Here is a 43778-nt window from a genome sequence, read left to right as displayed (position 1 = left end):
CAAGGTACGACAAGTTGGCGGTCCGCTACGAGGCGACCGTGCTGGTCGCAGCCATCAACGAATGGCTATGACCAGCACATTTGAAACGCACCCTAAGACTCCGGCCTCGCGGCTGTCGGCCTCCACACGCCGACCCGGCCGACCACCGCGAGCGCCATGCGGTCGAGCGCGGGAGCACCCGCCTCAAGACACACCGCGCTGTCACCACGCGCTACGACAACCCCGCCGTCCCCTACGAGGCGACCGTGCTGCGCTCGATCGCCTCGTCGATGCCGCCGCCGGGCATGTTCCGGCGGTCGGCGTGCGCGGCCGCCACGCGCAGCGTCGGGGCGGCCTGGCCGCCGATGAGGATCGGCGGGCGGGGGCGCTGGGCGGGTGTGGGACAGCAGAACGCCCCCGTCAGGTGGTGGGGGTCCCCATGGAAGTCGAGCGGTGCGGTTTCGGTCCACAGCCTGCGGCTGATCGTGCACGTTTCGGCGAGGCTCTCCACCGCGCGGGTGCCGTCGTGGAACGGAAGGCCGTGAGCTGCGTACCCGCGTCGGGCGCGCGGCGCATCGAGCCGCGAGCCGACGCCGACACCGGACTCGATGCGACCTGTGCGGGGGCGGTCATGATTCCGAAGCCGGGTCCGCGGGCCGGTGCGAGGAGGCTGGTCACTTCGAGTCGACCTTCCCCAGCGGCTCGCCGACCTCGGCCAGCGACAGCCGGGCGGTGGGCCAGGCGTCGTCGTCGAGGCCGAGCGCGGTGCGCAGGTACGCGAGGGTCGCCTGCCGGACGACCGCGACGCGCTCGGGGCTTTCGTCGGTGGTCCGCGTGTCGTGGAACCCCTGAATGCCGCCGAGTCCGTGTTCCGCGCCGAACAGGGTCAGCAGATCGGTGACACCCGGGCCCAGACGGTAGCCGTCGGTGAACCAGTCCGGACCCCGTACCGTCAGCGGGGACTGGTCCGCGTCGCCCGCGACCACGAGGCTCGGAGTCTTCAGCTCGGCGAAATCGGGGCTCATGAAAGGGAAGTACTGGACGGCCAGCGGGCTGAGGTCGGCGCCGCCGGTACCGGGCAGGCACAGCAGCACCGCCGCCCTCACCCGGGAATCGGCCATGCTCTCACCGGCCGTGCCGTCCGCGTCGACCACCCGTGCGCCCGCAAGGGTGCTGGCGGTCTGTGCGCCCCAGGAGTGTCCGGCGACCGCGATGCGGCCGTGGTCGATACGGCCGGCCAGCCCGGGCACAGCGGCTGCGACGGCCTCGAGCTGGTCCAGGACGCCGGTCAGATCGTCGGTGCGGATGCGCCAGATGAGCGGGTTACGGGGGTCGTCGGGGGGCAGACCCAGCGAGTCGAGGTGAGTCGGCTGGATGACGACGAACCCATGGGCGGCCCAGAAGTCGACCAGCGGTGCGTAGTCGTCCATGCCCAGGGTCATGCCGTGCGAGAAGACCACGACGGGCAGGCGGTGACCGGTTGCCGGCGCGGTGACCCGTACCCGCAGATCCGCGCCACGGCCCGGGGCGGACAGCGTGACGGGCCGGACGGAGACGACGGGGACGGTGGAAGCGCTGCCGCCGGCAGGTGCGGTGCTGGTCATGGAATGGCCCCTTTCGAGGGACGTCGAGTGGCTCGAAGCGCGCGACATCTGCCAAGATGACAATACGGAGCGCCGCTCCGATTCAGAGCGTACGGAGCGTTGCTCCGTTTTACAAGCGAAGGCCCTCCCCGATGCCCACACCCCCGGTCGACCCGCCCTCCGCCGGCCGCAACCGAGCCGACGTCCGCCGCAACGAGCAGACACTGCTGGACGCCGCAGCGGCCGTGTTCGTACGCGCCGGCGTCCACGCCCCCGTGCGGCAGATCGCCGCCGAGTCAGGGCTCGGCATGGGCACCATCTACCGCCACTTCCCCACCCGGGCGGATCTGGTGGTCGCCGTCTTCAAACACCAGGTCGACACCCTCGCCACCACACCCACGGACCCCGCCACCGCCCCGCCCTACCAGGCCCTGCGCACCTGGGTGCACCGGTTCGCCGACTTCCTGGTCACCAAGCACGGGCTCGCCGAAGCCATGCACTCCGACCAGGCCGGATTCGAGAACCTGCACAACGAGTTCGTCGAACGCCTCTTGCCCGTACTCGACCGGCTGCTGACGGCATCCGCCGCCGCGGGCTCCACACGCTCCGACGTCCGCGCGTACGACCTCATGCTCGCCGTCGGCAACCTGTGCATCGGAGTCGAGACGTTCCCCGACTACCACGCCCGCCAGATGATCGACCTACTGCTCACCGGTCTCACCCGCACCGACCCGACCACGCAGGAACACGAAGAGCACTGAGCAGACCCGCACCGTTCGCGCGGGGCGAGGTCGCCTGACTGACAACTCGTCGAAGCTGTCGTGGAAGAGCGTCCGGCGGAAAATCGCGCGGGAGGAGATCTCCCTGACAGCCGGTGCGGCCCTGATGGCCGCCGACCGAGGGATGCGCGGCCTTCCACGCGGCGATCACCGCCGCCGAGCTGTCCCAGCGCGTCCCCGAGCCCGGCACCGACGACGAGATCGGCCACCTGGCCCGCACCATGAACGACATGCTGGCCCGACATCGCCTCACGGGCCGCCCGGGGGACCGAACGCCTCGAGGCGCTGATCTCCCAACTCCTCGCCCTGGCCCGAGCCGACGCCGGAAAGCCGGCCGCGCGCCGGCACACCGTCGACCTGTCCGCGTTGCTCGCCGATATCCGGGCGACGACCACGGCGCCGCACCTGGAGATCGAGCTCGCGGACGCATGCGGATCCAGGACGGAAAGCCCCAGAGCGTGTTCGAGCAGCTCGGGCCCGTACTGCAACTTCCACCGTGGCCATGTCGTCAGCCGCGGGGTCAGCGCCACGCTGTTCGCCACGAGACTCCGGATGCCGTCGACGGCGCCGCCGGCCAGGCTCATGGAGAATGCCACCGATCCGAGGCAGTGCGCGATGACGTGCACGGGCCGCAGCCCGGTATGACGCCGCAGTTCCGCCAGCGCGGCCGGGTAGTCGAACCGGGCGAGGTCGTCCAGGCTGTGAGGGCCTGGCTCCGTGTTGTAGGGGAAGCGATTGCTCATCCGGGAGTCGAGCGCCCAGACGTCGCTGAACCCGTGATCGAGCAGATAACTCGTCAGGTTCCGGTGCTCCGGCATGATGAAGATGTCACTTGCGGAGGTCAAGCCGTGCACCAGCAGCACCGGATCGGCGCACTGGGCACGGCGGAAACGGGTGAGGCTCAGACTCAAGCCGTCCTCGGTGGTGAACGGATGATGCGATGTCTCCGCACCCGACACGCCCACGAGCGAAAAACGCGGGATGCTCTGCTGCGCCATGCGCCCCCTCTGTGCCTTCCGCTTTGACGAGCCGCGAGCGGGTTCGTCGGCCGAGGAACAGCCTGGCAGGGAACGACGCGCGGCTGGATCGACGTGCGCCGACACGCGGAGGTGCCGCCGCCCTCCTCACCGTCAGACGTACTCGCAGTACACCGGGCTGCCGTTCGTCTCCACCGGCACGCCGGGGACGGGCCCGTCGTTGGAACCGCCGCTGACGTACACGGCACTCACCCAGCCGAGCCACCCCTGCGGGGAGACGATCTCCACCCAGTAGTGGTTGTGGTAGGCCCCGTCGGAGACGTTGTCGCCCCAGCGCTGGCAGTAGGCCTGCACGTTGACGTTGGTCAGCAGCTCCGAGGTGGCCAGGTCGCACGTCGTGCTCGCGCACTGGCGCACGTGCACCTGGCCGGCCCAGATGTGGACCGTCGACGTGGCCGGAGCGGCCTGGGCAGGGGCGGCCGTCAGGCCGAACAGGGCGGTGATCCCGAGCAGGGTGGCGAGCAGGACCCGTACGGAGAACGAGCGATTCAAGGTGTGCGAAGACACAGGTGGTGTCCCTTCCTTCTGAGGGTCTTGGAGCGGTCGGCGCCGACCGCGTCACTCAGGGGACGGGCTGTCCCGGACCGTCGTATGAGCGTCCGAGACATTGCGGCCGTCGTCGTCCGTCGCACAGACCGGAACCGACTCGTCACTCCTGTCAGGGGGGCACGTGGATGACCACGCCGATGTCGGTGTCGACGTCGTAGGCGGCTTCCGCGTGGTCGGGGGCGGGGTACGCGCGGGCACGGTGGTGCACTGCGGGGCAGGTGCGAGTGCGCGCACGGAACACACCGCGACGGGGACCAGACCTAGCGTGACGGCTCGGCGGTCGCGGTCCGCCTCTGATTCGACGGCGAACACGGACCCGACAGCGCACTTCCCATCCCGGAGGGGGTCCCGCAAGCGTGTCCTCGATGCCGGTCGGCGGTCTGGTTCCTCAGGCCGTCGACGATCCCGCAGAACTCGTCGTCCGCAACGCGAAAATCCACACCGGAGACCCGAACCGCCCACATGCGGGGGCGATCGCCGTCCGGGACGGTGTGGTCACGGTCGTGGGCGACGACAAGGACATCGCCCCCCACGTCGGTTCGGCCACCAAAGTCGTGGACGCGCTCGGGCGGCGGGTGATCCCGGGGCTCAACGACGCCCATCTGCACGTGATTCGCGGTGGGCTCAACTACGTGCTGGAGCTGCGCTGGGACGGCGTGCCCACGCTGCGGCAGGGCCTCGCGATGCTGCGCGAGCAGGCCGCGCGTACCCCGAAGGGCCAGTGGGTGCGGGTGGTGGGCGGCTGGTCGGCCGAGCAGTTCGCCGAGCGGCGATTGCCGACCGTCGCCGAGCTGAACGCGGCCGCTCCGGACACGCCGGTGTTCGTCCTGCACCTGTACCAGTCGGCCGTCCTCAACCGGGCGGCGCTGCGAGCCGCCGGATTCCACAAGGACACCCCCGACCCCAGGGGCGGCCAGATCGTGCGCGGCCGGGACGGGGAACCGACGGGCATGCTGCTGGCCGCGCCCAGCGCCCTCATCCTCTACTCGACGCTGGCCAAGGCACCGGTGCTGGACGAGGAGCACCGGAAGTCCTCGACCCGGCATTTCCTGCGCGAGCTGAACCGGTTCGGGCTGACGTCGGCGATCGACGCGGCCGGCGGCTTCCAGAACTTCCCCGAGAACTACGGCACCGTCATCGAGCTGGCCGAGGCCGGTGAACTGTCGCTGCGTATCGCCTACCACCTCTTCCCGCAGACCGCGGGCCAGGAGGTGGCCGACCTCACCCGCTGGATCGAGATGGCGGACTACGGGGACGGCGACGAGTGGCTGCGCCTCAACGGCGCGGGCGAGAACCTCACCTGGGCCGCGGCCGACTTCGAGAACTTCAGCCAGCCGCGTCCCGAACACGGCGACTACGAGCGGGAGTTCGAGAAGGCGGTGCGTCTTCTCATGGAGAACGGCTGGGGGTTCCGGCTGCACGCCACGTACGACGAGACCATCCGCCGGGATCTCGCGGTCTTCGAGAAGCTGGCCGCCGAGGGCCTCTTCCCGGCCGGAAACCGGTGGCTGTTCGACCACGCGGAGACCGTGTCGGCGGCCAGCCTCGACCGCGTGGCCGCGCTCGGCGGTGCCATGTCCGTGCAGAACCGGCTGTCCTTCCAGGGCGAGGCCTTCCTGCGCCGCTACGGGCCCGGTGCCGCCGCCGACGCCCCGCCGATCCGGGAGATGCTGGACCGCGGACTGACCGTGGCCGCCGGCACCGACGCCACCCGGGTCTCCACGTACAACCCGTGGGTCGCCCTGCACTGGCTGACCAGCGGCCGCAACGCCGGTGACCTCGTGCTCCGCCCCCGGTCCAACCGCGTCGACCGGCAGACCGCCCTGCGCATGTTCACCCGGGCCGGCGCCCAACTGACGGGTGAGGAGGGGCTCAAGGGCATCCTGCGCCCGGGCTTCTTCGCGGACCTCGCGATCCTCTCCGACGACTACTTCACCGTGCCCGAGCCGGAGATCGCCCACATCGAGTCGCTGCTGACGGTCACCGGCGGCCGGATCGTCTACGCAGCCGGCGAGTACGAGGGCCTCGACGAGGAGCTGCCGGCCATCACCCCCGACTGGAGCCCGGTGGCGCACTTCGGCGGCTACCAGGCGACCCCGCGCGTTCTGGCGGGCGTGCGCCAGGCGGAGGCGCTGGGCGAGGCCGTCGCCGAGTCCGAACTGCACCGGGCGTGGCGGGTCCGACGCGGCCTGGTCCCGGACGGCGTCGCCACGCCGTCCGACCCCTGCTTCCTCTGAGACTCCCGGAAGGAGGACGGCACTTGACCCCCTCCTTCCGGGTCACCATCCACCCTTGTTCGCTGAGAAAGGCTCTTCGTCATGGTCGACATCGCCCAGGTGACCGCTGGCCCCAGCCCCGACCTCCTCACCCCCGACAACTGCGCCGTGCTGTTCGTGGACCACCAGCCGCAGATGTTCTTCGGCACCGGCAGCGGCGACCGCACCGCGATCATCAACTCCACCCTGGGTCTGGCCAAGGCCGCCAAGGCGTTCGGCGTGCCGGTCGTGCTGAGCACCGTGGCCGCCGAGTCCTTCTCGGGCCCGATCTTGCCGCAGCTCGCGGACGTCTTCCCCGGCCAGGAGATCATCGACCGCACCTCGATGAACGCCTGGGAGGACGCGGCATTCGTGGAGGCCGTCAAGGCGACCGGCCGGAAGAAGCTCGTCATAGCCGGTCTGTGGACCGAGGTGTGCGTGGTCCTGCCGGTCCTCTCCGCCATCGCCCAGGGCTACGAGGTCTACGTGGTCGCCGACGCGTCCGGCGGTGTCACGCCGCAGGCTCACGAGCACGCCGTGCAGCGCATGGTCCAGGGCGGCGCCGTGCCGGTCACCTGGGTCCAGGTGCTCCTGGAGCTCCAGCGCGACTGGGCCCGCACGGAGACGTACGAGGCGGTCACGAACGTGGTCAAGGAGAACGGCGGCACGTACGGCCTCGGCCTGGTCTACGCGCAGACCATCATCGGCGCCCACGCGGCCGGCTGAGCAGACGTCACGTCCCGGGCCGGGGACAGACAGGAAGAAAAGGAAGGACAAGAAGCAATGGACGCGGGACTGCTGGTCCTCCGGCTGCCGGCGGGACTCCTCCTCGCCGGCCATGGAGTGCAGAAGGTGAGCTTCCACCTCGGGGGCAAGGGCTTGGTGGGGGGAACGGAGGAGTTCCGGCACGACGGTTTCCGCGGGGGCCCGCTGACCGCGGTCGTCGCAGGCGGCAGTCAGATCGGCGCCGGTCTGTTCCTGGCCGCCGGGCTGCTCACGCCGCTGGCCGCGATGGCGGCGATGGGTGTGATGACGGTCGCGGGAACGGTCAAGTGGCCCAAGGGCCTGTGGGTTCAGAACGACGGGTACGAGTATCCGCTGGTCCTCGTCGTCATCTCGGTGGCCCTGGCCCTCACCGGGCCCGGCCGGTGGTCCGTCGACCACGCGCTGGGCCTCACCCCGTGGCCGTTGTGGCTCGTCCTCGCAACGATCGTGCTCGGCCCGGCGAGCGGGCTGCTCACCCGCGTGGTACTGCACCGCACCCCCAGCGCATCGGAAGGAGAGCACCGTGCGCGCACTGCTGACTGACGCGCTCCACACCCTGGTACCGCCCAAGGACGACCGCCACGGCCCGCTGCCTCCCCTGCTGCTGACGCTGACATTGGTCACCGGGCTGGTCGACGCGGTGAGTTATCTGTCCCTCGGGCATGTCTTCGTAGCCAACATGACCGGCAACGTGGTGTTCCTCGGCTTCGCGCTGGCGGGCGCCCCGAACCTGTCCGCGCTCGCCTCCGTCGTCGCCCTGGCCGCGTTCCTCGGCGGGGCACTGGCCGGGGGGCGGCTCGGCACCCGGTTCGCCACGCACCGCGGGAATCTGCTGAAGACGGCGACGGCCGTGAAGACCGTGCTGGTCGCCGTCACGGTGGCCGTGACCGCGGTCACCGACGGCCGGGTCGGCACGGGAGTGCAGTACACGCTGATCGTGTTCCTCGGGCTCGCCATGGGCCTGCAGAACGCGGTCGCCCGGCGTCTCGGCGTCCCCGACATGACCACGACCGTGCTGACGCTGACCCTGACGGGCCTGGCCGCGGACTCCGGTCCGGCGGGCGGTGCCGCGCCCCGGCCCGGCCGCCGGATCCTGTCCGTCCTGGCCATGCTGCTCGGCGCGTTCGCCGGGACCGAGCTGCTGCTCCACGGCCATCTGGTGGCCACGCTGGGCCTGGCCCTGCTGCTCCTGCTCGTCACCTCCCTGGCGACACACCGACTGGCCGACGGCGCCCCCGCCTGGACCCGTTCGGGAGCGGCATGAGCGACGCCGCCACCGACTCCCCGTGGGCACCGCTCGCGGCACGTGTCTTCCGGGCACTGTGGATCGCCCAGCTGGTCTCCAACGTCGGCAGCTGGATGCAGACCGTGGGCGCCCAGTGGCTGCTCGTCGGGGACAGTGCCGCACTGGTGACGCTGGTGCAGACCGCGTCCAGCCTGCCCGTCGTCCTCCTCGCGTTGCCCTCCGGGGTGGTCGCCGACCGGTTCGACCGGCGTGCGGTGCTGGTGACCGCCCAGTTCGCGATGCTCGCGGTGTCCGGGGCGCTGGCCGTGCTGGCGTTCCTGGACGCCCTGTCGCCGACGGCCCTGTTGCTCCTGACCTTCCTGCTGGGCTGCGGGACCGCGCTGATGGGCCCGGCCTGGCAGGCGATCCAGCCGGAGCTGGTGGAACGGGAGCGGCTCGGTCAGGCGGCGGCGCTGGGCGCGGTGAACATGAACCTGGCCCGTGCCGTCGGTCCGGCACTCGGCGGCGCGGTGGTCGCGGCGGCGGGCGCCGGCTGGGTCTTCGCCTTCAACGCGGTGTCCTACCTGGGCATCGCGGCCGTGCTGCTGCTGTGGCGGCGCCCCGCCGCGGCGGCCGCCCCACCCGCCGGGACCGAAGGCCTGCTGGCCGCGCTGTACGCCGGCCGCCGCTACGTCTGGAACGCGCCCGGCGTCCGCCGGATCCTGCTGCGCACGCTCCTGTTCATCCCCGGCGGCGCCGCCCTGTGGGCCCTGCTCCCGCTGACCGCGAGCGGCTCCCTCGGCCTCGGCTCGGGCGGCTACGGACTGCTCCTCGGAGCGGTGGGCGTCGGCGCGGTCGGCGGGGCCTTCCTCCTCCCCCGCGCCCGTCGCCTGCTGGGCGCCAACGGCATCCTCGCCGTCGGCGCCCTGGTGTTCGCCGGGGCACTCGCGGTGCTGGCGACGGTCCACGTCCCGTGGCTGGTCGCGCTCGCCCTGCTGCCCGTGGGCCTCGCGTGGATCGCCGTACTCTCCACGCTCAACGCGGCCGTGCAGACCCGGCTCCCCGGCTGGGTCAGAGCCCGCGGACTGGCCGTCTATCTGCTGGTCTTCCAGGGTGGTCAGGCGCTGGCCGCACCCCTGTGGGGTGCGGTGGCCGACTGGCTCGGGCTGAGCGCCTGTCTGCTGATCGCCGGCGGCGTGATGCTGCTGAGCGCGGCCAGCGTACGACGGTGGCCGCTGCGGGACGCCGAGGGCATCAACCCCACACCGTCGGACCACTGGCCCGCGCCTCCCCTGGTGTTCGAACCCGGGGAGGCCGACGGCCCGGTCCTGGTCTCCGTCGTCTACCGCGTCCCGGCGCACCATCAGGTCGAGTTCACGGACCGCATGCACCGGGTGGCCCGCTCCCGGCGCCGTACCGGAGCCCTGTCCTGGGGCCTCTACCAGGACGGCCACGACCCGGAGCGGTTCGTCGAGAACTACCTGGTGTCCTCCTGGGCGGAGCACCAGGCCCAGCACCACGTGCGGCTGACGGCCACCGACCGCCGGTTCGAGGAGGAGGCCCGCGCACTGCTCACCCCGGGCACCGCGCCCGAGGTGACGCACGCCTTCGACACCTCAGGCGGACCGGCGGTACGGCCCTGAGCCTCCAGGTCCGACTCTCAAGGGCGGGGAATGTTCCGGAGGTTGGCCCGCGCAAGGTGGAGCATGCGGCCGACTCCGCCGCTCAGCACCGTCCGGCTCGCGGAGAGCGCGAACCCGCTGACCTGCTCGGCGGTGATCTTCGGCGGGACGGCCAGGGCGGCGGGGTCGGTGACGACGTCTACCAGCGCGGGCCCGTCATGGGCGAAGGCCTCGCGCAGCGCGCCGCGCAGGTCGGCGGGCTTCTCCACCCGGATACCCCGTGCTCCGGCCGCCGTGGCGATGGCCGCGTAGTCGGTGTGCGGGTAGCTCGTGGCGTGCGGGGGCAGGCCGTCGACCATCATCTCCAGGTCGACCATGCCGAGGGAGGAGTTGTTGAAGACGACGACCTTGACCGGCAGGCCGTACTGCACGAGAGTGAGGAAGTCGCCCATGAGCATGGAGAATCCGCCGTCGCCGGAGAGCGAGACGACCTGCCGGCCGCGGTCCAGGAACTGGGCGCCGATCGCCTGCGGCAGCGCGTTGGCCATCGAGCCGTGCACGAACGAGCCGAGGATGCGGCGGCGGCCGTTCGGCGTCAGATAACGCGCCGCCCACACACAGCACATGCCGGTGTCCACGGTGAACACAGCGTCGTCCGCGGCCTCTTCGTCCAGTACCGCGGCCACGTATTCGGGGTGGATCGGGGTCTGGTTCTCGACATGGCGCGTGTAGGCGTTCACGGCGCCTTCGAGGGCGTGCGTGTGCCGCTCCAGCATGCGGTCGAGGAACCGGCGCGACCGCTTCTCCCGCACGGCGGGCGTCAGGCATCGCAGGGTCTCGCCCACGTCGCCCCACACGGCGAGGTCGAGCTGGGTGCGTCGGCCGAGCCGCTCGGGCTGGACGTCGACCTGGACGGTGCGCACATGGCGGGGCAGGAACTCGGTGTACGGGAAGTCCGTGCCGAGGAGCAGCAGCAGGTCGGCCTCGTGCATGGCCTCGTACGCGGCGCCGTAGCCGAGCAGTCCGCTCATGCCGACGTCGTACGGGTTGTCGTACTGGATGTGCTCCTTGCCGCGCAGCGCGTGCCCGACCGGTGCCTTGACCTTCTCGGCGAAGGCCATCACCTCGGCGTGGGCGCCGGCGACACCCCGGCCGCAGAACACCATCACGCGCTCGGCGGCGTCCACGAGCTCGGTGAGGCGGGCGAGTTCCCGCTCGCCCGGGCGGATGGCGGGCAGGTCCAGAGGCAGGGTGAGTTCGGGGGCCGCGTCCGGGGTGGCCTCGGCGGCGGTGTCGCCGGAGAGGGCCACGACCGAGACACCGCGGCGGCCGACGGCGTGCTGGATCGCCGTCTGCACCACGCGCGGCATCTGGTGCGGCGAGGAGATCAGCTCCGAGTAGTGGCTGCACTCGGCGAACAGACGGTCGGGGTGGGTCTCCTGGAAGTAGCCGGTGCCGATCTGCCCGCTGGGTATCTGAGCGGCCAGCGCCAGCACCGGCGCCATGGAGCGGTGGGCGTCGTACAGGCCGTTGATCAAGTGCAGGTTTCCCGGGCCGCAGGAGCCGGCGCAGGCGGCGAGGCGGCCGGTGAGCTGGGCCTCCGCGCCGGCCGCGAACGCCGCGGCCTCCTCGTGGCGGACCTGGACCCACTCCACGGCGTCATGCCGTCTGACCGCGTCGACGACCGGGTTCAGGCTGTCCCCGACCACTCCGTACATACGGCGCACGCCGGCGCGTGCCATCAGGTCGACGTACTGCTCCGCGATGGTCTGCCTGGCCATGCCACTCCTTCGCCTCCGGCGGCACGGCGGGGCCGCCGCGCCGCCGGTCACGGTAGTGGCCCCGGGCGAAACGGAGTTGACCATCAGTGCATGGGATCGCTTCCGGCAGCGCATTGCGGGCTCAGTCCAGTTCGGTGCGCAGCCACCGCAGGACGTCGGGGGTCACCGGGTCGGCCAGGTCGGCGAACCCCTCATGTCTCTGCAGGAACTTGGCCACGTACCGGCACACGGGCACGACGCGCTTGCCTGCGGCGCGGGCGTGGGTGAGCGCCTCCCGGACCAGCCGGCCGGCCAGGCCCTGGCCGGCGAAGGCCTCGTCGACCTCGGTGTGGTAGAAGACGCGCTGGTCACCGCGGTCAAGGTAGGCGGTCAGGCCGACGCGTTCGCCGCCGACCAGGATCTCGTAGCGGCTGAGGGCCTCGTTGTGCACGACGACAGGGGTGGTGGTCAGACGGTTCATCGGATTCCCTTTCATGGGTGGGGTGGGGTGGGGTGGGGTAGGCGACGGTGATCGGAGACATGGTGAGTGCCGGAGCGTTCGTGATGCGGAGAGCAACGCCTCCTGCGCCCTGGTCGGCTTCTTCGGGGCCGCCCTGGCGGCGCCGGCGCTGCCGTACTGGCTGACCGGACACCGGACCGGCGCGGAGCGGTCAGCGTAGAGCCGCCAGGGCCGCTTCGACCGCACGGTGGAAGGTCGGGCAGGTGTGGATCATGTGCTGCAGCCGCTCCACAGGAACCTCTGCGTGGACGGCGACGAAGTCCGGGGCCACCTCGGCCTGCCCGGCCAGGGCGGCTACGCGCCGGGCCTCGGCGAGGACATTCCCGGCCCGGACCATCATCTTGCTGGGCACACACCCCCAGTACGGGCACTCGCCCCCGACCAGCTCCGCCTCGACGCCGACCACGTCGAGCCCCGCCTCGGCGAGGGTGCCCGCCAGGTACTCCCCACCCGGCCCCAGGCCGACGACGACCACGTCCACCTGCTCGTTCATGTCTGCCTCAGTCCGTACGGCTACGGCCACCGACGGTAGAGCGGTACGGCGGACGGCCCGTGTCCGTGCGTGCACGGCGGTCGGCCCCAGAGCGAACCGGGTGCGCTCAGGGGTACCGGACCGGGCGCTCCCGGACAACGCCTCCCCCGTCTCCGCGCCTAACGTCACTCGCGCAGACAACCGCATCGCACATCCGCCAGGAGGCGCACCATGACCACCAGCTCCGACCCCGGGAAGGCCTTGCAGCACAGTCAGCCGTGGCTGCACCAGAAGGGCGAAATCATCCAGGAGTTCGGGACCGTCAAGCAGTTCCCCCTCGGCCTCTCGTACGAGGCGCGCATGTACTCCTGCCAGCGTCTGAACCGGGTCCTGGCGGACACGCAGATCCTGTACGGCCTCTACAAGAAGCACCACTGGCTGCTGCGCGGCGCGACCTTCTACCAGCTGCACCTGCTGCTGGACAAGCACGCGGACGACCAGCTGGCCCTCGTGGACACGATCGCCGAGCGGGTCCAGACCCTGGGCGGGGTCGCGGTGGGCGACCCACGGCACGTCGCCGAGATCACGTCGATCCCGCGTCCGCCGGACGGCGCCGAGGAGGTCCCGGCAATGCTCTCACGGCTCCTGGAGGCCCACGAGACGATCCTGGTGGACGCCCACGACGCGGCCGCCCGGGCCGCCGAGACGGGTGACGACGGCACCAACGACCTGCTGGTCTCGCAGGTGATCCGCACCGGGGAGCTGCAGGCCTGGTTCCTGGCGGAGCACCTGGTCGACACTCCCCTGGTCCGCGCCTGAGAGAACCCGGCAGAAGCGGACGCCCTCCTGGGACGCGACGGAGAGCGCAGCCGTACCGAGGCGGGCGCCGTGCCACCGGGAGCAGATCGCCAAGGGAAGTGACGCCCATCCCCGAGATTCCCGAGAGAGTCGCCCCATGGGCAACAGGGGCACCTGTGCCCACGAACCCCACGCTTCAGGTCAGCGCGGCAGGGCCACCACGGCGCGCGTTCCGCCGCCGTCGGTCTCGGTGAGCGTGATCGTGCCGCCGTGGGCCGTGGCGATCTCCCGGGCGATGGGCAGCCCGAGCCCGGTGGAGCGGGTGCCGTGTCCCCGGTCGGCGTCGAGGCGGACGAAGCGGTCGAAGACCCGCTCGCGTTCCTCGACCGGGATTCCCGGTCCGTCATCGCCGATCTCGACCCGTAGGCCGCCCGGTTCGACCCCCGCTGTGACGGACACCCTCGTCCGCGCGTACCGGGCGGCGTTGTCGATGAGGTTGCGGAACAGCCGGGACAGGTCCTCCGGGTTGCCGGTCACCGTGGTGTGCGCCGGGACCGCGAGCTCGATCTCCAGGTGCGGCGCCGTGGTCGTCGCCCGGATATCGGCGAGCAACGCGGACAGGTCGACGGTCTGCCGGCGCGCGGCCGGCTTTCCGGCGTCGGCTCGGGCCAGGGCGAGGAGTTGGGAGATCAGCGCCTCGAGGCGTTCGGTCCCCCGGGCGGCCCGTGAGGCGATGTCGGGCCAGGGTGCGCGGTCGGGGTGGGCGAGTCCGACCTCGAGGCCGGTGCGGATGGCCGTCAGGGGGCTGCGGAGTTCGTGGCTGGCGTCGGCGACGAAGCGGCGTTGCCGTGCGGCGGAGTCGTCCAGCCGGGCCAGCATGTCGTTCATGGTGCGGGCCAGGTGGCCGATCTCGTCGTCGGTGCCGGGCTCGGGGACGCGCTGGGACAGCTCGGCGGCGGTGATGGCGGTGGCGGTGCGCCGGATCTGCTCCACCGGCCGCAGCGCGCGGCCGACCACCCACCACACGGTGCCGCACGCCACCAGGAGCGTGCCCGGCACGCCGGTGACGAGCAGCCGGGCGAAGGTCTCGTCGACCTGGTCCCGTTGGCTGGTGGCAGTCAGGGTGATGACGGTGACCGGCCGGCCGCCGACCTCGGTGTGCTCGCCGAGGACGGAGAGCTCGCCGGGGAGGACGCCGTCGGCGGCCTTCTGCCGAACCGGGGTCGTGGCATCCGCCGCAAGGGCGAACACAGCCGGCCTGCCGGCCAGATCACGTGTCGAGGCGATGACGGTCCCGTCCGGCGCGAGGACCTGGGACTGGGCCTGCGCGTCGAGCACCGACGGCGGCAGCGGCTGCGGGAACACCCCGCCGGTGGCCGACTGCTCGATCTGGACGGCGTAGGTGCGCAGTTGCCCGGCGATGGTGCGCTTGGCCTGGCCGACCTGCAACAGGTACATCACGAGGAGCCCGACGACGACGGCCACGGTGAGCGCGAGACCGGCGACGACCGTGACGCGGGTCCGCACGGTCCGGGGGCGCGCGCCGTGTGCCAGACGGCGCCAGGCGCGCGCGAGCCCGGTCATGTCTTCTCGCCCCTGATGACGTATCCCTTGCCGCGCACGGTCTCGATGACGGTCGGCCCGCTCGGCCCCTCGATCTTGCGCCGCAGCCGGTGCACGAGGACCTCGACGATCGCCGGGTCGCCGGTGGAGTGGGCGTCCCAGCAGTGTTCCAGCAGTTCGGCCTTGGAGATGACGGAGCCCTTGCGCCGCAGCAGGTACTCCAGCACGGCGACCTCCCGCCCGGTCACCTCCAGGGGCGCACCGTCCCGGGTGACGGTGCGTCCGGCGGGGTCCAGTGCCAGGCCGGCGGCGACGAGCACCGCCGGCCTGGCTCCGAGGGTGCGTCGGGTCAGGGAGCGCAGGTGTGCGAGGAGGACCGGGTAGGAGAACGGCTTGGAGAGGTAGTCGTCCGCACCGGAGTCCAGCCCCTCGGCGTGGTCGAGGTCGTCGTCCATGGCGGTGAGCATCAGGATCGGCGTCCAGCGCTCGCGCTCCCGCAGGCGCTTGGCCACCTGGTACCCGTCCAGGCCGGGCAGCATGACGTCCAGGACGATGACGTCGTAGGCGTTCTCCGTCGCCATCCACAGCCCGTCCGTGCCGTCGTCCGTCGCGTCGACGACGTATCCCTCGGCCCGCAGGCCCCAGGCCAGGGCCTCGGCGACGTCCGGCTCGTCCTCGACCACCAGCACCCGCACGGCCTATGCCTCCCCGATCCGCTGCGGAACCGGCTCCGGGCGGGCCTCGTCGGCCGGCCGCGTCACCGGGAGCCGGAGCAGCCGCGCGGCCCGGTCCGGCAGCCACCAGTTCCAGTCGCCGAACAGCGAGACCAGTGCGGGCAGCAGCAGCATCCGGACCACCATAGCGTCCAGCACCACCCCGAACGCCAGGCCCATGGCGATCTCGCGCACGGTGACGTCGTTCGCCGTGGCCAGCGAGGCGAGCGCGAAGAACAGGATCGACGCGGCGGAGGTCACCAGGCGGCCGGTGCGCGACACACCCTCGATGATGCCCTCCCGGGTGGATCCGGTGCGGTCGTATCCCTCGCGGACCCTGGCCAGGATGAACACCTCGTAGTCCATGGACACGCCGAACAGGAACCCGAAGATCAGCACCGGGGCAAGGGCGTCGATCGCGCCGTAGGTGGACGCGCCCCACAGCGCCTTCATGCCGATGCCGTGCTGGAAGACGATCACCAGCAGGCCGTAGGAGGCCGCCACGGACAGCATGTTGAGCAGCACGGCCTTGGCGGGCAGCAGGACGGACCGCATCCCGCGGGTCAGCAGCAGGAAGGTGACCACCGCGACCACTGCGAACAGCAGGGGGAACGAGCCGTAGGTGGCGTTGGTCTCGTCGATCTTCTGTGCGCCCTCGCCACCGGCCAGCACACCCGGTGGGACGCTGCGGCGGATGTCGGCCGGCGAGGTGCCGCCGTCGGTGCTGCCGACCTCGCGGTACGGGATCGCGATGACCATCGCGCTGCCCCCGGTGTGCCAGGCCGGTCCTGCCGGGGCTGCGGCGCCGCGCAGGCTGGAAAGGGTGTCCAGGGCGTTGACGGTGTTCCCCGCGTCGACGGCGTCCGGGACGTACACCGGCACCGCGGTCAGCGTCCCGGACGGGAATCCGTCGGTTTCCAGGGCGCGCAGGCCGTCGGTGTAGGCGCCGGCGGTGGCCAGTGCGTGGCTGCTCGGGGTGTTGATGTCGATGGTCGCGGCGGTGGCGGTCAGCGCGGCCAGGATGCTCAGGCCCGCGATCGCCGAAGCCACCCGGTGCTTGATCACGAACGTCGACCAGCCGGTCCAGAACCGGCTGTCCGCCTGCCGTCGCGACGCCCGCCGCGGCCAGTCCACCCGCGGCCCGATCTTGGACAGCGCCGCGGGGAGCAGCGTCAGCGCGACCAGGGTCGCGGTGGAGGGGATGAACAGCCCCGACACACCGATGCCCCGGACCATCGAGTTGGGGATGACGGTCAGCGCGAACAGACCGAGCGAGGCGACCATGCCGCTGAACCAGACGCTGTGCCCGGCCCTCCGCACGGCCGCGCGCACCGCTTCGTCGTTGCTCCCGCCGGCCGCGCGCTCCTCGCGCCAGCGGGTGACCACCAGCAGCGAGTAGTCGATCGACAGGCCCAGGCCCAGCAGCGCCACGATGTACTGCACGGCCGGGTGGATCGGCGATGACGACGGCATCAGGAACGTCAGCCCGTAGACGAGCAGTTGCATCGTCAGCACCGAGATCAGAGCCATGACCAGCGGCAACAGCGCCAGCAGCGAACCGAAGACCCAGGCCAGGACCACCAGCGCGCCGATCGCTCCGATGATCAGCTCACCGGTGACGCTGGAGTTGCCGGCACCGGTGGTGTTGCCGGCCTCCAGGGCCCGCAGACTGGTGCCGTGCACGGTCAGACCTGGCGCCGCGGCCGTGGCAGCCCTGGTGAGGGCGTCGACCTGATCGGTGGCCATGTCGTCACCGGGCTTCGGCGGATAGGCCAGGACGATCGTGCTCGTCCCACCGTTCCCGACCAGCGTCCGGCTGCCGGTCGAGGCGTAGGAGACCAGGCGCAGGCCCGACGACGCCGTGGCGATGCCCCTGTCCACCGCCCGCAGTTTCGCCCGCGCCTGCGGCGAATTGACGGTCTGTCCGGTCGGGAGGTCCAGGACCACGACAGCGGGGTCCTGGGTCGCGCCTCCGTAGCTCCGGGCGATCTGCACGTTGGCGGTGTAGCCGGGGCCGGTGACATGGGTGCCTGGTTGCAGCCGGCCCGAGAGCGACGGCGCCACCAGCACGCCCACCACCGTGATCACCAGCCAACTGAGACCCACCAGCAGCCGATGGTGGATCACCCATCCGCTCAGCTTCTCCACGATTCCCTCCCAGTGACCGGCAGCGGCGGCAGCCGCTGCTCACCTCACTGACGGAAGGTAGGGAGAGCTTCCTTACCGGACGCTTTCAGCGCCCGGCCCGGACCGGCACACCCTCGTGTGGTGCCGCGTCAGGAACGCCCTGGACGACCACCGCAGGAGCAACGGGCGTACGCACTGCGCGGACGGGTGCGATGTCCGGTCCCCTGTGGAAGAGGTTTCTCCCCTTCGTTTCCGCATCCGCCGAGGCTGGTCACATCACCGAGGCGGTCCGTACCCGGTTCGACTGCCTTCCTCGGACCGGCGGCCCTCGTAAGGCCCGGAGCATCAGCCGTCTGCCTGGTGTGGATCGTCCTCGGCGTGGATACCGTGACGGTGTGCGTACACGATGGCCTGCGGGCGGTCGCGGCTGCCGGTCTTGGTGAAGATCTGGTTGATGTGCGTCTTCACGGTGGAGCGGCTCAGGTACAGCCTGGAGGCGATCTCGGCGTTGGACAGCCCTTGGGCGATCAAGCCGAGTACTTGGCCCTCGCGTTCGGTGAGGCCGTCGGGGAGGCGGGCGTCCTTCTCACGGTGGCCCGGGGCGTTGCGGCGGCTGGCGTGGATCAGGCGGTCGGCGGCGAGCGGGTCGAGCATGGCGTGGCCGGAGACGGCGGCCTCGATGGCGCGGCGGATGTCGGCGGCGGAGGAGTTTTTGGTGAGGTAGCCGGTGGCGCCGGCCTCGAGTGCGGCGAGGACGGAGTAGTCGTCGGTGTAGGTGGTGAGGACTACGACGGCCGTGGCCGGGCTTTCGGTCCTGAGTCGGCGTGTGGCCTCGACGCCGTCGGCGCCGGGCATGTGCAGGTCCATCAGGACCACGTCCGCGTCGTGCGCCACGGCGAGGTCGACGGCCTGGGCGCCGTCTGCTGCCAACCCGGCCACGTGTACGGTTTCGACGGCGCAACGGAGAAGAAGTTGTTCACGCTGGTGTGCAGCAGCATGCTCTCGCGGGAGCGGTTGACCACCCAGCGAAAACGTCGCAACCCCACCCCTTGTCACGAAGGGCTGGAATACGTCCTAGTGGGACCTCCGCAGTAGCTCGCGGAATCTGCGAGCGGTCGCCATGACCTGCGGCTTCGTGTCAGACCCTGAAGTCGTGTGCTGCCCCTGGTCCGCTCGCCGGCCGATCCGGCGACGCTGTGGGACCCTGCGGCGGTGACGGTCGAGACCGGCCTGGCGGACGTCTTCACCTCCCGCGCCGTCGGCAGGCGCAGAGTCGGCCCATGGCGATGAAGAAGGGGAACCAGGCTCGGGATTCGCACATCTAGTGGGGTGGCTCATCCCGGTGTGAGTGTTTGTCGTACGTGGGGCGGTGCCGGACGCCATCGAGGAGTGGCCGTGCGTTCGCTCACCCATATGGACAGGCGGCAAATGCTCAAGGCGGCCGGTGCGGGTGCCGTCATCATGGGGGCAGGTGCCGGACTGTACACCTGGCCGACAACGGACGGCGGCGCGTCGAAGACGCTCGGTGCTCCGGTGGTGGTGAAGCAGGCCGCTGCGGCCGGGGCGAAGCAGGCGTTCCTTCACATCATCGCGCACCCCGACGACAACCTGTACTTCATGAATCCGGACCTGGAACAGTCCATACGCAGCGGGGCGCCCTCGGTCACCGTCTGCCTGACCGGCGGCGAGTCCGACGGCCACAACGTCCTTTTGCACGACCCCATGGCCGGCATGGTCCCTTACGACCGCCAGAAGTACGTGCGGGCCCGGATGAACGGCGTGCGTCGGGCCCATGCCCTCATGGCCACGGGCGACACCGAAAGCCCGTGGGACGTGGACGCGGTATCGCTCATTCCCGGCTTCCAGGTGGAGGTGCAGACGCTGCGCGCGGCCCCGCACAACCAGTTGGTGTTTCTGGAACTGGTCGAGGCCCGCTCCCTGTTCGCGCCCAAGAAGAACTCCCTGCGGGGTCTGTGGCTAGGTGCGGCCGACACCCTCGCCACGCTCCCGCCGACCCATACTCCCGTGCGAGAGCGCTACGAGTACACCCGGGGCCAGCTCATCGACTCGCTGACCGCGATCATGGAACGGGTCCGGCCCACAGTCGTACGCACCCTGGACCCCAACGCCGTCCACAGGGCTGACAAGCCGCCGCTGTACTCCCGCGACCTGCGGCTGCGCGGCTTTCACTACCACGACCACGAGGACCACACCGCCTCCGCCCACTTTGCCCAGGCGGCGTTGGCCCAGTACTGGGGGCGCCAACACAGCCGTCCCGTGGCCGTCGAAAGCTACCTCGGCTACGAGAATGCCGCCCTGCCCCACAACATCGACCTCAAGACCGCCAAGCGCAAAGGCGATCTGCTGTCGGTCTACGGTTGGGCGGACGGCAAGGACTGCGGTGACAGGGCCGGCTGCGGTGACCGCAAACTCGGCGGCACAGCCCTCACCGGCGTCTCCAAGAACTGGACCCGCTCCACCTACCAGCGCGCCCCCGGCTCCAACTCCTGGCTGCTCCCCCTCAAGGACAACCGGTTGGCGGCCTTCGCGGTCCTGGACGGCACGGCGCGCTGCTGGGTGGAGACTGCTCCGGGCAGCGGCACCTTCGGCGGCCCCCACGGCCTGGGCGGGAAAATGTTCGAAGGGCAGCTCTTCGCCTTGCGCCACGGCGATGGAAGGATTCAGCTCTTCGCAGTCCATACGGTACTGCCGAGCGGCAAGCGTGCCCACCGTCGCGAGTTGATGACTGCGATCCAGTCCGATACCGGCGACGAGGGTGTCCCCGTCTTCGGCCCGTGGGAGTCGCTGGGCGCGCCGGACTCCGCCCCGGTCAAGTCACTGGAGATGGGCTACCCGGCCGCGGTCGCCGACAAGGACGGGGTGGTGCACGTCTTCGCACGCAACTGGGACGGCGGTGTGAGCCACCGCAGCAGCGTCCGCGGCGGGAAGTGGACGGACTGGCGGCGGGTGGCGTGCCTGCCCGGGAAGTACCCGCAGGTGGTGGACGGACTGGACGCCTGTGTCGACTCCGCCGGGCTGATCCACCTCGTCGCTCCCAACGCCAAGTCCGTACTGCACTGGGTGTCCACGAAGCCCGGGGAACTCCCACGGCCGGTCCCGGCGGTCGGCCTGCCGCGGCCCGCCGGGCCTGTCAGCGTGGTGCCGCTGGCGGACGGGGGCATACAAATCGCCTACCGGTTGCCGATCACCGCGCAGGTGCTGCTCGCCAACTGGGAGCGGCAGAGCGGCGGTTGGGAGGTCATCGGGAAGGCAGAGCGGATCGGCGGCTACGGTCGGGTCAGCGTCGCGACTGTCGGTCCCCAGGGGCGGCGGACGGTGCTCGCCGGGCGCGACGACGAAGGCATGGTGCGTGTCGCCACGGCCGACAGAGAGCCGGGGCGCTGGCAGACGGGGAAGGTGCTGCACACGGCGGCACCGGCGGTGGCCCGGGACGCCAACGGGCGTGCCGTGGTCGCGGTCCTCGGCACCGATGCGCGCCTCTACACCGCCCGACAGGCCTCCGGCACCGATTCGAGGGGACCCGACTCAGCCTTTGCTCCCTGGTCGGCCGCGGCCGGACGGTAGGCCGCACACGCGGTCCGGGCAGGCGTGTCCGGCCACACAGCCGCGCATCGGTCGCAGGCGGTCAGGCGCCGCCAGACTGCGGCACGGGGCGGTTGCGGAAGAGACGAACCGGCCGGAGGACCGATCATGCAACGGACCCCGGGGTCCTGGCCACCATTACCGCCGCCGTGCCACTGGAACGGTGAGAATGAGAACCGCGGTGTTGTCAGTCGGGCTTGCGGAGTCTCGCGATGGAGCTGATGAGCTCGACCTCGGCTCGGTCAAGGTCCGGCCAGGGGAACTGGTAGCCGTTGCGCAACAGAACAAAGCCGTGCATGGCCGCCCACAACTGCGTTGCGGTGGAAAAGACGTCTGTCACCTCGGAGGATCCGTCGGCGATGCAGAGTCGGAGGCTTTCCATGAGGTAGGCGAACGGCCCGGCGTCGGGGTTGCGGGAGTCCGGTGCGTCCGCGGGGGTGGGGCGGGGTTCCGTTCCGCGGAGGAGCCGGTTGCGCTGGAAGAGCAGTCCGTACAGATTCGGGTTGTCAAGTCCGAAGGCCATGTAGGCGCGGCAGCCGGCGATGAGCCGGTCCCGGGGTGCCTCGATTCCTTCCTTCGCATCCGCGATGAAGCGGCCTAGCTGGGCGAAGGTCTCGACGGTGACGGCCTGCACGATCTCGTCCGGGCCTGCGAAATGCAGGTAGATCGACTGGGGCGCGATGCCGATCCGCCGTGCCACCCCACGCAGGCTCACCGCGCTCGCGTAGCCGTCCTCGATGAGGATCTCTCGGGCGGCCGACACGATGTCGCCGCGTAGGGCCTGCCCCGCACCCCGGGGGTTGCGTTGTCTGCTCCCGGCTGCCGCTTTACTCACGGCCGTAACCTTACGCCGATGCCGGTTCGGCGCGAGCTGGGCGCGGGTCAGCCGAGAGGGTCGGGGACCTCGTCGGCGGTGGCCGCTTCGCGCAGCAAGGCAGTGTCCTCGCCGCGCAGCGGCTGACCGTGGCCGAAGCAGACGGTGTCGACGTCGATGTCGGCGAAGCGCCGGAAGGACTCACGGGCCTGTGCCCGGTCGAGGTTGAACGGCCCGAGTATGACCTGGCCCCCTTGCCCGGTGGCAATGTCACCGGTGAACAGGACGGCCTCGTGCGGGAAGTGCAGGGCGATGCTGCCGTCGGTGTGGCCGGGGGTCGACAGGACGCGGGCGTCGATCTCCTCGAGGATCTCGTCGTCGTCGAGCTCGCGGTCGACACGAGAAGGCGCGGCGTCGGGGATGGTGCCGGCGATGTGGGCGTAGAGCTCCTCCTCGGCGTGGGTGAGGGCGGGAAGCGAGCTGTAACTGCTGCCGCGGATGATCGGGGCATCGTTGCGGTGTGCCCAGACGCGGACGTTGGGCCAGGCGGCCAGTTCCGCGGCCGACCCGGCATGGTCGGGATGCCAGTGCGTCAGGACCACGTGGGTCAACGACTCCCGGTCCAGGCCCCAACCACGCAAGGCCTCGGTGATGACTCTGCCTTGCCCGGCGATGCCCGTGTCGACCAGCACCGCGTTCGACCCGCGGCGCAGTAGGTAGGCCTGTCCGGGCCCGTCGTCGAGCACCATGCGCAGGTCGGGGCGCACATCAATGATCTTCATTTCGGTCTCCCTCGGACAAACCGGCTGGATGCACCTGCGTGACCGCGCGCCTCAGCAACCTCACGGCCGTAACCTCACAGGCGTGAGGTTAGTGGGGTGTTCTTGGCTTGGCAATACCGCACTGACGCATGCCATCGCACCGACGGTCCGAATCGCTGACCCATCGCCCTCTCCGGTATCCGCCGCCTCAACTCGAAATCAGGCCCCTGACCTGTATCAGCCGCCGCACCCCGCAAGGGGCGACGGGTGAACCGCCGCCGCGGCACAGCGCGCGATCGTCACCGACCGGATCCCCGCTCTCAGCCGCTTCGGCATCAGCCGGCCCAGCCTCGTCTACGGCACACTGCCCGATGCCGGGCTGGGCGAGCCGGGCCGGCGCCTCGTACGGGCAGATGCGACGGCATCCGCCGACTTCAGCGGACGTCGGTTGCTTGCTTGCTCTTTGCCGGTGGATGGGGTGAGTTGTCGGCCAATGCGTGCAGCCGCCTCCGGCGCATCGGGAAAGCGGGGTGCGGCGCGTCTCGCGTGACGGCGGCCTTCGCAGCGCGTCCGTCACCGCGGTTGCCGTCACCTGCGTTCGGTTGCGCAACGACTGCCCCGGCCGAGTTCCGCACCCGTGATCACGGCACGGGAAGCGGCGCACAAGGCATGGTCCTGTGTCGTGGACACCCTTTGCCGGGCGTTATGGAACATCTGGTGCACCGCGCCGTCGGTGTGCGGGTGTGAAGCAGCTCGTTTCCTGCCCACGCGCTGCTCCGCCGGCCGAGGTGCCTGATGTGTGTGCACGGTTCCGCCCTTTGTGAACAGTCGGCTGTCGGCCATATGCCCGGGGTACGGGCCAGCTACTGCGCGGTGTCCGGCTCTTGTCGCAGGTGTTCCGCGGTGGCTAGGCTCCCGCTCACTTTCACGCTTCACGCACATATTCGACACAAGGGGCGGCCGGGCGCCGCATTCCGGGCGTACGGGGGGTGGGGAACGTCGACGTGTCTCCGATTCGGCAACCCCCCGAGGGACCCGTCCCGCCCAAGGACAAGGGCGGCCCCGCCATCCGGCAGTCCCGCGGGGAATACACGGACCACCCCCCGGCCGGACCACCGGCAGCCGCGGCGAACGGCACGCCCGTTGAGCCGCCTTCCCCTCCCCCCACCCCGAGGCGCGGTGACTTGAGGATCCTGTGGTGGGTCAACGCGGTCGACGGACTCGGCAGCCAGGCGTCCGGACTGGTTTTCCCGCTGTTGCTCCTGGATCTGGGCCACTCACCGGGCACCGCGGGCGCGTTCGCCAGCGCTGCCGCGCTCGCCGGAGTGGTTCTCGGCCCGCTCGTCGCCGTACCGGCCGACCAGGGACAACGGCGCCGCATCATGACAGGTTCTGCTGGATTCGCGGCCCTGGGCACGGGGGTGCTGGCGCTGACCTGTCTGGGCCGCCCCGCGTTATGGCTGGTGATCGCGCTCGCTCTGCTGGAGCGGCTGTGCTCCATAGTCTACGAGGCCGCGTCGCGCGGAGCCCTGGTCCACCTGGCCACTGTTGACGAACTGCCCCGCGCGGCCGCCGGAATGCAGGTGGGCGATCAAGTCTCGCTCATCCTCGGTCCGGCGCTGGGCGGGGCCCTGTTCCAACTCGCCCGTCCGTTGCCCTTCTTGGCCGACGCCCTCTCCTACGCGGCAGCAACTCTGGGCATACGGGCCGTTCGTACCCCCCTCGACCTGCCCGCCCCCGCCCCGGGCGCACCGGAGGCCGGCCCTCGTCCACGGCGGCGCGGGGCGTGGCGTGCATGGCCCGGCGCCGCGAAAGCCGGGCTGGCCACGGTTGCCGGCTCCCCGGTGCTGCGCCTGGCCGTGGTGTGGACGTCGACGGCCGGCGGCACGCTGACGCTGCTGTTCTACACCGCGCTGTTCCAGTTGGGTGGAGGTGGGCACAGCGCCAGGACCGGTCTGGTCCTCACGGCATCCGGGGCGGCCGGGTTGCTGGGTTCCCTGGTGGCGGCCCCGGTGGTGCGACGGCTCGGTCCGGCACGCGTGCTGACCTCGGTCGCCTGGCTGCTGCCCGTGCCGTGCGGCTCCCTGCTGTGGGCCGACAGCGTGTGGAGCTGGGGGGTGGCGTTCGCCGGGCTGTCCTTGCTGGTGCCGCTGATCACTGTCGTACTGTCCAGTGCCGCCGTGGCCTGCACACCGCCGGCCGTGCAGTCGCGGGCTGCGAGCGTGATCGACTCGGTGTCCGCGCTGGCCGCCGCCGGTGCCCCGGCCGTGGCAGCGGTCCTGGTCACCACCTGGAACACCCGGACGCCCGCGATGCTGTGCACCGTGCTCTTCGTCGCCCTGGCCGTGTACACCCAGGCAAGAGCCCACGGGGTGCTCCGCTCGGGTGCGGCGGCGGCAAATGGCGGCGTCCTGGACGGGAGGCAGCAGTGAGTGACTCCTTCAAGGTCTTCCTCAGCGCCCTCCCGGAGGTGTGCGCGCGCGACCCGCGTCGCATGGTGCTCGCGGCGGACGCCGGCGGCCGCTGCGAGGTGTTCACCTGGGATGCGGACGCCCGCAGGACCCGGCAGGTCACCGACCGGCCCGGGGGCACGATGCACTGCGCCATCGACGCCGACGCCTACGTGTGGTGGTTCGAGGAGGACACGGACGGGCGAGGGCACTGGTGGTACCAGCCGTTCGAGGGAGGCTGCCGACTGCCCGGCCTGCCGGGGGCGCCGGCCGGGCTGCCGCGCGGTCTGGCGGTGACGGCCGACGGTACCGTCGCCGCGGCGGTCGCCACCCGCCATGGGACGACGAGCGTGCTGGTGGGGCGGCGCGGGCGGGCTCCGCGCGAGGTCCTCACCACACCCGGGCCGTGCCGCCTGGGCGGCCTCACCCCCGAAGGCGACCTGCTGGCCCTGGTGGGAGTCTCCGACGGTGACGCGGCCATCACCGTCATGACCGCCACGGGACGGGTCGTCTCCACTCTCCCTCGGCCCGGCGACCCCAGGGGCAGGTTCTGGTGCCGCGGCTTCTCACCGAGGCCCGGGCGGCCCGAACTGCTGCTGGTCCACGAAAGCGAGGACCGCTACCAGCTGGCGACCTGGAGCCCGCGCACCGGCCTGATCACACACCACTGGTGCGGCTTCGACACGGAGATCAGCGCACGCTGGTACCCCGACACCCGTGAGGTCCTGGTACGCCAGGACCGCCACGGCCGCTCGCTGCTGCACCGGGTGTCCCTGCGTACCCGGACGCGCCACATCGTCCCCACGCCCGCCGGCAGCCTGCTCGATGCCGCGCCACGGCCCGGCGGAGGGCTGCATTACCTGTGGACCGACACAGCCCACCCGCCCGTCCTCCACGCGACCGACGGTATCCCCCTGCCGCAGCCCGGCTCCCTGCCGCACGTACCCGGCCGGCACACCGACCTGTGGACCCCGACACCCGACGGCCCCGTCCACACGCTGCTCAGTCTGCCGCACTCCGCTTGCGGCACCGACTCCGCTTGCGGCACCGACTCCGCTTCGGCTCCTGCCTCTTCCTCCGGCGAGAGCCGGCCCGGCCGTCCGGACACCGGTTCCGCGGCTCTGCCGCCGGCCGTGTTCCTGGTCCACGGCGGACCCGCCGACCACGACAGGGACGCCTACGACGGCATGGTTCACTCGCTGGTGGCCTCCGGCTACGCCGTCGCACGGGTCAACTACCGCGGCTCCACCGGCTACGGCCCCCGCTGGCGGCGCGCCTTCGGGGCCGGTGCGGGGAGTGTCGGCCACACCCAGGTGGCGGACCTGGCCGCCGTACGAGCCGATCTCGTCCGTCGGGGACTCGTCGACGACAGGGCGATCGCCCTGTGGGGGGTGTCCTGGGGCGCGTACCTGGTTCTGCTCGCCCTCGGTTCCCGCCCGGAGCTGTGGCAGGCAGGCATCGCGGTCAAACCCGTCGCCGACTGGGTCACCGCCCACCGGATGACCACGCCCACACTGCGCGCCCTGGACGTCCGATGGTTCGGCGGAACCCCCGAAGAGGTACCGGAACGTTACGCCCTCAGCTCGCCCTTGACCTATGCGGCTTACGTGGCGGCACCACTGCTCGTCGTCGGCGCGCACAAGGACGTCAAGTGCCCGCCCGAGCAGATCCGCAGCTACCTCACCGCCCTGACCGCCGCGGGCGTCGAACACGAGCAGCTGTGGCTCGACACCGGACACGACGGTTACGACGGCGCGACACACGTCGCCGTCCTGCGCCGCGCCCTGACCTTCCTGCGCACCCACCTGGGCGCCCCGGCGCCCGCCGGCCCCTCACGTCCCCCGGCTCGTCCGGGAGGACCCCGGTCCCGCTGACGCACACAGCGGGACCGGGTCGTGCACGGCACCACCCACTCGAGAGAACCCGAGAAGGAGGACAACCATGCAGAAGGACATCATCCACAACGATCCGCTCGAAGACGACGAGGAGAACCGCAAGCCCAAGGTCGGCATCACCATCACCATCCCGATCCGCAACGCCGACGGCGGCAGCGACGAGGAGTGACCCATGGCCCGGCCGGTCCCCCCGGGGGCCGGCCGGGCTCCCTCCCCGACACCCGCCGCCCGCTCGTGCGCAAGGAGCCACCGTGCGCGTTCTTCTCGTCAACATGCCCTGGTCACCGATCGATCTGCCCTCACTGGCCCTCGGCATCCTCAAACGAAGCGTCGACGAACACGTCCCGGATGCGACATGTGAGGTTGTGCACGCCAACCTGGAGTTCACCGACTGGATCACCAGCCGCACGGAGTTCACCGCCGAGGACTACGACTACTACGCGCTGTCCTCCTACTTCCTCGGCTGCGGTGACTGGGTTTTCTCCTCCGCCCTCTACGACGACCCGGAATGGAAGGACTCGGAGTTCGTCGCCGTGATGACGGACAAGCTGCGCCGGTCACGGATGCGCATGACCCGGGAACTGCACCGCGTCGTCCCCGAGTTCGTCGCGGACGTGGCCCGTCGGGTCGTGGAGCTCCGGCCCGACGTCGTCGGCTTCACGTCCACCTTCCAGCAGAACGCCGCGGCACTGGCCGCCGCACGGCAGATCAAACGCCTCGCCCCCCACGTCGTGACCGTCATGGGCGGCGCCAACTGCGATGGCGAACAGGGGGCCGCCGTCCACCGCAACTTCCCCTTCGTCGACTACGTGGTCCGCGGCGAGGGCGAAGCCGCCTTCCCCCGGCTGCTGACCGCGTTGCAGGGCGGCGACCGGGCCGCTGCGGCAGCGATCCCCGGGCTGTGCCACCGCACACCGGACGCCGCGCACATGGCCAACCCGATGGCGACCGGGCCGTTGCCGCCCGCCGCCATCCTGCCCCCCGACTACAGCGGCTACTTCGAGCGTCTCGCCGCCTGTGTCGCACACAAGTGGGTGGAGCCGAAACTGGTCGTCGAAGGCGCGCGCGGCTGCTGGTGGGGGGAGAAGCACCACTGCACCTTCTGCGGTCTGAACGGTTCGTTCATGGAGTTCCGCAGTAAGAGCCCCGACACCTTCTACCAGGAAATCATGGACCTGGCGGAGCGCCATCGGGTGCTGGACATGTACGTGGTGGACAACATCCTGGACATGCGCTATCTCTCCACGGTCCTGCCCCGCATCATCGACAGCGGATACGACCTGCGCATGCACATCGAGATCAAGGCCAACATGCGGCGCCCGCAACTACAGGTCCTGGCGGACGCGGGGCTCATCTACGTCCAGCCCGGCATCGAAAGCCTCAACAGCCGGGTCCTCGACCTCATGGACAAGGGAGTCAGCGGCTGCCAGAACGTGCGCATGCTCCGCGACGCGGCGGAGACCGGGCTCGCGGTGTCATGGAACTACCTGCACGGCTTCCCCGGTGAGACGGCGGACGACTACGACCCCGTCATCCGCCAACTCCCCGCGCTGGAACACCTCGACCCGCCGGTCGACCTGTCCGCCCGGATCGCCATCGAACGCTTCAGCCCGTACTTCAATCGGCCCGAACTGGGCTTCACCGGGCTGCGGCCCGAGCAGCACTACCTGTTCACGTACGACCTGCCCGAGGCGGAACTGCACGACCTGGCCTACGTCTTCCAGGCCCCGCAACGCGGTATCACGGAGCCGACGGTGGGCCGCCTCAACGACGGCCTCGCCGCCTGGCAGAAGCACCATGCCGACGCCCGCCTCACCCACACCGACCTCGGTGACCGCATCGTGCTGGTCAGCAGGCGGCACTCGTTCGACTGGCGGACCATGGAGCTCACCGATCCGTTCGAGACCGCGGTCTTCCGGCTCCTGGACCAACCCCACACCGCTGCCGCGCTGCACCGCAAGACGGCGGGGGCCGCCGCTTCCGCAGGGTACGCGGAGCGGACACCGCAGGACCTCGAGGCTCTTCTGGAGAAGTGGGTCACCCTCGGCGTGGTGTTCACCGACGCGGGCCAGTACGTCCACATCGCCCCCGCCGCCGTGAACCAGGACCTGCTACGTCTGGATTACATGCGCCACGTCCACGCCCGCCCCGAGGCCGGCCTGCCCGCCGCCTCCCCGGCCGGCGCTCCGGCCGAGCCGACGCCGGCCCTGTCCTGACTTCCTGACCGTGACGAAGGACCACAGATGACAGCCACCGCATCGGACCTGACGATACGTGCCTGGCGCGACCACGACCCGCAAGCCCGCCGTCTGCCGGGCATGTTCCTGGGGCCCGTCCCGGTGACTCCGGACGCCGAGCACGTCAACCGCCTCTTTGCCGGGGGCGTCCGCCATGCCGAGCTGGACACCACCGTCGACCTGTCCACCGCCGATCCCGCGGCCCACCGCCCGGCGATCGACCGACTGCGCCTGGTCCGCGACCTGACCGCACACGCCGTCTCCGTCGACTGGGACCTTTGTCTGTCACCGGAGCGTTCCGCACACCAGTGGAAGGTGCTGTCCCATCTGCACCCGCCACGCACGATCACCGGTCTCGCGGACGCCCAGGAGGCCCTGCACGCCTGGCGAACCCGCCACTACCTGTGCAAGCTCGTCTGGCGCCAAGGTCCGGGCTTCGTCCAGATCCGCGACCGTCGCTGGGGAGACCTGCGCCGCTTCACCGCCGACGAACCCCGCTACCAGGACGCCATCGGCCTTCTCGACCCCGGGGTTCACCACATCGACGTACCCGCCGACGTACTGGAGGAGTTCACGGCCGAACACCTCGTCCTGCGAGTCGGTGATCTGGTCTGGTGGCTGCCCTACCGGGTCTCCCGCTGGCTCCAGGAAGGCATGGCCGTGTGAACATCGGCTCCCACGGCCGACAAGGCTGCCGGGATCACCGGCGTCCGTATGCCGCGCATGAATGCCATCATGGAACGCTGGGTCCAGACCTGCCGCCACGAACTCCTGGACCGCACTCTCGTCTGGAACGAGCGCCACCTGCGCCACGGCAACACGTCTGCTCTTCTTCCGGTTCAGGCGATCTGGAGGGTGGCCATCATGGCCATGTCCTCGTGTTCGAGGTTGTGGCAGTGGGCGAGGTAGCGGCCCCGGTAGGTGTCGAAGCGGACAGCCAGGTGGACTTCGGTGCCTGGGGAGAGTTCGACGGTGTCCTTCCAGCCGACGTCGTAGCGGCCGGGGCCGGCGGCGCCGCGGCCGAGGACCTGGAAGAAGGCGCCGCGCAGGTGGAAGGGGTGGCGTTCGACGCTGAGTATGCTCCAGCGTTCGGTATCACCGAATCGCGGCCTCAGCAGCGGCGTGTCGGGGTCGAAGGGGCGGCCGTTGATCCGCCAGCGGGAGCCGTTGCGGGAGAAGACGAGGCGGCGGTGGGCGCCGCTCGGGGTGAGCTTCGGCAGGTCGGAAAGGCGCGCGGGGACGGCCGAGTCGTCAGACGCCTTGCGGGCCACATGGAACCGCATGAGGTGCTGGGTGCCGGCGGTGAGCTGGGCGATCTCCAGGACGAAGAGCCCGAGCAGGATGGGCACCGCCCGCGGCCCGACGAGACGCCTGCGGCGGGCCACTGCGGCAAGGACGGTCAGGAACAGCGTGATGCTGGTCAGGAGGGCGGCGTTGGTGGCGTGGCTGTCGATCATGTCGTCCCGGCCGGACATGAACATGCCTGCGAGGACGGGCTGGAGGAACATGGACACCGCGTGGACGATCACGGTGACCCGCAGGGCGAGGAGCAGCATCATCGGACCGCCTCCGCGTGCGGCGGCTTGCGGGTCGCCGTCAGCCGAGCCGCGACCAGGCCCATGAGGTATCCGGCGAGCAGCAGGCCGAGCCCGGCAACCAGACCGGGCTTACCGGTCATACAGGCCACGACGGCGGCCATGACCCCGGTGCGGGTGGCGACCGACGTCCACAGGCGCGGGTCGTGAAGTCTGGCGGCGAGTTCGGCGGGCAGGTCGTCCTCGGCCTGCCGGGCGGCCTTGACCATGCCCCGCAGGTCCTTGCCGGTCAGCGGCTCGCCCAGCAGGACGAGCATGGTCCAGCCGGTGATCCCGGCGATGATCCAGCCCTGCCAGTTCCAGGCGTCGACGGCCAGCCACAGTCCGGCGGCGAGAGCGCCCAGCCGCCCCCACACACCGAAGGCGGCCGATGCCGTCAGGGCCCTGAGCCCTTCGCGGGCCTGGGGCGCGGTGGTGGCGTCGCGCAGCATGTGGACGCCGAACCAGTCGGTGATCAGGCTGACCAGCATGGTGAGCACCGCGAGGAGGTGCGCCGCGAGGAGCACGTCTTCGAAAGACATGGCGTGGATTCCTTCAGGAGGCCGGGGACCGCGGGTGGTCCCCGGCGGGGTGGATCAGGAGGCTGCGTCGAGAGGCCTGGGCTACTTGGGGGTCTGGGTCTCGGCCTGGTGCTTGAGGTTGTTGACCCAGTTGTGCAGGGAGTTGTCGAGGGCGGCCTGGAGGGGGGCCTGGTTGGCTGTGACGGGTGCGCCGGTCCAGGACTCCTCGGTGTGGACGAGGACGCCGTCCCTGGTGGGGGTGAAGGTCCACACGTGGACGGCGGTGATGCCCCGGGCGGGGCCGCCCCAGGCCAGGCGCTTGCCGGGCTTGACCTGCTTGACGGTGGAGGTGATGTCCAGTCCCTCGGTGCTCCAGCGGAAGACGGAGCCGGGGCGCAGGCGTCCGGGGGTGTCCTTGACGACCGAGACGACGTTGGGCTGCCAGGCGGGCCAGTTCTCGACGTCGGTCTGGATCTTCCAGATGGTGTGCAGGGGGGCGTGGATGAGGATGTTCTCGCGGGTGATGACCGGCGCGCTCTCGTCGATACGGACGTCGCCGGCGTGGGTGACCGAGGCCGGGGCGGGGGCGGCGGGCCGGTCGTCGGTGAAGGCGTAGGCGGTACCGGAAGGGGCGAGGAGGAGCGCGGTGGTGGTGGCGGCGGCGAACTTCGCCACGGTCAGGGAACGCATGATGGTCGGCCTTTCAGGGAGCAGACGGTTCGGTTCAGCTGTTGTCCGTGTCCGTGTCCGTGTCCGTGTCGGTGTCGGTGTCGGGGATCCACGAGCCGTGGATGCCGCCGGTGACACGGCGCGGGAGGTGGACGGTGGCGATCCGGTCGAGGCCTGAGGCGTCCAGGACCAGGAGCTGGGAGGCGTCCTGCTTGAGATCGGAGAGGACGGTGAGCAGATAGCCGTCGTCCTCGCCGGTGGCGTCGGCGGCGGGCACGAACACGGCCTCGCTGGGCAGGCGGGCGTCACCGACCTGGTGGATGTGGCGGGCGCCGGTCGTGCGGTCGTACTTGACGATGCCGTAACCGCCGTAGCCCTCCTGGTCAGGGAAGGAGACCGCGTACTGGTAGCGGTTCTCAGCGCCCAGGAAATCCTCGTTGAGCGTGGGGAACTCGACAGCGAGATCATCGATGATCTCCTCGCCGACGCTGCCGGCGGCCAGGTCGATCACCCAACGGCGGTTGTAGGAACGTGTGTTGGGCTCGGTCCCGCGGCCGGGGGCACCGACCCACCAGTTCCACGAGAGCTGGAAACCCTCCCGGTCCACGGTCGGGCCCTCCAGCACGATGCGGCCCTGGGCGTCCTCGTAGGCATTGCCGGCGTGCAGCATGTTGCCCGGCTCGATCGCGAACCAGCGGATCTGCCCGGCACCCTTCGGGCCGCGGGGCATCACGCCGATCCGCGCCGGCTGCGCGTCGTTCCAGCCGTAGGGAATGCCGGAGTGCTCCTTCGGGTCGAAAGTGACCGTGCCCTCGACGAAGACCACGTAGTTGCGGGTGACGGCGAAATCGTGCTTGAGGGAGGCAGAGGCCCCGGGCACCTCGAAGCTGTGCGTGACCTGGCCCTTGGCGTCGGCCACGTAGTACATCAGGTACGGCGGGAACGGCGACGAGCCGAAGAAGTGCAGCTCACCCGTGACCGGATCGGTCTTGGGGTGCGCGGTCATCGCGCTGCGCAGCTTGCCGTCGAAGTCGTAGACGCCGACGGTGTCCAGCTCTGGCGTCAGCTCGAACGGGAAGTTCGCCTCGCACAGGGCAAGGAGACGTCCGGCATGCTCGATGACGTGGGTGCCCGCAGTGCTGGCCGTCAGGTCCGGGCCGTGCTCGGTCATGTAGGGAGCGCCGTCCAGAGCCGGAGTGCGCACCCAGCGATTGCGGTACCACTCGGCGCGGCCCGCACGCAGCCGCACGCCATGGACCATGCCACTGCCCTTGAACCAGTGAGCGGGGGTGACACCCGGCTTGGGGTTGTGGCTGTTACGGATCAGCCGGCCCGTCAGCTCCGGCGGCAGGGCGCCCTCGACGGTCAGTTCGGTAGCGGTGATCTCATCGACGGCCGGAGTGTAGTGGCCGGTCAGATAAGGCTTCGTGGACATACGTGCACTCATTTCTCGGTGGTGACGGTCAGGCGGTTCTCGGTGGTGACGGTCAGGCGGTCTGCTCGGCGCGGGACTTGAGGGCCGCGAGCCACGCGGTCAGGGAGGCGTTCAGGGCCTGACCCAGTTCATTGACGGCGGCCTCGACAGGGGCGCCGCTCCAGGACTCCTCGGTACGCACGATGACCTGGTCGCCCGTCTGCTCGAAGGTCCACACATGGACCCCTTCGATACCGTTCGCGGGGCCACCCCAGACCAGGCGCTCGCCCGGAACGATCTCCCGGACGGTGGAGGTGATGTCCAGCCCGTGCGTCTTCCAGCGGAAGGACGTGCCGGGCAGCAGCGGACCATCAAGCTCGGCCTCGTCCACATCCGCGTTCCAGTCGGCCCAGGCGTCGATGTCGGTGTGCAGGGCCCAGATCCGCTCCAGCGGGGCATCGATCACGGTCGAGAGCCGGACGATGACGGGAGCGGATTCGTCGATGGTGAACATGAGGTTTTCCTTGCTTTCGTGTTCAGACGGTTCATGACAGTGGCGAGGAGGGCGGTTGCGGCCAGCACCGCGGCGGAGACGACGAACGCGGTGCGATATCCGTCGGTCAGCGCTTCGAGGTGCGGCCGGTGGGCGGCGGAGGTGACGGACCCGGCGACGGTGGCCAGCACCGCGAGGCCGATCGCGCCGCCGACCTGGCGTGTGGTGTTCACCAGTCCCCCGGCGAGCCCGGAGTCGGCCTTGGCCACGCCCTCGATCGACATGGCGGTCAGCTGGACGAACGCGACGCTCAGGCCGAGGCCGACCAGGACGCTCGGGCCCAGGACATCGGTGACGAAGCTGCCGTCCGCGCTGATGCGCGACAGCCACAGCATTCCGGCGGCCTCGGTGAGCAGCGCTGCGATCGCCGTGGCCGTGGCGCCGATCCGGCGGGCGATCCGCGGTGCGAGGGTCGCACCGAGCATGTTCGCGGCGGCGAGAGGGAGCTGCCCGAGACCGGTGACCAACGGGTCGGCACCGAGGACCTGCTGCTGGTAGAGCGGCAGGAAGAAGAACAGCGCAATCCACACCGAGCCGAACAGGCCCATCAGCACGTTCCCGGCGGCCACCCGGCCGCCGGCGAACAGTCTCGGCGGTACCAGCGGGTGGCGGCTGCGGCGCTCGATCAGGACGAACGCCGCGCCCAAGACGGCCGCGAGCGAGAAGGCACCGAGTACACGGCCGTCGGTCCACCCGTCGCTGCGGGCGGTGGTGAGCCCCCACACCAGACCGGTCAACGCGAGGCCGATCGTGGCGGTGCCGGGAAGATCGAACGGAGCCGCTTCCCCGGCCGCGACGCGTGGGACGAACACGGCGCAGGCAACCAGGACCAGGAAGGTTCCGAGAGCGACCACGTAGAAGATCCACGGCCAGCCCCACGCCTGGTTGAGCACGCCGCCCAGGACGACCCCCGCCGCGCCTCCCGCGCCGGACACCGCGCCCCAGATGCCCAGCGCGCGGCCCCGTTCCGGCCCCGGTGGGAAGAGATCCATCACCAGGGCGAGGGCCGCGGGGGCGGTGATCGCGGCGCCGACCCCCTGCACCGCGCGAGCGCAGATCAGGACGGCGGGCGACGTCGCCAGCCCGGCTGCCGCCGAGGCCGCCCCGAACAGCGCCAGGCCGGCGAGCAGCACCTGGCGACGCCCCAGCAGGTCCGCGGCGCGCCCGCCGGCGAGCAGCAGGGCCCCGAACGCCAGGCCGTATGCGTTGACCACCCAGGTGGTGCCGCCGTCCGACAGGCCGACGCCGGCGCGGATCTGGGGCAACGCCACGTTCACGATCGAGGTCGCGAGCATGACGGTGAACTGCGCGGCGGCCAGCACGGTGAGGGCGGTGCCGCGGGATCGCTTGCGCATGGCGAACTCCACAGAGGTCATCGCGGTCTCTCCGCAGCGGACTTCAGGTGGCCGAGCCACTGGACGAGGGACTCGCCGAGCGCCTGCCGGATGTTGGCGGCGTCGGCCCGCACCGGTGCGCCGTCCCACGATTCCTCGGTCGCGACGAGGGTCGCGGCGGAACCGGACGAGGTGAGCGTCCACTGGTGAACGGCTGTGATGCCCTGGGCCGGGCCGCCCCAGAGAATGCGGCGGGGTGCCTCGACCGCGTAGACGGTGGAGGCGATGTCGAGTCCCGCGGTGCGCCAGTGGAACGTCGCGCCCGGCGTCAGGGGATGCGGGGCGTGGGCAGAGACGATGTCGGGCTGCCAGGACGGCCAGGACGATACGTCGGTCAGTAACTCCCACACCACGGCGGCGGGGGCTTTGATCGACAGTTCATGGCGGACGACGACGGGGGCGGCCCGGTCGATGCCGGCAGGGGGGTTGTTCATGCGACCGAGTCTCCTGTGGCGAGACCCGGTCCCTCTTCGGCGAAAGTCGCCTAGACCATCACCTAGATTGCTGGGCGAAGATCTCGGCGAGCTGCCGACGCGAGGTGATGTCGAGCTTCTTGAAGATGTTGCGCAGGTGGGCGTCGATCGTCCGGGGGCTGAGGAAGAGCCGATCGGCGACCTCGCGGGAGGTGGCGCCGGTCGCGACGAGCCGGGCTATGTTGAGCTCCTGGCCGGTGAGCGCCTCCAACACCCCAGTCGTGGCCGCCTTGGCCTGCTCCCCTGCGGCGGCCAGCTCCGCGCGGGCCCGTTCGGCGAATCCCTCCGCACCCATCGTGGTGAACAGGTCGTGGGCCGCGCGCAGGGCGTCCAGCGCCTCGCGACGGCGGCCGCTGCGGCGCAGCCACACTCCCTGATGCAGCAGGGCCCGGCCATACCAGGCCCGCATACCGCTGGCCGCCAGCCTGGCCACGGCCTCGGCGTGGAGGGCTTCCGGCTCGTGCGACAGCAGAGCGCCGAGGGCCGCGCGCACGCCCAGCGCCCAGTCGGTGCCCGCGACCCGCGCGTGCTCGTCCAGCCGGGCGAACGCCTCGCGTGCGACGGCGTCCTGACCGCATCGCACCGCCGCCTCGACCAGTTCGGGCAACGCCAAGCTGGTCGTCGACAGGTCGCCGTCGGCGAGCGCCAGCCTTGCCCACTCAAGCGCCGCGTGGTGGTCGGCGACGCCGTTGGCATAGAACGCCGCGGCGCTGTGGGCGGTCGCCGTCAGCCAGCCCTTCCGGCGGGCACGCGACTCGGCCAGCACCCGGTCGATCAGCGGCTTGGCTTCAGCGGTCCGTCCGCGCAGGGCCGCGGTCTGGAGGTGGCCGTACCAATGGACCGGGACTCCGGTCACCTTGGCTATGCCGTCGGCCTCGCTGAGCAAAGCGGAGGCGCTGATCAGATCACCGCGTTGCGCGGCGGCCATGGCCTGCATCCAGAGCCCGACGGGGAGGATCACCAACGCTCCGCTGGTCCGGGCCGCCGCGACGGCGTGGGCGGCGAGTCGTTCCTCCAGGGCGAAGTCCCACAGTTCGACGGCGAGCAGCGCTGCCAGCGACAGGCGCCGTGTCCACAGGGGATCGGCCACGTCCGACAGCAGGCGGGACAGTACGGGGACTGCCGTGAGGTCACCGTCAAGGTAGGCGACCAGCGCGTCCAGCAGCTCGTCGGCACCGGAACGTTCTCCCTGTGCCGCGGGCGCCCGCCGGGCCGCCTGAAGAGCGGTCCGCTCAGCGGGCGAGGACCGGCCGACGACGAGCCCGGCCTGGAGGGCGTCCAGCAGGTACAGCCGGGCACGGCCGGGGTCGAGCTCGGCGGCCCGGATGAGATGGCTGACGGCGTCGGCAGCGTCGTTGCCGAAGAACGCCGCCTGCCCGCGGGCGAGTTCGGCCTGGACCCGCCCGGCGTCATCGATGGGGCCGTTCTCGGCCGCTTCGACCAGGGTGACCGCGGTCTCGAAGGCACCGGCCTCCAGCGCCGCCCGGGCCGCGGCGAGGCTGCGCCTGACCCGGAGTCGCGGATCGGGAGTGAGCGACGCGGCCTGTTCGAGGAACGCGGCCTCGGCGGCGGCACCGCCCCGCCGCCGTGCCCGCTCCGCACTGCGCAGCAGGTCGGCCGCGACGTCTTCATCGGGACGGGGCGCGGCCTGCGACCGGTGCCAGGAGCGCCGGTCGGGATCGGTCCCGGGATCGGTGACTTCGGCGAGCGCTCCGTGGACGAGCCGCCGGTCGGCTATGGACGCGGCGGCGTACACGGCCGACCGCACCAGTGGATGCCGGAACCGGCAGCGCCCTCCCAACTCGATCAGCCCCTCTTCCTCGGCCTCGGGGCCGGCCTGCGATCCCACACCGAGCAGATCCGCGGCCCGCCACAGCAGACCCGGATCGCCGAGCGGCTCGGCGGCCGCGATCAGCAGCAACATCCTGGCCCCGGGTGACAGCTGGGAGACCCGTTCCCGGTAGCTCTGCTCGATCCGGTTCGCCGGTGACGCCGGAGTGGGCAGCCCGAAGCCACCCGCGAGCCCGGCGGGACCGAGCCTGCGGGGCAGCTCCAGTAGCGCGAGAGGATTGCCGCGCGCCTCGGCGAGAATCCGTTCGCGCACCTGGTCGTCCAGCGGCACCGGAACCCTGGACGCCAGCAGATCCCGCGCCGCCTGATCGGACAACCCCGACAGCGCCAGCTCCGGCAAGCCGTCGAGTTCGTCGACGCCGTGCGGATCCCGCAGCCCGAACACGATCGCAATCGGCTCCGCGTCGATCCTGCGCGCCGCGAACGCCAAGACCTGCGCCGACGCCCGATCCAGCCACTGCGCGTCATCCACCACACAGGCCACGGGCCCCTGACTCGCCGCCTCCGACAGCAACCCCAGCAGAGCGAGCGCCACCGCAAACTGGCTGGGCGCGCTGCCCTCTCCCAGCCCGAACGCCACAGCCAGGTCCTCCCCCTGCCGAGCAGGAAGCCGACCGAGCCGGTCATGCAACGGCCGGGTGAGCCGATGCACCCCTGCGTAGGCGAAGTCGGCCTCGAACTCGGCCCCGTTCACCCACAGCACCCGCACCCCGTCCTGCCCGGCCAGGGCATGCCGCAGCAGAGTGGTCTTGCCTATGCCCGCCTCACCCCGGACCACCACTGCACCACCACGACCGGACCTGGCCGCAGCGATCAGATCGGCTATGACATCCCACCTATCAGGCAGGATATGTTTCGAAACAGGCAGCAACCCCACATCGGGATCATGTCACGCCCGCTCCGGCACGGATATGGCCAGTTTCATACAGCTGGCGACTCGAAGATCTGGTAAGAAGCGATCGACCGTTGAGCGGTGAGTGTCTGACTGCGCGACAGCGCCGACGACCAACGGCGGACGAACGCGAGCGTCAGCGGGCAATCGGTGCAGGTGAGAGCCCCACCAGCCCGAGGCAGCGCCCTCAGCCAAGTTGCTTCGGGACGAAGAGGTCACTCGGTTGGAGCTACGAGATCTAAAACAAGCAGCGCAAGGAGGAGCACCTCTACGACATCAGCAGCGCGCCCGCATGCCGCAGCGCCTGCATCCGCTTACCGCTACAGCGAGTGTCCGAGGGGGGACTTGAACTCTCCATTCGGGCACCAGCAAATTAGTTAGCTGACCTGCGGATACGCACCCTGTGAACCTCCTTCGAGACTGTGCGGGTTGGTCATCCTCACCTGCTGTTTCTGCCCGTTCCTGGCCGCTGTTGGTCATGCGTTGGTCGCGTGTCGAACCGGGCTCTCAGGGCAGCCTGACACCGACATCCTTCGTCGAAGGGCTGTACGCCCTCGCTCAGAGGGACTGCTCTGGGGCCGGATCCCACAGGTGATGGTGCAGTGCTACTGAGAGACCTGCTTCGTAGCCTCGATGAATCGGCTCCAGGAAGCCGGATTGAGACTCAGGTGACCAAATTCCCGGTACTTGGTGTCTCGCACCATGACACGAGAGAGGTCATTGTCTGCGACTTCGACACAGCTGTCGGATTTCGTGTAGGAACTCGTGCGCCAATTCGGGTTCGTCGCCAAGGTCCCGCCTCCTAATCGGTCGGCATCCTGTCGTAGTGATGGATTGCAGCGAAAATTAGGTCTCGTACAGCGGTTCCGTATACCGCCGACTGTTTCAAGAGGGCGAACGCTTTAGCGTACAGCTCGATTTCTCGGGACTGAGTTACGGAAAACTCTGCTGAGAAGGTCTCAACTAGTACGAGCTTGTCATCGAACATCGAGAATGAGTTACCTGGCCAGATGCGGAGGGGCGCCGACCTGGGGACGATGCCCAGGCTCAGCCTGGCCAGCCCCATGACCGACAACAGGCGGTCGAGTTGCCCCTTCATCACCTCTTTCCCCCCAAAGTTGCTGTACAGCGCCTGCTCGCCGAGCAAGACGTTAAAGATTCGATCGCCTCGGTATAGGTACTGCTGACGCTCAAGCCGCTTAGCCGTGGCGGCTTCGGCGTCGTCGGGAATCTCGTAATAGTCGACGACCTGCTTGAAGGTCTCTGCGGCGTACTCGGACGTTTGGAGCGTCCCCCATACGAGCGTCGGATGCCAGATCCGAAATACCTTGGTTCTTGAGTAGACCGGTATTGCAGCCTGCTGACTCTTCTCCGCCCCAGTCGCCAACTGCCGGCGCCACTCAAGCCACAGCTCGTCAATGTGCCGGACCGTGGCAATCAGGTCTTCGATCTGCTCGGATCTGTTGGTCGTCGTGCACCAGACGCGGATGTCGTCCTCGCTGGCGTTCTGCTTCCCGTTCTCGATCCGGGAGACCTTGGACTCCTGCCATCCCGTGGCCAGCGCGAATGCCCGGCCGCTCACGAAGCCCGCATCCTTGCGGAACCCGCGAAGCCGGGCACCCAACGCCTCTCGTGCTTCTTGTGCTTGGTTGCTCACTGATGGGTCAGGGCTTGTACTCGGCGTGAGGGATGGCGATGGCCAAGAGCAGGTCTCGCAGACGGATGCACTCGGCCACGGTGTCAGGGTCTTCCACGATCTCTGACCCGAGAACTCGGCCTTCAGGATCGAAGTGCCCCACGGCAAGAAGGCGGTCGTCGTACAGCCACCAGTCGTTCCCTCCCAGGGGGAAGGCAACCCCTTCCGGCAGCCGGTGCCTCGGAAGCCATCGGATGTCCTCGCCCATCTCGATGTTGAGGTGGGTGAGCGAGTGCTCCCAAGTGACGTACTGGCTGTGGGGCTCTGTGACCACGCGAACGCGACGGACTGTCTTGCCCTCACCCGTGACGCGCTTCATCAACGTCGTCCAGTCGTCGAGCCACGAGTAGTCGTCGGGTTCGCCACGCTTCCATCGGGCGTACGGCGTGTCCTCGATGGGAGACCCGTAGTCGTCTCGCAGCTCCAGATGGAAGGCATCGCGCTCGAACTGGTTGAACAGCTCGTCACGCTGCGCGGGGCTGATCAGGTCCACTGTCTTCCTCCAGGAGGGCCGTGATCGAGGACTTGGGGACCTCGATGCAGGTCTCATAGTCGGGCATGCGCATCTGGCTCAGGGCTTCAGCGTCGTGCATTTCCGGGCCTTGAAGGACGCAGGTCCCCTGTTCCGTGACGATCTTGATCGGGTCGTTGTACTTCTTGATCTCGCCTGTGGGGAGTCCGTCCTTGGTCAGGTGCTCGAACAGCTCGGTCGGCACCTCGATGACGGTCTGTCCTTCCGGCACGTCGAGCTGCATGAGGAGTTCGTTCGCATACACCTTCCAGCCTTGGATGACGTAGGTGTCCTGGTCGCTGGCGTACAGGGTGGGGCTGTCTCCCGGGGTGGAGTTCTTCCCAAGGAACCGTAACCGCATGATTGCTCTCCCGTCCGCTTCCTTGCGCCGGATTGCGCGACATGACGATGGTCGCGAGGTCGTTCGAGCCCGTCACTCGGCTTGCTGCAAACTGACGCAATCTCCTTGGGACTTGGACGCCAGCCCCTCTACGTTCGTCTTCGGACCCAACCTGCTGAGGCAGCACCGAGGGGAAAATCGTGGTGGCCAGCGTGATCCGAGAGCCTGAGACGACCAGAGAACACCTCGAAGTTGACTGGTTCAGGGACACCATCACCGTGATTCAGCTCATGGACCTCTCCCGGTCGACCCGAGCGGACATCGACGCCAGGACGACGGAGTGCATCGGGCACCTGGAAGAACTGTTGGCCGTAGACCTCGGCGCGGACCAGGACGACGAGGTGATGGTGCTCTTCCGCCGGGCGTACAGGCACCTGGACCTGTCCAGCCGCCCCACGCCGTCCACGTCGGCTTACGACGCCTTCGTCTACATGCGCGAGACAGCGACCATCACCTTCGCCCTGCTGAAGGTCTACGTGACCAAGAACGAGGGTGAGACAGAGTGAGAGCGACATTCAGGCACGTGGACTACAGGGTCGTCCTGGACCCGGCGGGAGAGCGGACCTGGAAGGGCCGCTGTGTCTCCGGAGACGAAGAGGACTGCGGAGCCGAATCCCTGGTGCTTGGGAGCGAACAGGCTCCTACCGACTGGATGGCCGTGCACACCAAGCAGACGGGACACGAACGCTTCGAGCGCATTTACAAGGACTACGCCCTCGTGCGGAAGGTCGAGTAGTGACCATCCAAAAGAGGTGGTCACGGGGGCTCTGCTGGCTGTGCCGGAGGTCTGACCAAGAGGTGACTTTCATAGGCCCCATCACGGTGAATGGGGGAACCGCCCCCGGCTTCGCGTGCCGAAGCTGCTGTGACTGGTCGCGCCGGTATGTCGACGCCTACAACCGGCAGCTCGACGCACGGCCGGCCTGCTAGCTCCCCGTCCGTCTGCTTCCCCCGTGGTGGATGGACGGGGTCCAGGACCCCACCCCCGGCCCTTGGACGTCACAAGTCGGAGTCGGGGGTGGGTCAGCAAGTGCGCATCAGATCAGAGGAAGAGAGGACTTCCGAATGACTGTGGCACCCGAAAGGCCCGTCTCCCTGCTCCAGGGCAGGTACCTGGTGGCGCCCGAGCTGTTCGCGCGCCTGGTGGACTTCTGCGCCGAGGAGTACGGACACGAGCAGTCGATGGCCGACCGCATCATGAACGAGGCCCTGGCGTTCATCGACGTCATGGGCAAGACCGGTGAGGGCATGTCCCCCTCCCAGGTCGTTGACCCCGGCTGGCACACCTTCGTGCTCCACACCGAGGACTACGCCGCCTTCTGCGGTGAGCAGTACGGCCGGTTCATCCACCACGCCCCGAAGAGCCGCTACCGGGACCGGGCCACGATGGTCGACGTCGTGACCAAGATCCGCGCTCACGGCTATGCCGTGGACGAGTCCCTGTGGGGCACCAAGGCCGACTGCAACGAGCCGACCTGCTGCGGGGACGGGCCGTGCTGCTGAGGCCGGCCGCTGTCAGTGCCAGCCGCTAGTGTCCGGCCCTCACGATCCGGGACTCCAGGTACAAAAAGGGAGCTTTCATGGCAACTGCCGAAGGAACAAAGGGTCGGGGCCGCTTCACGGCCTTCTCCATGTTCGGACCCGTCTTCGGCTACGCGAGCACTCTTGTAGATGACCAACAGGTTGCCTACGTCGGTCCCTTGCCCCCCGGAATCGAGTGGCGCCTGCTCTGGCGAGTGGCAGAGAGGTGCTGTCGGGCGGGAGAAGGAGAAGCGGCACACGCCCGGTGGATCATCACCCAGGCAAACCGCGCGTTCATCTGCGGCAGTGACGTCGTCGTGAAGCTCTCCCACTCCGATTGGGAGATGGAGCCTGGTGGTCGACTCGTGGAACTCGGCGCCCCCTGGTGCAACCAGGACGGTTTGGTCACCTGCAACCTCACGGTGCCGGACCTCACCGCCGAGCAGATCGCCCCGAAGTTCACCTACTACCCGCAGTACGCGGGATGACGCCCCGACCACTCTCGCTCTCGCAAAGGTCAAGTGGCCGAGGCGCCTGGCTCCCCACCACCATCAGATGAAGGGAACGCACTCATGAGGGTAGACATTCCGGCGACCACGCCGGGACCTGATCCGCCGGGCAGTCCGCCACCGGCCAGGCCGCAAGGCACCCAGCACAAAACCCGGTGAGCAGCCCTCCGGGCATCAGCCCCCTCTGAAGGGGTGCATTAGCCTCGGGCTTTCGTGAGGTGATCTGTCCGAGGCTTGATCACAAACGCGAGAAGTGCTCCTGACCTGGAACGATAGGACTTGTCGAGGGTCCA

The 43778-nt window shown here is 70.0% G+C and carries 41 protein-coding genes and 3 pseudogenes; 19 read left to right on the top strand and 25 right to left on the bottom strand.

The window, feature by feature from the left end; all coding sequences use genetic code 11:
* Window positions 1-232: 232 nt before the first annotated feature.
* Both AB0958_RS32825 and AB0958_RS32820 read right to left on the bottom strand, forming a co-directional pair.
* Window positions 233-589: an LLM class flavin-dependent oxidoreductase gene (locus AB0958_RS32825; RefSeq protein WP_366894116.1), complete on the bottom strand. Its 357-nt coding sequence runs from the start codon at window positions 587-589 to the stop codon at window positions 233-235.
* Window positions 590-653: 64 nt separating this feature from the next.
* Entirely contained in the window at window positions 654-1583 is a 930-nt protein-coding gene (locus AB0958_RS32820) for a chlorophyllase (protein WP_366894114.1), read from the bottom strand.
* A 131-nt stretch (window positions 1584-1714) separates the two neighbouring features.
* On the opposite strand from AB0958_RS32820, the gene AB0958_RS32815 reads away from it, so the two are divergent.
* A complete protein-coding gene (locus AB0958_RS32815) occupies window positions 1715-2323 on the top strand; it encodes a TetR/AcrR family transcriptional regulator (RefSeq protein WP_366894113.1) in 609 nt (202 codons plus the stop codon).
* A 164-nt stretch (window positions 2324-2487) separates the two neighbouring features.
* Window positions 2488-2538 (top strand): annotated as a pseudogene (locus tag AB0958_RS32810) (hypothetical protein); the annotation flags it as partial.
* Between the two features lie 303 nt (window positions 2539-2841).
* Here AB0958_RS32810 and AB0958_RS32805 read toward each other — a convergent pair.
* Window positions 2842-3339 (bottom strand): annotated as a pseudogene (locus tag AB0958_RS32805) (alpha/beta fold hydrolase); the annotation flags it as partial.
* A 132-nt stretch (window positions 3340-3471) separates the two neighbouring features.
* On the bottom strand, window positions 3472-3885 hold the full coding sequence (locus AB0958_RS32800) for a hypothetical protein (RefSeq protein WP_366894112.1): 414 nt from the start codon (window positions 3883-3885) through the stop codon (window positions 3472-3474).
* A gap of 407 nt (window positions 3886-4292) precedes the next feature.
* Here AB0958_RS32800 and AB0958_RS32795 point away from each other — a divergent pair, with 407 nt between their 5' ends.
* From AB0958_RS32795 to AB0958_RS32775, 5 genes are all read left to right on the top strand, one after another.
* A complete protein-coding gene (locus AB0958_RS32795) occupies window positions 4293-6164 on the top strand; it encodes an amidohydrolase (RefSeq protein WP_366894115.1) in 1872 nt (623 codons plus the stop codon).
* A gap of 81 nt (window positions 6165-6245) precedes the next feature.
* Window positions 6246-6908 (top strand): hydrolase, encoded by a 663-nt coding sequence (locus AB0958_RS32790; RefSeq protein ID WP_366894111.1) that lies wholly within the window; start codon window positions 6246-6248, stop codon window positions 6906-6908.
* A gap of 57 nt (window positions 6909-6965) precedes the next feature.
* Window positions 6966-7490 carry a DoxX family protein gene (locus AB0958_RS32785; RefSeq protein WP_366894110.1) on the top strand — a complete coding sequence of 175 codons (525 nt, stop codon included), beginning with the start codon at window positions 6966-6968 and terminating at the stop codon, window positions 7488-7490.
* Entirely contained in the window at window positions 7471-8211 is a 741-nt protein-coding gene (locus tag AB0958_RS32780) for a YoaK family protein (protein WP_366894109.1), read from the top strand. The genes AB0958_RS32785 and AB0958_RS32780 overlap by 20 nt, the downstream gene beginning before the upstream one ends.
* Window positions 8208-9815 carry an MFS transporter gene (locus AB0958_RS32775; protein ID WP_366894108.1) on the top strand — a complete coding sequence of 536 codons (1608 nt, stop codon included), beginning with the start codon at window positions 8208-8210 and terminating at the stop codon, window positions 9813-9815. Before AB0958_RS32780 ends, AB0958_RS32775 begins: the two co-directional genes overlap by 4 nt.
* A gap of 17 nt (window positions 9816-9832) precedes the next feature.
* On the opposite strand, the gene AB0958_RS32770 is transcribed toward AB0958_RS32775, so the two are convergent.
* The 3 genes from AB0958_RS32770 to AB0958_RS32760 all read right to left on the bottom strand — a co-directional run bounded on the left by AB0958_RS32770 (window position 9833) and on the right by AB0958_RS32760 (window position 12567).
* Window positions 9833-11575 carry a pyruvate dehydrogenase gene (locus tag AB0958_RS32770; RefSeq protein ID WP_366894107.1) on the bottom strand — a complete coding sequence of 581 codons (1743 nt, stop codon included), beginning with the start codon at window positions 11573-11575 and terminating at the stop codon, window positions 9833-9835.
* A gap of 121 nt (window positions 11576-11696) precedes the next feature.
* Window positions 11697-12035, bottom strand: coding sequence for a GNAT family N-acetyltransferase (locus tag AB0958_RS32765; protein WP_366894106.1), 339 nt, complete (start codon window positions 12033-12035; stop codon window positions 11697-11699).
* Between the two features lie 190 nt (window positions 12036-12225).
* A complete protein-coding gene (locus AB0958_RS32760) occupies window positions 12226-12567 on the bottom strand; it encodes an FAD-dependent oxidoreductase (RefSeq protein WP_366894105.1) in 342 nt (113 codons plus the stop codon).
* 210 nt (window positions 12568-12777) lie between these two features.
* Here AB0958_RS32760 and AB0958_RS32755 point away from each other — a divergent pair, with 210 nt between their 5' ends.
* Entirely contained in the window at window positions 12778-13365 is a 588-nt protein-coding gene (locus AB0958_RS32755; protein ID WP_366894104.1) for a DNA starvation/stationary phase protection protein, read from the top strand.
* A 180-nt stretch (window positions 13366-13545) separates the two neighbouring features.
* Here AB0958_RS32755 and AB0958_RS32750 read toward each other — a convergent pair whose 3' ends face one another.
* The 4 genes from AB0958_RS32750 to AB0958_RS32735 form a co-directional block, all read right to left on the bottom strand.
* Window positions 13546-14928 (bottom strand): HAMP domain-containing sensor histidine kinase, encoded by a 1383-nt coding sequence (locus AB0958_RS32750; protein WP_366894103.1) that lies wholly within the window; start codon window positions 14926-14928, stop codon window positions 13546-13548.
* Window positions 14925-15602 (bottom strand): response regulator transcription factor, encoded by a 678-nt coding sequence (locus AB0958_RS32745; protein WP_366894102.1) that lies wholly within the window; start codon window positions 15600-15602, stop codon window positions 14925-14927. The genes AB0958_RS32750 and AB0958_RS32745 overlap by 4 nt, the downstream gene beginning before the upstream one ends.
* A gap of 3 nt (window positions 15603-15605) precedes the next feature.
* Entirely contained in the window at window positions 15606-17768 is a 2163-nt protein-coding gene (locus AB0958_RS32740) for an MMPL family transporter (protein ID WP_366894101.1), read from the bottom strand.
* 324 nt (window positions 17769-18092) lie between these two features.
* On the bottom strand, window positions 18093-18803 hold the full coding sequence (locus tag AB0958_RS32735) for a response regulator transcription factor (RefSeq protein ID WP_366894100.1): 711 nt from the start codon (window positions 18801-18803) through the stop codon (window positions 18093-18095).
* 357 nt (window positions 18804-19160) lie between these two features.
* On the opposite strand from AB0958_RS32735, the gene AB0958_RS32730 reads away from it, so the two are divergent.
* Complete coding sequence (locus tag AB0958_RS32730; protein WP_366894099.1) at window positions 19161-21332, top strand: PIG-L family deacetylase; 2172 nt, start codon at window positions 19161-19163, stop codon at window positions 21330-21332.
* Between the two features lie 205 nt (window positions 21333-21537).
* On the opposite strand, the gene AB0958_RS32725 is transcribed toward AB0958_RS32730, so the two are convergent.
* Both AB0958_RS32725 and AB0958_RS32720 read right to left on the bottom strand, forming a co-directional pair.
* Window positions 21538-22185 (bottom strand): TetR/AcrR family transcriptional regulator, encoded by a 648-nt coding sequence (locus AB0958_RS32725; protein WP_366894098.1) that lies wholly within the window; start codon window positions 22183-22185, stop codon window positions 21538-21540.
* A 47-nt stretch (window positions 22186-22232) separates the two neighbouring features.
* The gene (locus tag AB0958_RS32720; protein WP_366894097.1) at window positions 22233-22946 is read right to left on the bottom strand and encodes an MBL fold metallo-hydrolase; all 714 of its coding nucleotides are present in this window, start codon (window positions 22944-22946) and stop codon (window positions 22233-22235) included.
* A gap of 1163 nt (window positions 22947-24109) precedes the next feature.
* Between AB0958_RS32720 and AB0958_RS32715 the strand changes: the two genes are divergently transcribed.
* The 6 genes and pseudogenes from AB0958_RS32715 to AB0958_RS32690 all read left to right on the top strand — a co-directional run.
* Window positions 24110-25357, top strand: a complete 1248-nt coding sequence (locus AB0958_RS32715) for an MFS transporter (protein WP_366894096.1) — start codon at window positions 24110-24112, stop codon at window positions 25355-25357.
* Entirely contained in the window at window positions 25354-27249 is a 1896-nt protein-coding gene (locus AB0958_RS32710; RefSeq protein WP_366894095.1) for an alpha/beta fold hydrolase, read from the top strand. Before AB0958_RS32715 ends, AB0958_RS32710 begins: the two co-directional genes overlap by 4 nt.
* 67 nt (window positions 27250-27316) lie before the next feature.
* Complete coding sequence (locus AB0958_RS32705; protein WP_358981307.1) at window positions 27317-27439, top strand: hypothetical protein; 123 nt, start codon at window positions 27317-27319, stop codon at window positions 27437-27439.
* An 82-nt stretch (window positions 27440-27521) separates the two neighbouring features.
* Entirely contained in the window at window positions 27522-29486 is a 1965-nt protein-coding gene (locus tag AB0958_RS32700) for a RiPP maturation radical SAM C-methyltransferase (protein WP_366894094.1), read from the top strand.
* Window positions 29487-29513: 27 nt separating this feature from the next.
* Complete coding sequence (locus AB0958_RS32695) at window positions 29514-30173, top strand: DUF5825 family protein (protein WP_366894093.1); 660 nt, start codon at window positions 29514-29516, stop codon at window positions 30171-30173.
* 33 nt (window positions 30174-30206) lie between these two features.
* Window positions 30207-30320: pseudogene (locus AB0958_RS32690) on the top strand (integrase); the annotation flags it as partial.
* 26 nt (window positions 30321-30346) lie between these two features.
* Here the strand turns inward: AB0958_RS32690 and AB0958_RS32685 are convergent.
* From AB0958_RS32685 to AB0958_RS32630, 12 genes are all read right to left on the bottom strand, one after another.
* Window positions 30347-31066, bottom strand: a complete 720-nt coding sequence (locus AB0958_RS32685) for a multicopper oxidase domain-containing protein (RefSeq protein ID WP_366894092.1) — start codon at window positions 31064-31066, stop codon at window positions 30347-30349.
* Window positions 31063-31623, bottom strand: a complete 561-nt coding sequence (locus AB0958_RS32680) for a hypothetical protein (protein ID WP_366894091.1) — start codon at window positions 31621-31623, stop codon at window positions 31063-31065. Before AB0958_RS32680 ends, AB0958_RS32685 begins: the two co-directional genes overlap by 4 nt.
* 81 nt (window positions 31624-31704) lie before the next feature.
* Window positions 31705-32292, bottom strand: coding sequence for an SRPBCC family protein (locus AB0958_RS32675; protein ID WP_366894090.1), 588 nt, complete (start codon window positions 32290-32292; stop codon window positions 31705-31707).
* A 34-nt stretch (window positions 32293-32326) separates the two neighbouring features.
* Window positions 32327-33706, bottom strand: coding sequence for a carotenoid oxygenase family protein (locus AB0958_RS32670; RefSeq protein WP_366894089.1), 1380 nt, complete (start codon window positions 33704-33706; stop codon window positions 32327-32329).
* 52 nt (window positions 33707-33758) lie between these two features.
* Window positions 33759-34199, bottom strand: a complete 441-nt coding sequence (locus tag AB0958_RS32665; protein WP_360236497.1) for an SRPBCC family protein — start codon at window positions 34197-34199, stop codon at window positions 33759-33761.
* Complete coding sequence (locus AB0958_RS32660) at window positions 34148-35593, bottom strand: MFS transporter (RefSeq protein WP_366894088.1); 1446 nt, start codon at window positions 35591-35593, stop codon at window positions 34148-34150. Before AB0958_RS32660 ends, AB0958_RS32665 begins: the two co-directional genes overlap by 52 nt.
* Window positions 35594-35610: 17 nt before the next feature.
* A complete protein-coding gene (locus AB0958_RS32655; RefSeq protein WP_366894087.1) occupies window positions 35611-36066 on the bottom strand; it encodes an SRPBCC family protein in 456 nt (151 codons plus the stop codon).
* Between the two features lie 58 nt (window positions 36067-36124).
* Window positions 36125-38833 carry an AAA family ATPase gene (locus AB0958_RS32650; protein ID WP_366894086.1) on the bottom strand — a complete coding sequence of 903 codons (2709 nt, stop codon included), beginning with the start codon at window positions 38831-38833 and terminating at the stop codon, window positions 36125-36127.
* 620 nt (window positions 38834-39453) lie between these two features.
* Window positions 39454-39639, bottom strand: coding sequence for a DUF397 domain-containing protein (locus AB0958_RS32645; protein WP_366894085.1), 186 nt, complete (start codon window positions 39637-39639; stop codon window positions 39454-39456).
* A gap of 11 nt (window positions 39640-39650) precedes the next feature.
* Entirely contained in the window at window positions 39651-40505 is an 855-nt protein-coding gene (locus AB0958_RS32640; protein ID WP_366894084.1) for a helix-turn-helix transcriptional regulator, read from the bottom strand.
* A gap of 7 nt (window positions 40506-40512) precedes the next feature.
* Window positions 40513-41037: a DUF6879 family protein gene (locus tag AB0958_RS32635; protein WP_366894083.1), complete on the bottom strand. Its 525-nt coding sequence runs from the start codon at window positions 41035-41037 to the stop codon at window positions 40513-40515.
* Window positions 41009-41416, bottom strand: a complete 408-nt coding sequence (locus AB0958_RS32630; RefSeq protein ID WP_366894082.1) for a hypothetical protein — start codon at window positions 41414-41416, stop codon at window positions 41009-41011. The genes AB0958_RS32635 and AB0958_RS32630 overlap by 29 nt, the downstream gene beginning before the upstream one ends.
* Window positions 41417-41598: 182 nt before the next feature.
* Here AB0958_RS32630 and AB0958_RS32625 point away from each other — a divergent pair, with 182 nt between their 5' ends.
* From AB0958_RS32625 to AB0958_RS32610, 4 genes are all read left to right on the top strand, one after another.
* Window positions 41599-41961, top strand: a complete 363-nt coding sequence (locus tag AB0958_RS32625; RefSeq protein ID WP_366894081.1) for a hypothetical protein — start codon at window positions 41599-41601, stop codon at window positions 41959-41961.
* 17 nt (window positions 41962-41978) lie between these two features.
* A complete protein-coding gene (locus AB0958_RS32620) occupies window positions 41979-42191 on the top strand; it encodes a hypothetical protein (protein ID WP_366894080.1) in 213 nt (70 codons plus the stop codon).
* A 329-nt stretch (window positions 42192-42520) separates the two neighbouring features.
* The gene (locus tag AB0958_RS32615; RefSeq protein WP_366894079.1) at window positions 42521-42958 is read left to right on the top strand and encodes a hypothetical protein; all 438 of its coding nucleotides are present in this window, start codon (window positions 42521-42523) and stop codon (window positions 42956-42958) included.
* A gap of 362 nt (window positions 42959-43320) precedes the next feature.
* Entirely contained in the window at window positions 43321-43464 is a 144-nt protein-coding gene (locus tag AB0958_RS32610; protein WP_366894078.1) for a hypothetical protein, read from the top strand.
* Window positions 43465-43778 lie beyond the last annotated feature (314 nt).

This window comes from Streptomyces sp. NPDC006655, assembly GCF_040703965.1.
GTDB lineage: Bacteria > Actinomycetota > Actinomycetes > Streptomycetales > Streptomycetaceae > Streptomyces.
The sequence above is the reverse complement of the archived record's forward strand: the minus strand, read 5'-3'. Positions and strand labels throughout refer to the sequence as shown.

Bases quoted from the DNA above. Each gene is read 5' to 3' on its own strand.
- AB0958_RS32760 (WP_366894105.1), bottom strand. From the start codon at position 12,567: ATGAACGAGCAGGTGGACGTGGTCGTCGTCGGCCTGGGGCCGGGTGGG.
- AB0958_RS32660 (WP_366894088.1), bottom strand. From the start codon at position 35,593: ATGCGCAAGCGATCCCGCGGCACCGCCCTCACCGTGCTGGCCGCCGCG.
- AB0958_RS32820 (WP_366894114.1), bottom strand. From the start codon at position 1,583: ATGACCAGCACCGCACCTGCCGGCGGCAGCGCTTCCACCGTCCCCGTC.
- AB0958_RS32630 (WP_366894082.1), bottom strand. From the start codon at position 41,416: ATGCGGTTACGGTTCCTTGGGAAGAACTCCACCCCGGGAGACAGCCCC.
- AB0958_RS32815 (WP_366894113.1), top strand. From the start codon at position 1,715: ATGCCCACACCCCCGGTCGACCCGCCCTCCGCCGGCCGCAACCGAGCC.
- AB0958_RS32705 (WP_358981307.1), top strand. From the start codon at position 27,317: ATGCAGAAGGACATCATCCACAACGATCCGCTCGAAGACGACGAGGAG.
- AB0958_RS32770 (WP_366894107.1), bottom strand. From the start codon at position 11,575: ATGGCCAGGCAGACCATCGCGGAGCAGTACGTCGACCTGATGGCACGC.
- AB0958_RS32765 (WP_366894106.1), bottom strand. From the start codon at position 12,035: ATGAACCGTCTGACCACCACCCCTGTCGTCGTGCACAACGAGGCCCTC.
- AB0958_RS32610 (WP_366894078.1), top strand. From the start codon at position 43,321: ATGGAGCCTGGTGGTCGACTCGTGGAACTCGGCGCCCCCTGGTGCAAC.
- AB0958_RS32670 (WP_366894089.1), bottom strand. From the start codon at position 33,706: ATGTCCACGAAGCCTTATCTGACCGGCCACTACACTCCGGCCGTCGAT.
- AB0958_RS32790 (WP_366894111.1), top strand. From the start codon at position 6,246: ATGGTCGACATCGCCCAGGTGACCGCTGGCCCCAGCCCCGACCTCCTC.
- AB0958_RS32775 (WP_366894108.1), top strand. From the start codon at position 8,208: ATGAGCGACGCCGCCACCGACTCCCCGTGGGCACCGCTCGCGGCACGT.
- AB0958_RS32680 (WP_366894091.1), bottom strand. From the start codon at position 31,623: ATGTCTTTCGAAGACGTGCTCCTCGCGGCGCACCTCCTCGCGGTGCTC.
- AB0958_RS32675 (WP_366894090.1), bottom strand. From the start codon at position 32,292: ATGCGTTCCCTGACCGTGGCGAAGTTCGCCGCCGCCACCACCACCGCG.
- AB0958_RS32795 (WP_366894115.1), top strand. From the start codon at position 4,293: ATGCCGGTCGGCGGTCTGGTTCCTCAGGCCGTCGACGATCCCGCAGAA.
- AB0958_RS32615 (WP_366894079.1), top strand. From the start codon at position 42,521: ATGACTGTGGCACCCGAAAGGCCCGTCTCCCTGCTCCAGGGCAGGTAC.
- AB0958_RS32730 (WP_366894099.1), top strand. From the start codon at position 19,161: ATGGACAGGCGGCAAATGCTCAAGGCGGCCGGTGCGGGTGCCGTCATC.
- AB0958_RS32685 (WP_366894092.1), bottom strand. From the start codon at position 31,066: ATGATGCTGCTCCTCGCCCTGCGGGTCACCGTGATCGTCCACGCGGTG.
- AB0958_RS32665 (WP_360236497.1), bottom strand. From the start codon at position 34,199: ATGTTCACCATCGACGAATCCGCTCCCGTCATCGTCCGGCTCTCGACC.
- AB0958_RS32755 (WP_366894104.1), top strand. From the start codon at position 12,778: ATGACCACCAGCTCCGACCCCGGGAAGGCCTTGCAGCACAGTCAGCCG.
- AB0958_RS32750 (WP_366894103.1), bottom strand. From the start codon at position 14,928: ATGACCGGGCTCGCGCGCGCCTGGCGCCGTCTGGCACACGGCGCGCGC.
- AB0958_RS32695 (WP_366894093.1), top strand. From the start codon at position 29,514: ATGACAGCCACCGCATCGGACCTGACGATACGTGCCTGGCGCGACCAC.
- AB0958_RS32655 (WP_366894087.1), bottom strand. From the start codon at position 36,066: ATGAACAACCCCCCTGCCGGCATCGACCGGGCCGCCCCCGTCGTCGTC.
- AB0958_RS32720 (WP_366894097.1), bottom strand. From the start codon at position 22,946: ATGAAGATCATTGATGTGCGCCCCGACCTGCGCATGGTGCTCGACGAC.
- AB0958_RS32785 (WP_366894110.1), top strand. From the start codon at position 6,966: ATGGACGCGGGACTGCTGGTCCTCCGGCTGCCGGCGGGACTCCTCCTC.